Annotated in this window: 40 protein-coding genes (1 of these 40 running past the window's edge); 20 read left to right on the top strand and 20 right to left on the bottom strand. The window is 68.8% G+C overall.

The features are described from left to right. Positions 1-255 precede the first annotated feature (255 nt). The 6 genes from rpmH (at position 256) to C1925_RS20810 (ending at position 8,069) form a co-directional block, all read left to right on the top strand. Positions 256-396 (top strand): 50S ribosomal protein L34, encoded by a 141-nt coding sequence (gene rpmH / locus C1925_RS20835; protein ID WP_005411729.1) that lies wholly within the window; start codon positions 256-258, stop codon positions 394-396. Between the two features lie 5 nt (positions 397-401). Next, a complete protein-coding gene (gene rnpA, locus C1925_RS20830; RefSeq protein ID WP_108770560.1) occupies positions 402-896 on the top strand; it encodes a ribonuclease P protein component in 495 nt (164 codons plus the stop codon). Beyond that, positions 896-2,614: a membrane protein insertase YidC gene (gene yidC, locus C1925_RS20825; RefSeq protein ID WP_108770559.1), complete on the top strand. Its 1,719-nt coding sequence runs from the start codon at positions 896-898 to the stop codon at positions 2,612-2,614. Before rnpA ends, yidC begins: the two co-directional genes overlap by 1 nt. A gap of 158 nt (positions 2,615-2,772) precedes the next feature. Further along, entirely contained in the window at positions 2,773-5,448 is a 2,676-nt protein-coding gene (locus C1925_RS20820; protein WP_108770558.1) for a polysaccharide deacetylase family protein, read from the top strand. Between the two features lie 3 nt (positions 5,449-5,451). Then, positions 5,452-6,801, top strand: coding sequence for a tRNA uridine-5-carboxymethylaminomethyl(34) synthesis GTPase MnmE (gene mnmE, locus C1925_RS20815; protein ID WP_108770557.1), 1,350 nt, complete (start codon positions 5,452-5,454; stop codon positions 6,799-6,801). A gap of 161 nt (positions 6,802-6,962) precedes the next feature. Next, positions 6,963-8,069 carry a glycerophosphodiester phosphodiesterase gene (locus C1925_RS20810; protein ID WP_108770556.1) on the top strand — a complete coding sequence of 369 codons (1,107 nt, stop codon included), beginning with the start codon at positions 6,963-6,965 and terminating at the stop codon, positions 8,067-8,069. An 80-nt stretch (positions 8,070-8,149) separates the two neighbouring features. On the opposite strand, the gene C1925_RS20805 is transcribed toward C1925_RS20810, so the two are convergent. Both C1925_RS20805 and C1925_RS20800 read right to left on the bottom strand, forming a co-directional pair. Further along, entirely contained in the window at positions 8,150-8,920 is a 771-nt protein-coding gene (locus tag C1925_RS20805) for a rhomboid family intramembrane serine protease (protein WP_108770555.1), read from the bottom strand. A 107-nt stretch (positions 8,921-9,027) separates the two neighbouring features. Then, a complete protein-coding gene (locus C1925_RS20800) occupies positions 9,028-9,990 on the bottom strand; it encodes a TerC family protein (RefSeq protein WP_108770554.1) in 963 nt (320 codons plus the stop codon). A gap of 304 nt (positions 9,991-10,294) precedes the next feature. Here C1925_RS20800 and C1925_RS20795 point away from each other — a divergent pair, with 304 nt between their 5' ends. Both C1925_RS20795 and C1925_RS20790 read left to right on the top strand, forming a co-directional pair. Then, positions 10,295-11,464 carry a class I SAM-dependent rRNA methyltransferase gene (locus C1925_RS20795; RefSeq protein WP_108770553.1) on the top strand — a complete coding sequence of 390 codons (1,170 nt, stop codon included), beginning with the start codon at positions 10,295-10,297 and terminating at the stop codon, positions 11,462-11,464. A 200-nt stretch (positions 11,465-11,664) separates the two neighbouring features. Next, the gene (locus C1925_RS20790) at positions 11,665-12,906 is read left to right on the top strand and encodes a dipeptidase (protein ID WP_108770552.1); all 1,242 of its coding nucleotides are present in this window, start codon (positions 11,665-11,667) and stop codon (positions 12,904-12,906) included. Positions 12,907-12,997: 91 nt separating this feature from the next. Here C1925_RS20790 and C1925_RS20785 read toward each other — a convergent pair whose 3' ends face one another. Together C1925_RS20785 and C1925_RS20780 are read right to left on the bottom strand one after the other, a co-directional pair. After that, complete coding sequence (locus tag C1925_RS20785; protein ID WP_108770551.1) at positions 12,998-14,425, bottom strand: amino acid permease; 1,428 nt, start codon at positions 14,423-14,425, stop codon at positions 12,998-13,000. Between the two features lie 144 nt (positions 14,426-14,569). Continuing rightward, positions 14,570-15,565, bottom strand: coding sequence for an aldo/keto reductase (locus tag C1925_RS20780; RefSeq protein ID WP_108770550.1), 996 nt, complete (start codon positions 15,563-15,565; stop codon positions 14,570-14,572). Between the two features lie 121 nt (positions 15,566-15,686). Here C1925_RS20780 and C1925_RS20775 point away from each other — a divergent pair, with 121 nt between their 5' ends. After that, the gene (locus C1925_RS20775; protein WP_108770549.1) at positions 15,687-16,589 is read left to right on the top strand and encodes a LysR family transcriptional regulator; all 903 of its coding nucleotides are present in this window, start codon (positions 15,687-15,689) and stop codon (positions 16,587-16,589) included. Positions 16,590-16,648: 59 nt separating this feature from the next. Here C1925_RS20775 and C1925_RS20770 read toward each other — a convergent pair whose 3' ends face one another. From C1925_RS20770 to C1925_RS20760, 3 genes are read right to left on the bottom strand one after another with little or no spacing between them, the layout of a single operon-like run. Then, positions 16,649-17,098, bottom strand: a complete 450-nt coding sequence (locus C1925_RS20770) for a hypothetical protein (protein ID WP_108770548.1) — start codon at positions 17,096-17,098, stop codon at positions 16,649-16,651. Continuing rightward, entirely contained in the window at positions 17,095-17,724 is a 630-nt protein-coding gene (gene leuE, locus C1925_RS20765; protein ID WP_108770547.1) for a leucine efflux protein LeuE, read from the bottom strand. Before leuE ends, C1925_RS20770 begins: the two co-directional genes overlap by 4 nt. Positions 17,725-17,732: 8 nt before the next feature. Next, positions 17,733-18,713, bottom strand: a complete 981-nt coding sequence (locus tag C1925_RS20760; RefSeq protein WP_108770546.1) for a LysR family transcriptional regulator — start codon at positions 18,711-18,713, stop codon at positions 17,733-17,735. A 92-nt stretch (positions 18,714-18,805) separates the two neighbouring features. Here C1925_RS20760 and C1925_RS20755 point away from each other — a divergent pair, with 92 nt between their 5' ends. After that, a complete protein-coding gene (locus C1925_RS20755) occupies positions 18,806-19,813 on the top strand; it encodes a zinc-binding alcohol dehydrogenase family protein (RefSeq protein WP_108770545.1) in 1,008 nt (335 codons plus the stop codon). A 491-nt stretch (positions 19,814-20,304) separates the two neighbouring features. On the opposite strand, the gene C1925_RS20750 is transcribed toward C1925_RS20755, so the two are convergent. Continuing rightward, a complete protein-coding gene (locus tag C1925_RS20750) occupies positions 20,305-20,907 on the bottom strand; it encodes a glutathione S-transferase N-terminal domain-containing protein (protein WP_108770544.1) in 603 nt (200 codons plus the stop codon). A 44-nt stretch (positions 20,908-20,951) separates the two neighbouring features. Between C1925_RS20750 and rmuC the strand changes: the two genes are divergently transcribed. The 3 genes from rmuC (at position 20,952) to C1925_RS20735 (ending at position 23,586) form a co-directional block, all read left to right on the top strand. Further along, entirely contained in the window at positions 20,952-22,502 is a 1,551-nt protein-coding gene (gene rmuC / locus C1925_RS20745) for a DNA recombination protein RmuC (protein WP_108770543.1), read from the top strand. Positions 22,503-22,574: 72 nt separating this feature from the next. Next, complete coding sequence (locus tag C1925_RS20740; RefSeq protein ID WP_108770542.1) at positions 22,575-22,973, top strand: hypothetical protein; 399 nt, start codon at positions 22,575-22,577, stop codon at positions 22,971-22,973. A gap of 67 nt (positions 22,974-23,040) precedes the next feature. Then, the gene (locus tag C1925_RS20735) at positions 23,041-23,586 is read left to right on the top strand and encodes a glutathione peroxidase (RefSeq protein WP_108770541.1); all 546 of its coding nucleotides are present in this window, start codon (positions 23,041-23,043) and stop codon (positions 23,584-23,586) included. Positions 23,587-23,692: 106 nt separating this feature from the next. Here C1925_RS20735 and C1925_RS20730 read toward each other — a convergent pair whose 3' ends face one another. From C1925_RS20730 to C1925_RS20705, 6 genes are read right to left on the bottom strand one after another with little or no spacing between them, the layout of a single operon-like run. Next, complete coding sequence (locus C1925_RS20730; protein WP_108770540.1) at positions 23,693-24,700, bottom strand: VacJ family lipoprotein; 1,008 nt, start codon at positions 24,698-24,700, stop codon at positions 23,693-23,695. A 1-nt stretch (position 24,701) separates the two neighbouring features. Continuing rightward, positions 24,702-25,013, bottom strand: coding sequence for an STAS domain-containing protein (locus C1925_RS20725; RefSeq protein ID WP_108770539.1), 312 nt, complete (start codon positions 25,011-25,013; stop codon positions 24,702-24,704). Further along, positions 25,003-25,665, bottom strand: coding sequence for an ABC transporter substrate-binding protein (locus C1925_RS20720; protein WP_108770538.1), 663 nt, complete (start codon positions 25,663-25,665; stop codon positions 25,003-25,005). The genes C1925_RS20725 and C1925_RS20720 overlap by 11 nt, the downstream gene beginning before the upstream one ends. Beyond that, positions 25,662-26,186, bottom strand: coding sequence for an outer membrane lipid asymmetry maintenance protein MlaD (gene mlaD / locus C1925_RS20715; RefSeq protein ID WP_108770537.1), 525 nt, complete (start codon positions 26,184-26,186; stop codon positions 25,662-25,664). The genes C1925_RS20720 and mlaD overlap by 4 nt, the downstream gene beginning before the upstream one ends. A 58-nt stretch (positions 26,187-26,244) precedes the next feature. After that, positions 26,245-26,994, bottom strand: a complete 750-nt coding sequence (locus tag C1925_RS20710) for an MlaE family lipid ABC transporter permease subunit (protein WP_079224408.1) — start codon at positions 26,992-26,994, stop codon at positions 26,245-26,247. Then, a complete protein-coding gene (locus tag C1925_RS20705; protein WP_079225437.1) occupies positions 26,994-27,782 on the bottom strand; it encodes an ATP-binding cassette domain-containing protein in 789 nt (262 codons plus the stop codon). The genes C1925_RS20710 and C1925_RS20705 overlap by 1 nt, the downstream gene beginning before the upstream one ends. Before the next feature lie 212 nt (positions 27,783-27,994). Here C1925_RS20705 and recC point away from each other — a divergent pair, with 212 nt between their 5' ends. From recC to recD, 3 genes are read left to right on the top strand one after another with little or no spacing between them, the layout of a single operon-like run. Continuing rightward, complete coding sequence (gene recC / locus C1925_RS20700) at positions 27,995-31,336, top strand: exodeoxyribonuclease V subunit gamma (RefSeq protein WP_108770536.1); 3,342 nt, start codon at positions 27,995-27,997, stop codon at positions 31,334-31,336. Then, entirely contained in the window at positions 31,333-34,986 is a 3,654-nt protein-coding gene (gene recB, locus C1925_RS20695) for an exodeoxyribonuclease V subunit beta (RefSeq protein WP_108770535.1), read from the top strand. The genes recC and recB overlap by 4 nt, the downstream gene beginning before the upstream one ends. Next, complete coding sequence (gene recD / locus C1925_RS20690; RefSeq protein WP_108770534.1) at positions 34,983-36,848, top strand: exodeoxyribonuclease V subunit alpha; 1,866 nt, start codon at positions 34,983-34,985, stop codon at positions 36,846-36,848. Before recB ends, recD begins: the two co-directional genes overlap by 4 nt. Positions 36,849-37,203: 355 nt before the next feature. Here recD and C1925_RS20685 read toward each other — a convergent pair whose 3' ends face one another. The 6 genes from C1925_RS20685 to C1925_RS20660 all read right to left on the bottom strand — a co-directional run bounded on the left by C1925_RS20685 (position 37,204) and on the right by C1925_RS20660 (position 42,882). Next, positions 37,204-37,602, bottom strand: coding sequence for a hypothetical protein (locus C1925_RS20685; RefSeq protein ID WP_108770533.1), 399 nt, complete (start codon positions 37,600-37,602; stop codon positions 37,204-37,206). A gap of 92 nt (positions 37,603-37,694) precedes the next feature. Then, complete coding sequence (locus tag C1925_RS20680; RefSeq protein ID WP_108770532.1) at positions 37,695-39,734, bottom strand: FUSC family protein; 2,040 nt, start codon at positions 39,732-39,734, stop codon at positions 37,695-37,697. A 3-nt stretch (positions 39,735-39,737) separates the two neighbouring features. Then, the gene (locus C1925_RS20675; protein ID WP_108770531.1) at positions 39,738-41,198 is read right to left on the bottom strand and encodes an efflux transporter outer membrane subunit; all 1,461 of its coding nucleotides are present in this window, start codon (positions 41,196-41,198) and stop codon (positions 39,738-39,740) included. After that, positions 41,195-42,112 (bottom strand): efflux RND transporter periplasmic adaptor subunit, encoded by a 918-nt coding sequence (locus C1925_RS20670; protein WP_108770530.1) that lies wholly within the window; start codon positions 42,110-42,112, stop codon positions 41,195-41,197. Before C1925_RS20670 ends, C1925_RS20675 begins: the two co-directional genes overlap by 4 nt. Then, positions 42,109-42,318, bottom strand: coding sequence for a DUF1656 domain-containing protein (locus C1925_RS20665; protein ID WP_010487502.1), 210 nt, complete (start codon positions 42,316-42,318; stop codon positions 42,109-42,111). Before C1925_RS20665 ends, C1925_RS20670 begins: the two co-directional genes overlap by 4 nt. Before the next feature lie 108 nt (positions 42,319-42,426). Next, positions 42,427-42,882 carry a MarR family transcriptional regulator gene (locus C1925_RS20660; protein WP_108770529.1) on the bottom strand — a complete coding sequence of 152 codons (456 nt, stop codon included), beginning with the start codon at positions 42,880-42,882 and terminating at the stop codon, positions 42,427-42,429. Between the two features lie 774 nt (positions 42,883-43,656). On the opposite strand from C1925_RS20660, the gene folE reads away from it, so the two are divergent. From folE to C1925_RS20640, 4 genes are all read left to right on the top strand, one after another. Continuing rightward, positions 43,657-44,268: a GTP cyclohydrolase I FolE gene (gene folE / locus C1925_RS20655; RefSeq protein WP_079224393.1), complete on the top strand. Its 612-nt coding sequence runs from the start codon at positions 43,657-43,659 to the stop codon at positions 44,266-44,268. A 112-nt stretch (positions 44,269-44,380) separates the two neighbouring features. Beyond that, a complete protein-coding gene (locus C1925_RS20650) occupies positions 44,381-45,850 on the top strand; it encodes a DUF3375 domain-containing protein (protein ID WP_108770528.1) in 1,470 nt (489 codons plus the stop codon). Beyond that, a complete protein-coding gene (locus C1925_RS20645; protein WP_108770527.1) occupies positions 45,837-46,538 on the top strand; it encodes a DUF4194 domain-containing protein in 702 nt (233 codons plus the stop codon). Before C1925_RS20650 ends, C1925_RS20645 begins: the two co-directional genes overlap by 14 nt. 16 nt (positions 46,539-46,554) lie before the next feature. Next, positions 46,555-49,166, top strand: the 5' portion of a protein-coding gene (locus C1925_RS20640) for an SbcC/MukB-like Walker B domain-containing protein (RefSeq protein WP_108770526.1). The gene runs 769 nt beyond the window's last position; only the first 2,612 of its 3,381 coding nucleotides appear in the window; its start codon is at positions 46,555-46,557; the stop codon falls past the right edge of the window.

The following is a 49,166-nucleotide window of genomic DNA, read 5'->3' as shown; positions in this document are numbered from 1 at the left end:
CGGCAATAATCGTCCGGTGACCTGTGCACAGGCGCGACAACGCGCCCAAACACAGGCCTGAAAGGGGGGAAATGGATGGCTCAGACTACCACCGAGCGCCCGGCTTCGGAATGCTTGTCCCCCACTTATTCACAAAAAGATCCACAGCTATTGCACAGCCCGGTGAATTGGCGTAGTCACAAGGGGTTGACGTAGGGGGGGAGACCTCTCTAGAATTTCCGGTTCTTTCCCGTCCCATTCATACGAGAGGCCCACATGGCCACCAAGCGCACCTACCAGCCCAGCAACCTCAAGCGTAAGCGCGACCACGGCTTCCGTGCCCGTATGAAGACCGCTGACGGCCGCAAGATCCTGTCGCGTCGCCGCGCCAAGGGCCGCAAAGTCCTGAGCGCCTGATTGCCATGCCGCACATCGCGGCAGACGCAATCCCTTCGACAGTGAATACTGCAGACCCGCGCAAGCGATTCCCTCGCTCTGCGCGGGTTCGCACGCGTGCCGAATATTCAACGGTCTTCAACGGCGCCCGCCGTGTGTCCGATCCGCTGATGACCCTGCACTGGCTGCCGGCTGACCGGCCGGCCAGGCTGGGTCTGGCGGTTTCCCGCAAGGTTGATCCGAACGCCGTTGGGCGTAACCGGATCAAGCGCGTCCTGCGCGACATCTTGCGTCAGACACGAACCGATATCCAGCCAGGCGACTTCGTCGTCGTGGCTCGTAGTGCTGCGCGTTCTGCCAGCAACGACGACATCCGCCAGGCCTTTCTGCGCCTGCTGCGGCGCCTGCGTGCATTGCCCGCGCCGGGCGTGGACGGCACAATGCCGCCGCCAGATGGCATCGCACCTCCCTCTTTGATCGAGCCGGCATCGCGTCCCGGCCCCGCCGAGCCTGTCCGCTGATGAACCAGACCCGCGTATTCCTTATTTTTGCCTGGCTGATGGTGGCCGTGTTCCTGTGGATGGAGTGGGGCCGTGAAAAGGCCGCGCCGACCCCGGCCCCGACCACCACCTCGGCCCAGGCCGCCGCACAGAGCGTTCCAGGTGCGACCCCGGGCAGCATCCCCAGCGCGCAGGTCCCCGGTGCCCCGGGCCAGGCCGCGGCGCAGCAGGCCCAGGCCAGCGCCACCCCGGCCGCCCAGCGCGTGACCATCACCACCGACGTGCTGCGCCTGGTGGTGGACGGCGGCCGCGTGCTCGACGCCGAGCTGCTGCAGTTCCCGCAGTCCAAGGAAGAAGGCAGCGCCCCGGTGCGCCTGCTGACCGAAGACCCCGCGCATCCGTACAGCGCGATCAGCGGCTGGGCCAGCGAAGACAAGAACACCCCGGTGCCGGGCGCCGATGGCTTCAAGCTGGTCGGTGACGTCCGCGACTTCGTGCTGGCCGACGGCCAGAACGAACTGCAGATCCCGTTCGTGTGGACCGCCGACAACGGCGTGACCATCAAGCGCACCCTGACCGTCTCGCGCAACGAGTACGCCGTGCGCTTCAAGGACGAGGTCAGCAACACCGGCGCCGCCCCGTGGAACGGCTACGTCTACCGCACCCTGGACCGTACCCCGACCATCCTGTCGCGGAACATGACCAACCCGGACTCGTTCAGCTTCAACGGTGCTACCTGGTACGACAACGACAAGAAGTACCAGCGTCGTGCGTTCAAGGATTACCTGGACGATGGCGCGCTGAACCAGAACATCACCGGCGGCTGGCTGGCGATGCTGCAGCACCACTTCTTCACCGCCTGGATCCCGCAGAAGGACCAGACCGCCCACTACGTGCTGTCGCAGGTGGCCGGTCGTGACCTGATCGAAGCGCGCGGCCCGGCCTTCACCGTGGCCCCGGGCCAGTCCACCAGCACCGAAGCCCGCCTGTGGGTCGGCCCGAAGCTGGTCAACCAGATCGCCAAGGAAGACGTGCCGGGCCTGGACCGCGTGGTCGACTACAGCCGCTTCTCGATGATGGCGGTGATCGGCCAGGGCCTGTTCTGGGTGCTGAACCAGGTGCACAAGCTGGTCGGCAACTGGGGCTGGGCCATCGTCGGCCTGGTGGTCCTGCTGAAGCTGGTGCTCTACCCGCTGTCGGCCGTGCAGTACAAGAGCGGTGCGAAGATGCGTCGCTTCCAGCCGCGCATCGCGCAGCTGAAGGAACGCTATGGCGATGACCGCCAGAAGTTCCAGACCGCGATGATGGAGCTGTACAAGAAGGAAAAGATCAATCCGATGGGCGGCTGCCTGCCGATCCTCATCCAGATGCCGATCTTCTTCGCCCTGTACTGGGTGCTGGTCGAGTCGGTCGAACTGCGCCAGGCGCCGTGGCTGGGCTGGATCCAGGATCTGACCGCGCGCGACCCGTACTTCATCCTGCCGGTCATCAACATGGCGGTGATGTGGGCCACGCAGAAGCTGACCCCGGCACCGGGCATGGACCCGATGCAGCAGAAGATGATGCAGTTCATGCCGCTGGTCTTCGGCTTCATGATGGCCTTCATGCCGTCCGGCCTGGTCCTGTACTGGGTGGTCAACGGCGGCCTGGGCCTGCTGCAGCAGTGGTGGATGACCAAGCGCCATGGCGGCGAGCCGCTGCCGGCGACCACCGCACCGGCCCCGGTCAAGAAGAAATAACCCGGGTAGAGTCGACCGTTGGTCGACTGGCGTTGGAACAGTCGACCAACGGTCGACTCTACCGACGCTGATCCCCGCAAAAGCCCGCCGCAAGGCGGGCTTTTCGCATGCGGGGTTAGAATCGCCCGCACACCGTGTCCCCATCCATCGAGCCTGCCATGCCGCGTGCGTTGTCGTTCCGCCTGTTCCTGCCCTCGCTGCTGTTGACCCTGGCCGTTGCCGGCTGCGGCGACAAGGAGGGCAAGGCGCCCGCCGCCGCCGCCGTCACCCAGCCCAGCGCACAGGCCGCTGCCGCCGCCGATCCGGCCGCCGCACCGCTGCTCGCCGCGTTGCAGACGCAGCTCGATGGCTACCGCCGCATCATCGTGCTGCTGGCCGACGAAGAGCAGCAGAGTGCCGCCGACCGCGGTACCTCCACCCGCATCGGCCAGCAGCTGTTCCACGATGGCCTGGAACAGCGCACCGCCATCGCCGCGCAGTTCGACAGCCTGCTGCGTGGCGGCAGCCCGCAGCGCTTCGCCACGCTGGGCACCGTGCTGGACTACATCGAATCGGCGCCGGAACTGTTCGATGCCGATCGCCTGGCCTTCCGCGAAGTGCTGCGCGACCTGCACGAACGTGTCGGCGCGGATTCCTCGCTGCCGGCAGTGAAGCTGCACCAGCGCATCGGCGAGGACCTGGACGCGCTGGACGAGATCGAGCGCAACTACAACCAGGAACTGACCCGCATCTTCAGCCGCTTCGAGCGCACCCGCGCCATCGACCTGAAGCGCGAGAAGTGGGAGGACTACATCGCCCACCTGCACAAGGACTACAGCCGCGAGGCGATCCTGCGCGACTACGGGGTGATCGAGCCGTACCCGATGTCGATGAAGGACAGCGACCGCGAGATCTTCGGCCGCGACCTGCCGGCCAAGACCGTGGTGCTGACCTTCGACGACGGCCCGCACAAGGCCTACACCGATGAAGTGGTGGCCATCCTCAAGCGCTACGACGTGCCGGGCGTGTTCTTCGAAGTGGGCCGCAACCTGGGCAAGGTCGAGGCCGACGGCAAGGTCAGCCTGGGCCCGATGGCGAAGATCAGCCGCAACCTGATGGAAGAGGGCTATGCGGTGGGCAACCACAGCCTGACCCACGCCCAGCTGTCGCGCACCACCGGCGATGCGCTGCGCCAGCAGGTGCTGGACACCGATACCCTGCTGAAGGATGTCGACAGCAAGCGTGCGCCGCTGTTCCGCTTCCCGTATGGCGCGCGCAACGCCGAAGGCCTGCAGCTGCTGAACGAAGCCGGCCTGAAGTCGATCATGTGGAACATCGACTCGATGGACTGGGCCGACCCGGTGCCGGAATCGATCGTGCAGCGCGTGCTCGGCCAGGTAAACAAAGAACAGCGCGGCATCATCCTGTTCCATGACATCCACGACCGTGCGGTGAAGGCGCTGCCGCAGATCCTCGACCGGCTGATCGCCGACGGTTACCAGTTCGCCGGCTGGAACGGCCGCGAGTTCACCGTCGCCCGCGCGCGCAAGGGCGCCAGCAGCGATGCCACCGTCACCACCGGCTACGAGAAGTCGTGGGCGATCGTGGTCGGCATCGACAACTACGCCAAGTGGCCGAAGCTGGAATACGCCAGCCACGATGCGCAGGCGGTGGCCGACACCCTGACCGGGCAGTTCGGCTTCCCGTCCTCGCAGGTGATCGTGCTGAAGAACGAGCAGGCCACCCGCAACAACATCCTGGCGGCCTTCCACGACCGCCTGGCCGACGACCGCACCGGAAAGAACGACCGCGTGTTCGTGTTCTTCGCCGGCCACGGCGCCACCCGCCAGCTCGCTTCAGGCCGCGACCTCGGCTACATCATCCCGGTGGATTCGGACCCGAAGGAATTCGCCACCGACGCCATCGCGATGACCGACATCCAGAACATCGCCGAAAGCATGCAGGCCAAGCACGTGATGTTCGTGATGGATGCCTGCTACAGCGGCCTGGGGCTGACCCGCGGTGGTCCGTCGTCGTCGTCGTTCCTGCGCGAGAACGCACGCCGCAGCGCGCGGCAGATGCTGACCGCCGGCGGTGCCGACCAGCAGGTGGCCGACGCCGGCCCGAACGGCCATTCGGTGTTCACCTGGGTGCTGCTGCAGGCGCTGGCCGGCAAGGGCGACCTCAATGGCGATGGCCTGATCACCGGTACCGAGCTGGCCGCCTACGTGGCGCCGGCGGTGTCGGCCGTCTCGCACCAGACCCCGGCGTTCGGCAGCCTGCCCGGTTCGCAGGGCGGCGAGTTCGTGTTCCAGGTGCCGGACAGCCAGGAATACCTCAACGCCGACACGCGCCAGCTGACCCCGGATGCCATCGCACTGAACAACAAGGTCGACGCCGCGCAGGATGCCAAGGGCGCGCAGGCGCCGGTGACCGTGGCCGACCTGCAGGGCGGCAAGGCCAAGCTGGTGGTGCCCACTGCCGGCCCGGCCTCGGACCGCCAGCGCGCGCAGCAGGCCAACGATCGTGGCCTGCAGCTGTACCGCGAGAAGCAGTACGACGAAGCCGTCGCGCAGTTCACCGAAGCATTGAAGCTGCGGCCTGACTTTGCCCAGGCGGCCAACAACCTCGGCTTCGTCTACTACCGCCAGCAGCGTTACGCCGAAGCGGCGCGCTGGCTGGAAAACACCCTGAAGATCGACCCGTCGCGTGCGGTGGCCCACCTCAACCTGGGCGATGCCTACTTCAACGCCGGCGACAAGGCCAAGGCGAAGCAGGCCTACACCACCTACCTCGCCCTGCAGCCGCAGGGCAGTGGTGCCGCGCAGGCGCGCGCGCAGCTGGAGAAGCTCTGAGCCATGAACGATGTGACTCGCACCGACACCATCGTCGCCATCGCCAGTGCCCCCGGCGCGGGCGGTGTCGGTCTGCTGCGCCTGTCCGGCCCGCGTGCCGCGGCGATCGCCAACGCACTGGGCGCGCCCACGCTGCGCCCGCGCCATGCGCACTACGCGCGGCTGCGCGATGCCGACGGTGAAGTGATCGACGACGGCATCGTGCTGTGGTTCCCGGCACCGAACAGCTTCACCGGCGAGGAAGTGGTGGAACTGCAGGGCCACGGCAGCCCCGTGCTGCTGCAGCAGCTGGTCGCGCGCTGCATCGCACTCGGCGCGCGCCAGGCGCGGCCGGGTGAGTTCAGCGAACGGGCCTTCCTCAACGGCAAGCTCGACCTGGCCCAGGCCGAGGCCATCGCCGACCTGATCGCCGCCGGCGACAACCGCGCCGCGCGCGCGGCACGTCGCTCGCTGGATGGCGTGTTCTCGCGCCGTATCGAGGTGGTGGTCGAACAGCTGGTACTGCTGCGCATCCACGTGGAAGCGGCCATCGACTTTGCCGACGAACCGCTGGATACCCTGGGCGGCGCACAGGTGCGGCGCGGGCTGCAACAGGCGCGCGCTGATCTTGCCCTGCTGCGTCGTGATGCCGAGCGCGGCCGACGCCTTCGCGATGGCCTGCATGCAGTGCTGATCGGCCCGCCGAATGCCGGCAAGAGCTCACTGCTGAACGCCCTGGCCGGCAGCGAGCGCGCCATCGTCACCGACATCGCCGGCACTACCCGCGACACCCTGCGCGAAACCATCCGCCTGGATGGGCTGGAGCTGACCCTGGTCGACACCGCCGGCCTGCGCGACGGCGGCGATGCCATCGAACGCGAAGGCATGCGCCGCGCCCACGTGGAAATCGAACGCACCGACCTGGCGCTGATCGTGCTGGACGCGCGCGACCCGGCCGCCGGCGAAGCCGCGCTGGGCGAAGCCGTGGCCGCCGTGCCGCACAAGGTCTACATCCACAACAAGTCGGACCTGCTGGACGCGTTGCCGGCGCTGGACGATCCGGACCGCGTGTTCGTCTCGGCCACCACCGGTGCCGGCCTGGAAGACCTGCACACGCGCCTGCGTTCGATTGCCTCGGCCGGGGCAGGGGAGCAGGTGGAGGGCGAGTTCTCCGCCCGCACCCGCCACGTGGATGCGATCGAACGCGCGCAGGAGCATGCGCAGCGCGCCGATGGCGAGCTGGTGCACGAGCATCTGGAACTGGCCGCCGAGGAACTGCGGCTGGCGCACGACGCGCTGGGCGAGATCACCGGGCAGATGAGTGCGGATGACCTGCTGGGCAGGATCTTCTCCAGCTTCTGCATCGGCAAGTAAGGCCCGCGCTCTGGCTCTGGTAGATGCCAACGGTGGTTGGCATACGGTCCCTGGGGTTGGGGTCGGAGCCCCTGCGGGGATCCGACCCCGGGCCGACGCCCCCGGCTGTCATATTCCCGCCGCATACTGACCCCCATCACATACCGCTTGGGGAAGTCGCAGTGAAGTCGTGGGGTTGTGCGTTGCTGTTGTCGCTGGCCGTGGCACCATCGGTGGCCATGAGTGCTGAAACTTCCACCCCGGCGACCGCGAAGGTCTCCGTCTACGGCCACCGCGGCGCAAGCGCGCTGCTGCCCGAGCACACGCTGGCGGCCTACGCGCAGGCCATCACCGATGGCGCCGACTACATCGAACCCGACCTGGTGATGACCAAGGACGGCGTGCTGGTGGCCCGCCACGAGAACGAGATCGGTGGCACCACCGACGTCGCCGAGCACAAGGAATTCGCCAAGCGGAAGACCACCAAGGTCATCGACGGCGAGAAGGTCGAGGGCTGGTTTACCGAAGACTTCACCCTGGCCGAGCTGAAGACCCTCTACACCCGCGAGCGCCTGCCGGAACTGCGCAGCACCGCGTTCGATGGCCAGTTCCGCATCGCCACCCTGGACGAGATCCTGGCCTTCCTGGTGCAGCAGGCCGGTCGTGCCAACCGTGGCATCGGCCTGGTGCCGGAGATCAAGCACCCGACCTACTTCCAGTCCATCGGCCTGCCGATGGAAGACAAGGTGCTGGCCGCGCTGCGCGGCAACGCCTACACCGCCGTCGCGCCGGTGACGATCCAGTCGTTCGAGACCGCCAACCTGCGCTACCTGCGCGGCAAGATCGGCCGTGGCAGCAACATCCGCCTGCTGCAGCTGCTGTGGAAGGGCGATGCCCGCCCGGCCGATGTCGCCAAGGCCGGTGGCACGCTCAGCTATGCGCAGATGATGACCCCGGCCGGGCTGAAGGACATCGCCAGCTACGCCGATGGCATCGGCCCGGAGCTGCGCTCGATCATCCCGCTGGACGCCAACGGTGCACTGGGCACGCCGACCGCGCTGGTGCGCGATGCGCATGCGGCCGGCCTGATGGTGATCCCGTACACCTTCCGCCCGGAAAACCACTTCCAGGCCAGCAACCTGCGCAAGGGCGCCGACAGCGCGCGCAACCCGGAAGGCTCGATCGCCGAGATGCGCGCCTACCTGGCCACCGGCATCGATGCGTTCTTCACCGATGACCCGGCGCTGGGCCGGCAGGCGGTGGATGGCATGGGCACCGCGGGCAATTGAGAATCCGGTAGTGCCGGCCGCTGGCCGGCATCCGGTTTGGGGTCAGAGCCCCTTCGGGGATCCGACCCCGACGTGTTGCTTCAACCGCGCGGGTCTTCCGGCCGGCGGAACGGGATCACCACGTAATCCTGCCCCTCGCGCGGCTGCCACAGCACCGGCACGCGGCGCGGCGAGGGCGGCTCGAGCTCGTCGTCGGCCAGTGCCTCGACCTCGTGTTCCTCGTCCTCCCAGCTGTAATGCGGGCGCGGCGTCATCGGGTCGGCGTTGCGGAACAGCAGCGCGGCGATGATGCCGGCGAAGGCACCGCCCATGTGCGACTGCCAGGACACGCCGTCGGCATGCGGCAGGATGGTCATCAGCATGCCGCCGTAGAACAGCATGCCGATCAGGCCGGTGGCGATCGCCGCGCGGTCACGGCGCAGCAGGCCCAGGCTGGCCAGCAGGAACATCAGGCCGTGGGTCACGCCGCTGGCCCCCAGGTGCACGCTGCCGGGATTGCCCAGCATCCACGCGCCGATGCCCGAACCCAGCCACAGCAGGGGCAGGGCACGCACGGTGGCCTTCGGGTACACGCTGCCGGCCAGGGTGCCGAGGATCAGGATCGCAAAGCCATTGGCGGCGATGTGTTCGACCGAGGCATGCAGCATCGGCCCGCCGATCAGCCCCAGCAGGCCCTTGGCCTCCAGCGGCGCGACCGCCCACGGCCGCCAGTCGAAGCTGCCCTGCAGGGCGAACACGGCCAGCAGCAACAGCACGGCGGCCAGGCTGACGTTGAACGCCCGCAGGATGCGCATGCGGTCGTTGCGGGGGGCCGGCACGTCACCGGCGGGCAGGGGCGTGTTGTTGTCCATACCTCAGCAATGGCGGTGGCTGGCGCGAAACCAAGGCCACCGCTGCGGGAGAGTGGGGGCGGCCGACGGGACAATCCCGCCGGCCGCGCGCTGCAGACCGGTCAGGCTCAGGCCTGGCCGGCGTCTTCCTTCGGCGGGTACTTCAGGCTGAGCACCACGGTGGCGGCAATGATCGCGGCGACCACGCCCAGCGACACCGGGGTCGGGATCTTGAACAGGTCGATGATCATCATCTTGATGCCGATGAAGCCCAGCACCAGCGCCAGGCCATACGGCAGCAGGTGGAAGCGGTCGGCCATGCCGGCCAGCAGGAAGAACATCGCACGCAGGCCGAGCACCGCGAACACGTTGGAGGTGAGCACGATGAACGGGTCGGTGGTGATGGCGAAGATCGCCGGGATGCTGTCCACCGCGAAGATCACGTCGGTCACCGCGATCAGGATCAGCACCGCGAACAGCGGGGTGAACCAGCGCTTGCCGTCCTGCATCACGCTCATCGCGTTGCCGGCGTAGTCCGGCAGCAGGCGCAGGTGCTTGCGCATCCAGCGCAGGGCCGGGTTGGTTTCCAGGTCCGGCTCCTGGCCGGCGGCGAACCACATCTTCCAGCCGGTGAAGAGCAGGAAGGCACCGAACACGTAGAGCAGCCAATGGAACTGGCTGATCAGCACGCTACCGGCGAAGATCATGATCGTGCGCAGCACGATCGCACCCAGGATGCCGATGATCAGCACCTTCTGGCGCTGCTCCTCCGGCACCGCGAAGTAGCTCATGATCATCAGGAAGACAAAGATGTTGTCCACCGCCAGGGCCTTCTCGACCAGGTAGCCGGTCAGGAATTCCAGGCCGACCTTGTTGGCCACCACCTGGCCGGCGGTCTCGCTGAGGTAGTACCAGAGGCCCGCGTTGAACAGCAGGGCCAGCACGACCCAGCCGATGGACCACCACAGGGCCTCCTTGAAGGTGACCTTGTGCGGTCCGCCATGTCGCATCAACACCAGGTCGACGAGCAGGGCGATGATGACCACCGCCACGAAGCCGCCCCACATCCACACATTACCGATCGTCTGCATTGGGAATATCCGTTGGAAAGATGAATGCCAGGCCGGACGGCGAGGATCTGCAACGGAGGATCGGGAGGGGGATCCAGGGACAGAGCTTCGCCAGTACGGCGAAGGTCTCGCTCGCAACCCCACGCGGGTGGGATTGCCGTTGCACCGGAGCCTGCGGGCTCGAATTGACGGCGACAACGTCTGGGAGCTACTCCCCTTCTGGGGCCGATTCTGCGGCCTGGCCGGGCCGCCGTCAAATGGGCGGCGGGTGGGGGTCAGAGCCCCTGCGGGGATCTGACCCCGGCGGCCGGTTTACAATAGGCCGATGAATACCCCCCTTCCCGTTGTCCGCCTCAAGAACGCGTGGCGCTCCAGCCACCCGTGGATCTTCCAGAAACTGGTCGAGAAGCCGACCGTCCGGCCCAAGCCCGGTTCCATCGTCGACGTCGTCGGCATCGATGGCGAGTTCATCGGCCGTGGCTTCTACAACGGGCACTCGCGCATCGCCGTGCGCATCCTCGAAACCGACCCGAACGTGCCGGTCGATGCCGGCTGGTTCTCGCGCAAGATCGCCCAGGCGGTCGAACTGCGCCGTGGCGTGCTGAAGCTGGACGCGGTGTCCGACGCCTGGCGCGTGGTGCACAGCGAAGGCGACGGCCTGTCCGGCCTGGTGGTGGACCGTTACAACGACCTGGTGGTGGTCGAATTCTTCGCCGCCGGCATGTTCCGCCACCGCGAGTGGATCTACGACGCCCTGCGCGAACAGTTCCCGGGCTGCCGCTTCCACAGCTTCGCCGACGAACACGTGCAGAAGCAGGAAAGCTTCGACTTCCACGGCAACACCACCACCGAAGCGTCGGTGATCACCGAGTACGGCATCAAGTTCCGCGCCGACCCGGCCGGTGCGCACAAGACCGGCTTCTTCGCCGACCAGCGCGAGAACCGTGAGTGGCTGAGCCAGCAGGTGGAAGGCAAGACCGTGCTCGACCTGTGCTGCAACACCGGCGGTTTCGCCGTGTACGCGGCCGCGCGTGGTGCTTCGGAAGTAGTCGGCATCGACATCGATGAAGACGTCATCCAGATCGCCAAGGGCAATTCGCGCCTGAACAACGTGCGTCCGAAGTTCGTCCAGTCCGACATCTTCCCGTGGCTGCGCGATGCCGCCAACCGCGGCGAGCAGTACGACGTGGTGATCCTGGACCCGGCGAAGATGACCCGCGACCGCGACCAGGTCATCACCGCGCTGAAGAAGTACCTGGACATGAACAAGCTGGCGCTGGGCGTGGTCAAGCCGGGCGGCCTGTTCGCCACGTTCTCCTGCACCGGCCTGGTGGCCGAGGACCAGTTCCTCGACATGCTGCGCCGCGCGGCCTACTTCTCCGGCCGTACGATCCAGATCCTGAAGGTGGCCGGCGCCGGTCCGGACCATCCGTTCATGGCCCACGTGCAGGAATCGCGCTACCTGAAGGCCGTGTTCTGCCGCGTGGTTGATTGATTTCGACTTGTAGAGTCGAGCCGCGCCACCTGAAGAGTGGGGCGCCATTTGTTTTGAGCGCATCGCAATGCGCAGCAGACTGGCCGCCGGGCCGTGAAAAGAATTCATGCCCGGCGAAGATCCGCCGGGCATGGCCCCGCGCTACCCAATACGCGGACACAGCGCTATGGTCGGGCTCTTCTCCTCACCGGTGAGAGCCCATGCCTTCGCTGCGTCGCCTGTCCCTGCTGCTTGCCCTGGCGCTGAGTGCGCCGCTGTCTGCCCATGCCATCGAGTTCAGCGCGCAGGAGCTGGCCCGCGCCAAGGGCCTGCAGCAGCGCCTGCTGACCCTGGACAGCCACCTCGACACGCCGGCCAACTTCGGCCGCGCCGGCTTCGACATCGAACAGCGGCACGACCACAACGCGCTTTCGCAGGTGGATTACCCACGCATGGTCGAGGGCGCGCTGGACGGTGGCTTCTGGGCGATCTACACCGACCAGGGCGACCGCAGCGCCGCCGCCCACCTGGCCGAGCGCGACCATGGCCTGCAGCGGCTGCTGGAGATCCGGCAGATGCTGGCGGCCAACCCCGAGCGCTTCGAACTGGCGCTGACCGCCGATGATGCCGCGCGGATCAAGGCTGCCGGCAAGCGCGTGGTCTACATCAGCATGGAAAACGCCAGCCCGCTGGTGGAAGACCCCAGCCTGCTTTCGTTCTACCACCGCGCCGGCCTGCGCCTGCTGAGCACGGTGCACTTCGCCAACAACGAGTTCGCCGATTCGGCCACCGACCCCAAGGGCGCGGAGTGGAAGGGCCTGAGCCCGGCCGGCAAGGACCTGGTGCGCGCCGCGGTGAAGCTGGGCATCGTCATCGACCAGTCGCACGCGTCCGATGCGGTGTTCGATGACCTGCTGGCGATGATGCCGGTGCCGTTCGTGCTCTCGCACAGCTCGGCCAAGGCGGTCTACAACCACCCGCGCAACCTCGACGATGCGCGCCTGCGCCAGCTGGCAAAGGCCGGTGGTGTGATCCAGGTGAATGCCTATGGCGGCTACCTGATCGACACCGCCAAGACGCCCGAACGCAAGCAGGCGGAAGAAGCGCTGAGCAAGCAGCTGGGCGGCTGGGAAGGCATGACCATCGCCCAGGGCGTTGCCCTGCAGCAGGCCGAGCAGGCGCTGGACCACGAACACCCGGTGCGCCACGCCAGCCTGGACGACTTCTTCGCCCACTTCGAGCACATCCTCAAGGTGGTCGGCCCCGAGCACGTGGGCATCGGCTTGGACTGGGATGGCGGCGGTGGCCTGAGCGACCTGCCCGATGTCAGCCAGCTACCGAAGATCACTGCGTGGCTGCTGCGCAAGGGCTACAGCGAACAGCAGATTGCCGGCATCTGGGGCGGCAACCTGCTGCGGGTGATGCGCCAGGCGCAGGATTACGCGGCAAAGCAGGGCGGCTGACCGCCCTGCGGAAATGCCGGCCAGCGGCCGGCACTACCCGTGATGCCAAAGCGGTAGTGCCGGCCGCTGGCCGGCATACCCGGTGATGCGTTTATTTCGCGATCACCGCATTGCGGCGGCTGTACAGGAAGTACAGCACCAGGCCGACCACGTTCCACACCAGGAAGTACAGCTGGGTGGTGTGCGGCAGGCTGATGAACAGGTAGATGCAGCCCAGCGCGGCCAGCGGCCCGACCACGAAGGCCAGCGGCGTGCGGAAGGTGCGGGCACGGTCCGGTTCGCGCAGGCGCAGCACCACCAGGCAGATGCCCACGGCGGTGAACGCGGCCAGGGTGCCGGCATTGGCCAGGGCGGCAATCTCGTCCAGGCGCGCCACGCCGGCCAGCGCCGACACCACCACCGCAGTGAACAGCGTGGTCGCCACCGGCGTGCCGGTGCGTGCGTTGACCTTGGACAGGCCACGCGGCAGCAGGCCGTCGCGGCTCATTACGAAGAAGATGCGGCTCTGCCCGTACAGGAAGGCCAGCAGCACGGTCGGCAGGGCGATGATCGCGATCACGCCGATCACCATGGCGGCGGTCGGATGGCCGAGCTGGCGCATGATCAGGGCCAGCGGCTCGGCGCTGTGGCCGAACACGGCGTAGCTCATCGCACCCACGGCAGCCAGCGCCACCAGCACGTAGACGATGGTGCAGCCGATCATCGAACCGATGATGCCGATGGACAGGTCACGGCCCGGGTTCTTGGTTTCCTCGGCGGCGGTGGAGATCGCATCGAAGCCGTAGAAGGCGAAGAAGATGATCGCCGCAGCCGCCATTACGCCGTGTTCGACGCCATCGGGGCCCATCGATTTGGCGAACCCGTACGGCATGAACGGCTGCAGGTTGGCGCTGTCGAAGGCGGGCAGGGCCACGGCCACGAAGATCGCCAGCGCGATCAGCTTGAACACCACCAGGATGGCGTTGAGCGTGGCGCTTTCCTTGGTGCCGGCCATCAGCATCAGCGCGACCAGCCAGGTGATGATGATCGCCGGCAGGTTGATGAAGCCACCGGCGACATGCGGGCCCGCAGCGAGCGCGGCTGGCAGGGTGATGTTCCAGCCGAACTGCGTATGCGCCCATTCGAGGAAGCCGACGAAGTAGCCCGACCAGCCCACGGCCACGGTACTGACCACCAGCGAGTATTCGAGGATCAGGCTCCAGCCCACCACCCAGGCGAACACCTCGCCCAGCGCGCTGTAGCTGTAGGTGTAGGCGCTGCCGGCGGCCGGCATCATCGTCGACAGCTCGGCATAGGACAGCGCCGCGCAGGCGCAGACCGCACCGGCGATGGCGAAGGAGATCAGTACTGCCGGACCGGCCAGGTTGGCGCCGACGCCGATGAGCGTGTAGATGCCGGTGCCGACGATGGCGCCGATGCCCAGGGCGATCAGGTGCGGCCAGCTGAGGGTCGGCACCAGGCGCCGACCGGCTTCATGGACAGTGACGGAATCTAGCGACTTGCGCCGGAGCAGGGACATGCAGGCCTCGGAAGGGGATGACTTGGAACGACAAGTTCCCGAGTGTGACCGAACGCAGCGCAGCATTACCACTGGCGAGGGTCATACCCGTCGGGGCGCGCGCTGCGCCCCGACCAGGCTGCCGGAATCGGCACAATCCGGCGGCTACGACTCGATGTTGGCCATGCCACTGACCGAATAGCGCTCGCCGGCCGCGGCATTCAGCGGGAAGGCCGCATCCAGCGCGTCCAGCGTGGCGGCGTCCAGTTCCACCTGCAGCGCACCGAGGTTCTCGTCCAGCCGTGCCTGCCGCGTGGTGCCCGGAATCGGCACGATGTGCTCGCCACGCGACAGCACCCAGGCCAGGGCCAGCTGCGAGGCGGCAATGCCGCGTTCGGCGGCCAGCGCCTGCACGGTGTCCACCAGCGCCAGGTTGCGCTGGAAGTTCGCGCCTTCGAAGCGCGGCGAGGTACGCCGGTAATCGTCGGCCTCGAAATCATCCGGGCTGCGGATGGCGCCGGTCAGGAAGCCACGGCCCAGCGGCGAATACGGCACGAAGCCGATGCCCAGTTCCGCCGTGGTGGCCAGCACCCCGTTCTGTTCCGGCTCGCGCGACCACAGCGAGTACTCGCTCTGCACGGCGGTGATCGGGTGCACCGCATGCGCCCGGCGCAGGGTGGCTGCCGAGGCCTCGGACAGGCCCAGCCAGCGCACCTTGCCCTGTTCCACCAGGCGCGCCATCGCACCCACGGTGTCCTCGATCGGCACGGTCGGGTCGACGCGGTGCTGGTAGTACAGGTCGATGTGGTCCACGCCCAGGCGGCGCAGGCTGGCCTCGCAGGCGGCCTGCACATAGTCCGGGTGGCCGTTGACCTGCCGCGCCTGCGGGTCGGAAGGGTCCAGGCCGATGCCGAACTTGCTGGCCAGGAACACCTGGTTGCGGCGGCCGGCAATCGCGCGGCCGACCAGCACTTCATTGGTGTGCGGGCCATACACATCGGCGGTGTCGAGCAGGGTCAGGCCGCGGTCCAGCGCGTGCTGGATGAGGGCAATGGCGTCCTCCTCACTGCTGCGGCCGCCGTAGTAGGCGCTCATGCCCATGCAGCCCAGGCCGAGGGCGGACACGGTAGGGCCGGCGGGGCCGAGAGTACGGGTCTTCATGCGGATCTCCTTGGGGGAAGCACCTCGCCCGGATGGGCGGCGGCGTGGGGCTTAGCTTCCTCCTGTCGATCATGTGGATAAACTGCGTGCAACCTGACTCACCTTGAAGGCTGGCTTCACAATGGATGCCTCTGCCCCGCTGACGGCCGTGGTCGCCTTCGTCCACGTGGCCGAACATGCCAGCTTCACCCGCGCTGCCGATGCGCTGGGCGTGTCGACCTCGGCGCTGTCGCAGAGCGTGCGCGCGCTGGAAGCACGGATGGGCGTGCGCCTGCTGCAGCGGACCACGCGGCGGGTGGGCCTGACCGAACACGGCGCGCGTTTCCTGCAGCGGGTGCGGGGCGGCCTCGACCAGATCGACCAGGCCTTCGCCGAACTGGACAGCGCGCGCTCGGTGCCGGCCGGGCGGCTGCGGGTGACCCTGCCACGCATCGTCGCCGACCGCATGGTGCTGCCGCGGCTGCCCGATTTCCTGGCGCGCTACCCGCAGGTGCAGGTGGAACTGTGCGTCGACGCGGCCCTGACCGATCTGGTGGGCGAGGGCTTCGACGCCGGCATCCGCCTGGGCGAATCACTGGCCCAGGGGATGATCGCGGTGCCGGTCGGGCCGCCCGAGCGGCAGGTGGTGGTGGCGACGCCGGCCTACTTCGAGCGCCATGGCGTGCCGCAGACTCCGCATGACCTGCAGGGCCACGCCTGCATCGTGCACCGCCTGGCCAACGGCCGGCTGATGCCCTGGGAATTCAGCCGCGAGGGCCACGAGCTGGACGTGGAAGTGAGCGGGCGGCTGGTGTTCAACGATGCCGGCGTCGCCCATCGTGCCGTGCTTGCCGGGCTGGGCATGGCCCAGGGCTTCGCTTCGCTGATGGCCGACGACATCGCCGCCGGGCGACTGCAGAGCGTGCTGCAGGACTGGCAACCGCCGTTCCCCGGTTTCCACCTGTACTACCCGGCGCGCGAGCAGATGGCACCGAAGCTGCGGGTGTTCATCGACCACCTGCGCGCGGACATGCACGACCGGTAGAGTCGAGCTTGCTCGACTGCTCTTTGCATCAGTCGAGCAAGCTCGATGCTACGGGCACATCAGTCGAGCAGGCTCGACGCTACGGTCAGCGGTTCGACACCTGGCCACTGGCAGCCGTCTTCCTGCCACGCCTCGACGTCTTCATTGAATTCGGTGCGGCGCCCGTCGCGCACGCGCTCGTAGCTGAAACCGTAGACGCGCGCGCCCTGCGTGGTCAGGGGGTAGCGCCCGTTGCGGCGGCCCTCGATGCGTTCTTCCCACACGCTGTCGAACTGGGAGGGGCGGTCTTCGTCCAGCACCGTCGTTTCCTGCGAGACCCGCTGCACCGGCAGGCGACCGCGTTGCCCGGCGTACTGCACATCGGCGCTGCCATCGTCGAGCCAGCGCCACAGCAGGTGCAGGCTGTCGTTGCGGCCACCGGTCAGGCAGCGATGGTCCTGCGCTGTTGCCGCTGTTGCGGTGTCGGCCAGCAGCACGGCGAACACCAGCACCGCCATCCGCCGGATCATCCGTTCAGCCCCAGGCGGATGCCGAAGCCGACCAGGAACAGGCCGGCCACGCGACGCAGCACGGTGCTGATACGCGGATGCTGGATGAGATGGCGACGGGCCAGGTTGCCCGCGCCGATCAGCAGCGAGCAGTACGCCACGCTGACCACGAAGATGATGCCGGCCAGCGCCGCGAAGGTCGCGATGCCGTGGTGCGCCTTCGGATCGATGAACAGCGGCAGGAAGGCCATGTAGAACAGGATCGCCTTCGGGTTGAGCAGGCTGACCAGGATCGCCTGCTGGAAGTAGCGGCCGGGCTGCATGCGGATCGGGCCGGCATCGCCGCCCTCGGTCTTCGGCGTGCGCAGCAGGCTGATGCCCACCCACACCAGATAGGCCGCGCCGAGGTACTGCACGGCGTGGAAGACCAGCGGGTTGGCTTTCAGCAGCGCGGCCACGCCGGCCAGTGCCAGCCACATCAGGATCTGGTCACCGAGCAGCAGGCCGGCCAGCGCGGTGTAGCCGCCGCGCACGCCGCCGCGGCCGGTGGCGGTAAGCAGGGTGAAGGTGCCGGGCCCGGGCAGGGCGAGGAACACCAGCACGGCGAGCAGGAACGTCCACAGGTCCTGGATGCCCATCCACGGCATGGCATGGCTCATTGTTGTTGCGGGGGGGCGCCATTGTCGGCCACCGCCGCGGCCGGCGACAGGGGGCCGCCCTCGCCACCGGGCAGGCCGGACAGCAGCGGTTGCAGGTGATCGCGCAGCTGCGCGTGCAGTTGCCGCACCGCCGGCGAGAACTGCTTGCGGTGCGGGCACACCAGCTGCAGCGGGATGTGGCTGCCAACGCCGTCCAGCAGCACCTGCAGGCGCCCGGCCTGCACGTCCTCGCGCACGTCCAGCCAGGATTTATAGGTGATGCCTTCACCGGCCACGGCCCAGCGCCGCACCACGTCGGCATCGTCGCAGACCAGCGGGCCGCGCACCGGCACCACCACGCGCCGTCCCTCGACCTCGAACGCCCAGCGGTCGTGGGTGCGTCCGCCCAGCTGGTAGGCCAGGCAGTCGTGCTCGCGCAGGTCCTCCAGCCGCGCTGGTACGCCGCGCCGCTGCAGGTAGGCGGGCGACGCCGCCAGCACGCGACGGTTGCCCTCCAGCAGCGGCAGGGCCACGTAGCTGGCATCGTCGAAGTGGCCCAGGCGGATCGCCACGTCCACCGGGTCGCGGAACACGTCGGCCACCTCGTCGGACAAGCGCAGGTGGAGCCGCAGCCGCGGGTGCGCGGCGCGGAACGAGGCCAGCCACGGCAGCAGCAGGTTGCGGCCGAAATCCGACGGCGCCGACAGCTGCAGCGTGCCGTGCAGGTCGGCGTCTTCGCCCTGCACGCGGGCCTGGCCTTCGCGCAGGGTCGCCAGCACATCCTGCGCGTAGGGCAGGTACAGCGCGCCCTCGCCGGTCAGGCGCAGGCTGCGGGTGGTGCGCACGAACAGGCGCAGGTCCAGCTCGCGTTCCAGCCGTGCCACCGCGGCGGCCACCTGGCCGGGCAGCAGGTCGGCCTCGCGTGCGGCCTGCGAGAAGCTGCCCAGTGCGGCGGTGCGGACGAACAGCTGCAGATCGTCGAAACGGATCATTTTCATTGCCGGAGTGAAAGTGCTGACCGATTCTGCGCCTTTCCGGGGGGCCGCGCGCGGCGCACGCTGTGGATTCCTTTCCCCCCTGGACCGCTGCCATGCGCGCCATTGCCTACACCCACGCCGGCCTGCCGATCGATGACCCGCAGGCCCTGATCGACATCGACCTGGACCTGCCGCAGCCGGGCCCGCGCGACCTGCGGGTGGCGGTGCGCGCCGTGGCGGTGAACCCGGTGGATACCAAGGTGCGCCGCAACGCCGCCACCGAAGGCCCGCGCGTGCTGGGCTGGGATGCGGTGGGCGTGGTCGATGCGGTGGGCAGCGAGGTGACCCTGTTCCAGCCCGGCGACGCGGTCTACTACGCCGGCGTGATCGACCGCCCGGGCAGCAATGCCGAGTACCAGCTGGTGGACGAGCGCAGCGTCGGCCGCAAGCCGGCCAGCCTCGACGATGCCGCCGCCGTGGCCCTGCCGCTGACCGCGATCACCGCCTGGGAACTGCTGTTCGACCGCCTGCGCATCGTCGAGGGCGGCGGTGAAGGGCAGACCCTGCTGGTGATCGGCGCGGCCGGCGGCGTCGGCTCGATCCTGGTGCAGCTGGCACGCACGCTGACCAAGCTGACCGTGATCGGCACCGCCTCGCGCCCGGACACCCAGGACTGGGTCTATGCGATGGGCGCACACCACGTGATCGATCACAGCCTGCCCCTGGCCGAAGGCCTGGCCCGGCTGGGCATCCCGCAGGTCGAGCACGTGGCCAGCCTGACCCACACCGACCAGCACTACGCGCAGATCGTGGAAGTGCTGGCGCCGCAGGGCCAGCTGGGCCTGATCGACGACCCCGGCCAGCTGGACGTGATGGCGCTGAAGCGCAAGGCGCTGTCGCTGCACTGGGAACTGATGTTCACCCGCCCGCTGTTCAAGACCGCCGACATGCAGCGCCAGCACGACCTGCTGAACCGCGTGGCCGAGCTGATCGATGCCGGCGTGCTGCAGACCACGCTGGGCGAGCACTTCGGGCGCATCAATGCCGCCAACCTGCGGCGCGCGCACGCGCTGGTGGAGAGCAATCGCGCGAAGGGCAAGATCGTGCTGGAAGGCTGGTAAGGATCCAGGCCAACGGCTGAGCCCCTCGTGGCTGGTCGCGGAATGCAAAACCCACCCGCCCGACCTCTGAAAATTTCCGTGCGCGTCCAGCCACGGAAAAAAAAAAAGAAGAGCAGAAGCCGGTCGCTTCGCTCCTGTGTCGACCAAGGTCGACACCTACCAGAGCAGGTCCCGTGCCGACCAACGGTCGGCACCCACCATCAGCAGCGGGAAACTGTCGAAGGCGGGGTGGGTCCGGTTGAGGGGGTGTGAGCGGCATGGGCCCGAGGCATGCCTCGGGCGGGTTGGGCAGGACGCCCAACCCCGGTCTTGCCGTGTGCGCAGGACAGCGCACACGAGCAAGCGGCGACCAAGCCCCCATGGATGGGTTTACGGCGTCCCCCTCAACCGGACCCACCCCGCCATCCCACGGATACCCAGCTTTTGCAGTTGCCGTTGCCGTTGCATTGAGCAGGTGCAGGGCTGCAAGCCCTGCAAAAAGACCCCACCCCTCAGGCAACCCCGTTGTCGACGTGCGCCGCAAACCCCGGCTGCCGCCGCAACCGCTCGAACCACGCGTCGACATTCGCCAGCACCGGCTTGCCGCCCGGCGTGCTGCGCCAGCGCTGCGTCGACAGCCCCAGCACGATGTCAGCCAGAGTGAAGTCATCGCCGGCCACGTACGCGTGGCGCGCCAGCTGCGCATCCAGCATCGCCATCAGCCGGTTCCACTGCGCAAGGCTCGCCTCCGCCCGCGCATCGTCCGGGTAATCCGCATGCCCGCGCACGCGCGCCATGAACACGTGGCGCCATGCCGTGTTCAGATCGGTCGCCTGCCAGTCCATCCACTGCTCCACCCGCGCCCGCGCTTGCGGCTCGACCGGCAGCAGGTCATCGCGCCCGGCGCGCGTGGCCAGGTAGCGGCAGATGCTGTTGGATTCCCACAGCACGAAGTCGCCCTCGCGCAGCACCGGCACCTGTGCGTTCGGGTTCAGCCCGCGCAGCAGGTCTGCATCAGGGGCAGCGTGGTGCTGCACCGCCAAGTCCAGCCCGGCGCACAGCCACAGCACCTTGCGCACGTTGATCGAGGTCGGCTTTCCGTACAGTTCGAGCATGGTCAGACGCAGCGTTTGAGACGGGGCCAGCCTACACTGGTGGCATGCAAACCGAATTCCTGCTCATCGGCGGCCTCCTGCTGGCCGTCCTCGTCCTGCAGCTGATCGCCCTGCTGCGCCGCCCGCCCCATGACCGCCTGGAACAGGCGGTGCGCGAGGAGGCGCGGGCCGGCCGCAGCGAACTGCGCGAACAGCTGGATGGCTTCGCCCGTGCGCTGACCGACCTGTCCACCCGCACCGACCAGCGCCTGGACCTGCTGCGCGAAGCGCTCGGCGAAGATGCACGCAAGGCGCGTGCTGAAGCGGCCGAGAGCCAGCAGCGCAGCGGTGCATTGATGGGCCAGCGCCTGCAGGAACTGCGCGCGCAGCTGGAAGTGTTCGGCCAGCAGCAGGAGGCGCGCATCCACGCCTTCGGCCAACAGCTGCAGGAACTGACCACGCGTACCGACACCCAGCTGGGCGCGCTGCGCCAGACCCTGGTGGACGATGCCCGCAAGGGCCGCGAGGAAGGGGCGCAGTCGCAGCAGCGGCTGACCGAAAGCCTGGGCCTGCGCTTGCAGGAACTGACCCAGCGCAACGAACAACGCATCGCCGAGATGCGCACGACCCTGGAAGAACAGCTGCGCGCGCTGCAGAGCGACAACGCGCAGAAGCTGGAACAGATGCGCGTGACCGTGGACGAGAAGCTGCAGACCACGCTGGAAACGCGCCTGGGCCAGTCGTTCAAGCTGGTCTCCGAGCGCCTGGAACAGGTGCAGCGCGGGCTGGGCGAGATGCAGCAGCTGGCCACCGGCGTGGGCGACCTCAAGCGCGTGCTGACCAACGTCAAGACGCGCGGCAGCTGGGGTGAAGTGCAGCTGGAGAACATCCTCGAGCAGACCCTGATCCAGGAGCAGTACGCGCGCGCGGTGAAGGTGCGCCCGGACAGCAACGAGATGGTCGACATCGCGGTGCGCCTGCCCGGCCGCGGCGACGACGCGCCGGTGTGGCTGCCGATCGATTCCAAGTTCCCGCGCGAGGACTATGAGCGCCTGCTGGACGCGCAGGACCAGGGTGACGCCGAGCTGGTGCGCATCCAGGGCGTGCAGCTGGAGCGCGCGGTGAAGGTGCAGGCCAAGTCGATCAGCGAGAAGTACATCGTGCCGCCGCACACCACCGATTTCGCGGTGATGTTCCTGCCCACCGAAGGCCTGTACGCCGAGATCATCCGCCGGCCCGGCCTGGTCGACCTGCTGCAGCGCGACCATCGCGTGGTGGTGGCCGGCCCGACCACCATCACCGCGCTGCTCAACAGCCTGCAGATGGGCTTCCGCACGCTGGCCATCGAGAAGCGGTCCAGCGAAGTGTGGAGCCTGCTGGGTGCGGTGAAGAGCGAGTTCGGCAAGTTCGCTGGCATCCTCGAGAAGGCCGAGAAGCAGATCACCACGGTCGGCCGCAGCATCGGCGCGGCCAGCCGCAAGACGCGCACCATCGAGCGCCGCCTGCGTGGCGTGGAGACCCTTGCCAACGAACAGGTGCAGCAGCTGCTGGGCGACCTCGGGGAAGCCGAGGAAGAGGGCGGTGAGGACGAGGCCAGCGAGGGCGAAGAGACCTGAGTGCGCTGACACACCACCTGCACCACGCAATGCGTATGCTGGCGGCCTCGATCACCGCCTGCAGGTCCGACCATGCGCCTTCGCTTCCTTGCCAGCCTGGCCCTGGCCGCCCTGTTGGCGGCCTGCAGCAGCACGCCGCCGGCCGCCGATACGACCGCACAACCGGCCGCCCCTGACACACCGGAAGCCACCGAGGCCTACCAGGAAGCGCGCGACGTGGATTGCCGCGCCGCCGGCGGCACTCTGCAGCCGCTGGGCCGCCTGCAGCGCGTGCAGTGCGTGATTCCCTATGCCGATGCCGGCAAGGCCTGCAGCAGCAAGCGCGACTGCAGCGGCCAGTGCCTGGCCACGGGTGAACCCGAGGCGGGCGTGGTGGCAACGGGCACCTGCCAGCGTGATGTCAGCCAGAACTTCGGCTGCCGCCAGCGCATCGAAGACGGCAAGGCACAGGGCACGATCTGCGTCGATTGAACGCACGCGACGCACACGCGCAGCGCTATGCTGGTGGACCTTTCCACGGCATAGCCGGAGCCCCCGCGTGAGCACCCCGATCCAGGACATTTCCCTCACCACCATCGACGGCCAGCCGTCCACCCTGGGCGATTACCAGGGCAAGGTCCTGCTGGTGGTGAACGTCGCCTCCAAGTGCGGCCTGACCCCGCAGTACGAAGGCCTGCAGGCGCTGTACGCGGAAAAGCAGGCACAGGGCCTGGAAGTGCTGGGTTTCCCGGCCAACAACTTCCTCGGCCAGGAGCCGGGCAGCGAGGCGGAAATCCAGCAGTTCTGCCAGCTGACCTACGACGTGACCTTCCCGATGTTCGCCAAGATCAGCGTGGCCGGTGAAGACACCCACCCGCTGTACCAGCAGCTGACCGCCGCCCAGCCGCAGGCGATCGGCGAAGGCCCGCTGCGCGAGCGCTTGGCCAGCAAGGAGATCCCGATCCACGCTGCACCGGCAGTGCTGTGGAACTTCGAGAAGTTCCTTGTCGGCCGCGATGGCAAGGTGGTCGCACGCTTCGCCCCGGACGTGGCCGCCGATGACGCGCGCCTGTGCGAGGCGATCGACGCCGCACTGGCCGCCTGATCGCATGGGGTCGGATCCCTTTCCCAGGGGAAAGGGCTCCGACCCCAGGCGACGCACAAAAAAAACCCCGCCAAGGCGGGGTTTTTTAATGCGCGGACCAACGCGATCAGTTGGTCCAGTTCGGCATCGGCATGGCATCCACCGGGATCGGCGAATTCTCATCGTCGCTGCCACGCTCGCGCTTGCCGCGCAGGTCGTTCTCGATCTGGTAGTTGCGGCGCTGCAGCCAGGCATCGCGCACCAGCGCGTACTCATCCACCGCCGAGCTGCGCAGGTCGTCGACCGCCATCAGCTGCGCGCGGGTATCGACCAGCTGCAGGCCCTGCAGCGCGATGCGGATCTTGTCTTCCTCGATCGTGCGCATCGGCGACAGCGGCATGTCACCGGCCAGGCCGAACACATCGCGCACGGTACGCGGGCCGAAGAACGGCAGTTCCACGTAACGCGAACGGCGCCAGCCCCAGGCACCCAGGGTCTGCCCGAAGTCCTCGCGGCGGTTGGGCACCATCGCCTTGCTGGCCGGATCGAACAGGCCACCGATGCCCAGCGTCGAGTTCATCAAAAAGCGGCCGAAGGTATCCCACGCATCATCCGGGCGGCCCTGCAGCAGCTGGTTGACGATGGTGACCGGCGAACGGATGTTGCTGAAGAAGTTGCTCACGCCGGTACGCGCGAAGCGCGGCACGACATGGGTATAGGCGGTGGCCAGCGGACGCGCGATCACGTTGTCCACGCCCACGTTGAAGCGGTGCACGCGGCGGTTCAGCGGCTCCCATGGGTCGTAGGCAGCGGTGGTGGCAGCGGTGCCGGCGTTGCCGTACAGCGCGTCGAAATCGTCGTCGCCACCGGGCGCAGCGGCGGCCGCGGCCGTGGCGGCATCGGTTTCGGCATCGGTTCCGGCATTCGTGGCCGGCGGCGGCGTGGCCGTCGCGTCGTCCATGGCGGCCGCCGGTCCCGCGTCAACCGTGCCGGCATCGGCAGCAGGTGCATCGGCCGGTGCGCTGGCCGGAACCACGGTGTCGGCCACCGGCGCATCGCTGCGCGCGGGCTTGCCGGCACAGGCGCTGAGCGCCAGGGCCAGGATCATCAGGGGAAACGCGCGTACGACGTTCATGTCAGCTCGCAGCAGAAGGTGCATTGAAATCCAGATCGGGCGACAGCCGGTAGGCTGCGCTCAGTTCGTTGAAACCGGCAGGGGTGCCGGAAATCGACAGCGGGTGGCCCTGGGTGCGGGCACGCGCGGCCAGTTCGGCCAGCAGCGCCAGGCCAGCGCTGTCAACGCGCTCGACTTCGCCCAGTTCCAGCCGTGCCAGCTTTGCCGGCAACGCCTGCAGCTGCGGCCACAGGGCGATCACAGCGGCACGGTCGAGCACCCCGCGCAGGCGCAGGGTGTCGCCTTCCAGCAGCGCCAGTGGCTTACTTGCCATTGCCGGCCGGTCCGGCCTGCATGCTGCCGCTGCGCAGTTCGCTGGCCACCTGCTTGATGCCCTTCTGGCGCAGCGGGGCATCGAACTGGTTGCGGAAGGTCTGCACGTAGGAGATGCCTTCGATGTTGACGTCGAAGATCTTCCACTGGCCGTTGACGTTGCGCATCCAGTACTCGACCGGGGTCGGCTCGTTGCCGGCACGCACCAGTTCGGTGGCCACGCGCACGCCGCGGTTGCCCGGCAGCGGGCTCTCGCCCTTCAGGCGGAAGCTCGGCTTGCCCTGGATGTTCAGCAGGGTCGAGCCGTAGCGCTGCATCAGGCTGTCGGCCATCGCATCGGCAAACAGCTTGATGTCGGCATCGGAGGCGCCGCGGGCGTGCGTGCCCAGCACCAGGCGCGCGGCATAGTCGCGGTCGAAGGTGCGGGTCAGTTCGCTGTCGATGTAGCTGCGCAGGCTGGCCGGGTTGCTGGTGAACTCAGCGCGGCGCTGCTGCAGGGTCGACATGATGCGGCTGCTGGCGTCGATGACCACCTTGCCGGCCTGGCCCTGCGGGGCGGTCACGGCGGGGGCGGTGGACTGCGCCTGGGCCAGGAACGGGGAAGCCAGCAGCAGCGACGAGGCCAGCAGGGCCGGGATCAGTTTCATCTTCATGGTTGCGGTTCCGTTGCAGGCGACTGCTCGCCATCGTTGGGTTTCTGGCCAGCGCCACCGGCGCTGCCACTGAACATGTACTTGCCGACCAGCTGCAGCAGGTCCACCGCCGGCTGGGTGAAGACGATCTCCTCACCGGGCTTCAGTACCTCCGGATCACCACCGGGCTGCAGACCGATATAGCTCTCGCCGAGCAAACCGCTGGTGAAGATGCCGGCGGAGGTATCGGCCGGCAGGTCCTTGACCTTGCTGTCCATGCGCAGGGTCACGATCGATTCGAACTTCACCGGGTCCAGTTCGATCGAGGCGACCTGGCCGACGGTGACGCCGCCGATCTTCACCGGCGCCTGCTTGCGCAGCTGGCCGACCTGGGAGAAGCGCGCCTTCAGTTCATAGCCGCTGCCGCCACCCCAGCTCCAGCGCTGGTTGGTCGAGGCCACGGCCAGCACCATCAGCGATGCCAGGGCCAGCAGCAGGAATGCGCCGACGGAGAATTCGAGTCTGGGACCGCGTATGGCCATGTGGATTACCTGATCGAGTCGTGGTGGCCGCGCGCCCTGCGCACCGCCGGAGGAGGGGTTAGGTGAACAACATTGCCGACAGCACGAAGTTGAACATCAGCACCAGCAGCGAGGCGTTGACCACCGCACGGGTGGTGGCCACCGAGGTGCCTTCGATGGTCGGCTCGGCGTGGAAACCGACGTAGGACGCGACCAGCGCGGCGGTGCCGCCGAAGATCGCCGACTTCAGCATCGCCACGCCGAAGTCATCCCAGAAGTCCACGCTGTTGCGCAGCGCCGACCAGAACACGCCATTGTCCAGGCCCAGCACGTGCACCGCTTCGAAGTAGCTGGCACTGATGGCCAGCGAACAGAAGATGCCGGTGAGCAGCGGCACGGTCAGCACCGCCGCCCAGAAGCGCGGGGCCACCGCCTTGGCCACCGGGTCGATGGCCATCAGCTCCAGCGCCTTGATCTGGTCGGTGGCACGCATCAGGCCCAGTTCGGCGGCGATCGAGCTGCCGGCGCGGCCGATGAACAGCAGCGCGGTCAGCACCGGTGCCAGCTCGCGGTACAGCGACAGGCCGAGCAGGGTCGACAGCGCGTCGGCCGCACCGAAGGTGGTCAGCGTGCGGTAGCCCTGCAGGGTCAGCACCAGGCCGACGAAGGCACCGCCGACGGCGATGATCGGCAGCGAGCGCGCGCCGATCTTGTAGATCTCGCGGGTCAGCTCGGCGAGGAAATCACGCGTGGGCAGCGAACCGCGCAGCACGGTCAGCGAGAACAGGCCGGCGCGGCCCAGCGAACGGGTGGCTTGCACGAACGGCATCAGGCAACCCTCGCGCGCGGCGCGGCATCGAACGGAATGGGGCCATCGGGCTGGCCGTGCAGGAACTGCCGCAGCAGCGGGTCCTGGCTGGACTGCAGCGCTTCGGGCGTGCCCTGGAACACGATGCCGCCATTGGCAATGGCGATCACCTGGTCGCAGATCGGCAGGGTCTCGTGCACGTGGTGGCTGACGATGATGCTGGTCAGGCCCAGGCTGTGGTTGAGGCGCTGGATCAGGCTCATGATGACCCCCGAGGCGATCGGGTCCAGCCCGGTCAGCGGCTCGTCGTAGATCATCAGCGGCGGGTCCAGGGCCAGCGCGCGGGCCAGTGCCACGCGGCGCGCCATGCCGCCGGACAGCTCGCGCGGCCAGGCATCGGCGGCGGCCAGCAGGCCCACCGCGTGCAGCTTCATCTGCACCAGCCGGCGCAGCACCGCCGCCGGCAGGCGGGTATGGGTGCGCAGGGGCAGGGCGACGTTCTCGGCCACGGTGAGGTCGGTCAGCAGGCCATTGCCCTGCAGCAGCACGCCCACGCTCTTGCGCATTTCCAGCAGCGCGCCGCTGTCATGCGGGATCGGCTTGCCGAACAGGGTGACCTCGCCGGCGACCGGGCGCAGTTCGCCGGTCAGCGCGGCCAGCAGGGTCGATTTGCCGCTGCCGGACGGGCCCAGCACCGCAGTGATGCTGCCCTGCGGAACCTGCAGGGAAACGTCACGCAGGATCGTGCGTCCGCTCCGGTCGATGCGGACGTTGGACAACTGCACCAGACTGGAGGCGGAAGCCGACATGGGCACCATTAACGTTTTTTAGACATCGAAGGGTGGGGTCAGCCGGCTGAACATAAGCAGACTGGACGGTCCAGTATTGTGGCACGTCGCGGCCACCGGCAGGCCGGGACAATTTCCGGCGGCGCCGGAACAATCCATCGCAGCGCTCGCTGCGCGCCCCAGTGACGTGCGTCACCATTGAATACTGCCGGGCGTCCTGCACACTGTGCACGATGACCGACCCGTTCAGCGACTTCCGCCTCTATCACTCCAACTCGTTGGACGTGCTGGCCGCCCTGCTGGCCCGAAACGTGCGCACTCCGGTGCCGGGGCAGCCGCTGCTGGCGCCGGAGGTGGTGCTGATCCCGCAGGTGGCGATGCGTCGCTGGCTGCAGGCGACACTGGCGGCCGAGTACGGGGTCGCCGCCAACCTCGAGTTCCTCACCCCGGGTGAGTTCGTCGCGCGGGCGCTCAACGCCAATGTCGATGGCGAAACCGACGACCTGGACGCCGCCGGCCTGCACTGGAAGCTGTACCAGGCGCTGCGCGACCCCGTGCTGCTGGCGCAGCCACCGATGCGTGCGCTGCAGGCCTATCTTGCCGGGGGTGACGCCCTGAAGCCGTGGGCGCTGGCCGGTGAACTGGCCTCGGTGTTCGAGAAGTACCAGGCCTGGCGCCGCGACTGGCTGCTGCGCTGGGATGCCGGCGCCGACCCGGCCGACCCGCAGGCGATCCTGTGGCGGGCCATTTCCGCAGGACGCGGCTACCGCGCGCGCCGCATCCAGGACTACCTCGACCGTTTCGAAGGCCCGGACAAGCCAAAACCACAGGGCCTGCCGCCGCGCCTGTCGGCGTTCGCCACGCTGAACATCTCGCCCGACGTGCTGCGGGTGATGGCCACCCAGGCCCGGGTCGGCGAGCTGCACTTCTATATGCCGACCCCGGTGCAGTCGTACTGGGGTGACCTGCAGACCCTGGCCGAGCGCCTGCGCAGCGGCGCACCCGATCCCTTTGGCGAAGCCGCCGGCGAGAACCGCCTGCTGGAAGCCTGGGGCGCGGCCGGCCGCGACTTCATGGCCGTGCTGGGCAGTTACGAAGTGGTGCACCCGGCCGGTGAGATCGCCGCGTACTCGGATCCCGAAGACGACACCCGCCCGACCCTGGCCGAGGGCGGGCTGGCCGACAGCCTGCTGCACCGCCTGCAGCGCGACCTGTTCCACCGCCGAGCGCTGCCCTCGGGCGAGCTGCGCGAGGAACCGCGCAGCGATGACCCCAGCCTGCAGGTGCACGCCTGCCACACCCGCCTGCGCGAACTGCAGGTGCTGCACGACCAGCTGCGCAGCCTGCTGCAGGACCCGCGCTTCGACCCGCCGCTGCAGGCCCGCGAGATCGCGGTGCTGGCACCGGACATCGATCCCTACGTGCCGTACCTGGAAGCCGTGTTCGGCGGCCGTGGCGGCGACGAGGAACACATTCCCTATGCGCTGGCCGACAGCAGCCCGCTGGCGGGCGAGCCGCTGGCCGATGTGTTCGTGCACCTGCTGTCGCTGCCGGTGTCGCGGTTCGGCCTGAACGAGATCCTCGACCTGCTGGCCAGCGCACCGCTGGCCGAGGCGGCCGGGCTGGAGGCGGTGGACTTCGACCGCCTGCATGGCTGGCTGCAGCAGGCCGGCGCCCGCTGGGGCATCGACGCCAACCATCGCGGCCAGCTGCAGGCACCGCGCGACGACGCCTACACCTGGCAGTTCGCGCTGGACCGCCTGCTGCTGGGCCACGCCACCGGCAGCGATGTCGACCTGGCCGGCGTGGCACCGTGGATCGAGCTGGAAGGCGGCGCGCTGGACGCGCTGGACCGGCTGCTGCGCCTGCTGCGCGTACTGGCGCTGTACCAGCGTCGCCTCGGCGAGACCCTGACCCCGGCGCAGTGGCGGCAGCGCCTGCTGTCCCTGCTGGATGCGCTGCTTCCGGAAGCACCCAGTTCGCCCAACAGCCAGCGCGCGCTGGAGCGCCTGCGCAAGCTGCTCAACCAGTTCGCCGACGACGCCCGCAAGGCCGGCTTCGAGGACGGCGTACCGCCGGAAGTGGTGCGTGCGCATTTCGCCGGCGCGCTGTCCGAGGCCGATACCCGTGCGCCGCTGCTGACCGGCGGCATCAGCTTCGGCCGCATGGTGCCGATGCGCCTGCTGCCGTTCCGGGTGATCTGCGTGCTGGGCCTGAATGATGGTGACTTCCCGCGCCGCGACCCGGCGGCTGGCCTGAACCAGCTGACAGCCGAGCTGGACACGCCGCGCCGTCGCCCGGGCGACCGCTCCACCCGCGAGGATGACCGCTTCCTGTTCCTGCAGCTGTTTGCCGCCGCGCAGGACGTGTTCTACCTGAGCTACCTCGGCGCCGACCCGCGCGATGGCAGCGTGCGCGAGCCCTCGGTGCTGGTCAGCGAGCTGATCGACGCCGCCGCCGAGTACCACCAGGCGCCGGACGAGGCCAAGCGTGCGTTAACCGTGCGCCACGCGCTGCAGCCGTTCTCGCCCGCCGCCTTCGGTGAAGGCGACCCGCGTCGTTTCAGTTACCGCCGCCAGTGGCACCCGGCCGCAGGGCGCATGGCCGGCCAGCGCGGCGGGCTGCAGCCGTGGTTCGATGCCGCGCTGCCGCCACCGCTGGATGACGCGGTGGAAGACGAGGTCGCCCTGGACACGCTGCGCCGCTTCCTGTGCGACCCGGCCGGTCAGTTCCTGGCCCAGGCGCTGGGCCTGCGCCTGGCCGACGATGTCGAGGAGGTGGACGACCTGGAGCCGCTGGTGCTGTCCTCGCGCGGGCCGGAAAAGCGCAGCGTGCAGGCCGCAGTGGTGCGCGCCACCATCAGCGGTGATGTCGAGCCGCTGTACCCGCGCCTGCGCGCGCGCGGCCTGCTGCCATCGGGTGCGCTGGGCGAGCGCCAGTTCGAAGCCGAACAGCTCAAGACCCGTCCTTATGCCAGCGCGATGCTGGGCTGGATGCAGGGGCAGCCGCTGGAAAGCCGCCGCTACGAAGTCGAGATCGACGGCGTGCGCCTGCACGGCCGCGTGGCTGATCGACATCCCCAGGGCCTGGTGCGCCTGCGCGCCGGCACGCTCAACGGCAACGCGGTGATCCGCCAGGGCCTGGACTGGCTGCTGGCCAACGCGGCCGGCGATGCGCTGCCGCTGGTGCAGTTCCACGATGGAGGTGATGCCGGCCCCGGCCCGCACATCCAGCCGGCACCGGGCGCGGCGGCCGCACGCAGTGCCCTGCGCGCGCTGCTGCAGCTGCGCCAGCGCGGCCTGCGCGAGCCGCTGCGCTTCGCACCCTATACCGGCTGGGTGCTGTTCACCGCACCGGTGGAAAAACAACGCAGCGAAGGCTGGAAGCAGTGGCACGGCAGCGACCGCAGCTGGGGCGAAGCCAACAGCGATGCCTGGCAGCTGCTGCTGCGCGGCGCCGATCCCTTCGCCGATGACGACAGTTACGCCGACCTGGTGCGCAACAGCCAGGTGGTATTCGGCGCGGTGCGCGACGGGCGTGGCCCGGGTGGCACCGGCAAGGAGGCCGACGCATGAGCACCCCCGTGAACCCCACCCCCGTGGACCCCTACCTGCTGCTGCCACTGCAGGGCATCGGCCTGATCGAAGCCAGCGCCGGTACCGGCAAGACCTTCACCCTGGCCACGTTGTTCACCCGCCTGGTGGTGGAACAGGGCCTGCGCATCGGCCAGATCCTGGCGGTGACCTTCACCGATGCCGCCACCCAGGAGCTGCGCAAGCGCATCCGCGAGCGCCTGGCCCTGGCTGCGCGCCTGGTGGACCTGCCGCCGGCCGACGACGAGGCGCCCGATGCGCTGCTGACCCGACAGGTGCTGCAGCGCCATCTCGACGAAAGTGGCGAAAGCGCTGCCGCGCTGAAGCGCCGCCTGCAGGTGGCCGCCGACGAGATCGACCTGGCCTCGATCTTCACCATCCATGGCTTCTGCACCCGCGTGCTGCGCGAACATGCGCTGGAAAGCGGGCACACCTTCGATCCGCCGGAACTGCTGGCCAGCGACCGCGAGCTGCTGGAGGAACTGGCCGCCGACCTGTGGCGCGTGCACGCCAATGATCCGGCCACGCTGGAGCCACTGCTCTGGCTGTGGTCGAACCCCGATGCGCTGGCCTCGGACCTGCGCGCGCTGCTGGCCTCGCCGCCGCTGTACCCGCGCCCGCAGCCGCTGGCGGTGGATGACCCGCGCCCGGCGCTGCAGGCCGCCGCGGCGGACCTGTCGCTGGCCGTGCGCGAGCACGGCGAGCAGTTCTTCCTCGATCTGTGCGAGGCGGTCGACAACAAATGGATCAACGGCGTTTCCTACAAGCTGGGCTGGCTGCACCCGCTGGGCCGGCAGCTGCTGGCCTGGGCCGCGCGCGACGATGCCGGCGAGCTGCTGAGCAGCGACCGCCTGCCGGCGCTGCTGGCCGATGCGCTGGTGGCCAAGACCAACAAGAAGTTCGTCGACCGCACGCCGTCCTCGCCGCTGCAGGCTCCCCTGGAGCGCTACGTGGCGCTGCTGGCCCAGCGCGAACAATGGCTGCGCGCTGCGTCGCTGAATTTCCTGCACAGCCTGCGTGAAGAAGCCACGCAGCGGCTGGCCATGCTCAAGCGCACGCGCCGGGTGCAGACCTACGACGATCTGATCGATGGTGTGGCGCAGGCGCTGGAGGGTTCGCAGCGGCTGGAGCTGGTGCGCAAGCTGCGCCTGCAGTACCGCATCGCCCTGGTCGATGAGTTCCAGGACACCGACGATCGTCAGTGGGGCATCTTCCACACCGTGTTCGGCGATTCGCCGGAGGTGCAGGAACTGGGCCTGCCGCCGGCGCTGTTCCTGATCGGCGACCCGAAGCAGGCGATCTACGGCTTCCGTGGCGGTGACATCCACACCTATCTGAAGGCCAAGCAGGCTGCACGACCGGCACCACCGCTGGACCAGAACTTCCGTTCGCGGCCCTCGGTGCTGCGCGCGCTGCAGGCCCTGTACGACAACGGTGGCGACGACGCCTTCCTGGAAGCAGGTATCGGCTTCGAGCCGGTCCGCCCCGGTGGCGTGCGTACGGACGACGACTACCTGCGCGACGGTGCCGCGGCCCCGGCACTCACCCTGCGCGTGCTGCGCAGCGAAGGCGACAAGGCGATGAGTGCCGACGCCTCGCGTGCTGCCGCGACCCAGGCCTGCGTCGCCGCCATCCACCAGACCCTGCTGGATGCGCGTGCCGGTACCGCCGTGCTGCGCGGCCGCGCCGTGCAGCCCGGTGACATCGCCGTGCTGGTGCGCTCGCACCGCGAGGCGACGCTGGTGCAGCGCGCGCTGGCGGCGGTGGGCATTCCGGCGGTGGCGGCGGGCAAGCAGAGCCTGTTCTCCACCAGCGAGGCACGCGACCTGCGCGCGCTGCTGCTGGCCCTGCTGCAACCGGCTGACGAAGGCCGCCTGCGTGCGGCGCTGGCGACGGTGCTGCTCGGCCAGCGGGCCAGTGCGATCGCCAACATGGAACGTGAGGGTGACCTGCAGCGCGCGTTCCAGGCGCAGCTGCTGCACTGGCGCGAGCGCTGGCAGCGCGGTGGCCCGTTCGCCGTGGTGGCCGATGTCTGCGCCGCACAGGGCGAACGCCTGCTGGCGCTGATCGATGGCGAGCGTCGGCTGACCAACTACCTGCAGCTGGGCGAACTGCTGCAGGAAGCCTCCGCGCAGGCGCTGGGCATGCATGGCCTGCTGGACTGGCTGCAGGGGCAGATGGCCAATGCCGACCAGAACGACGAGCAGCAGCTGCTGCGGCTGGAGTCGGATGCGCGCCGCGTGCAGATCATCACCCTGCACAAGAGCAAGGGCCTGGAGTACCCGCTGGTCTACCTGCCGTTCGTTGGCATCGACGGTGGCGCACCCAACAACGCCGCGCACTGCACCGTGCACGTGGGCGGCGAGCGCCAGCTGCACTGGAAGCTGGACAAGGACGAGGCCTGGGATGCAGCCAGCGGCCAGCGCGAACGCGAGCAGCGCGCCGAGGATGCGCGCCTGCTGTACGTGGGCCTGACCCGCGCCGAGCATGCGCTGTGGATCGCCATCGGCGATCTCGCCGGGCTCGGCAAGACCCGCCTTGCGCCGCTGCTGGGCGACCTGCAGGCGCTGCACGCGCACCCCGATGTGCACATCGACGACAGCGATCCGGTGCTGCGGCTGCCGCAGCTGCCGGTCGAACAGGACGGCGAACTGCCGGCCGTGCGCAGCCTGACCCGGCGCGTACCGCACGACTGGTGGGTGTACAGCTTCACCCAGCTGGCGCATGCCGATGCCGGCGACGACGTCGAAGCAGCAGCCACCGAACTGCCGGCACCGGCCGCCGACGAACCGGCGGGTGCGGAACTGCCGCTGGAACCGGCCCTGCCCGAACCCGCAGCTGCCGACGCCGCACCGTTGGACCCGCGCTTCATGGGCAGCCGTTTCGGCAACGTCCTGCACGAAGCGCTGGAGAACGTCGATTTCGCCGCCTGGGGCGGCTGGACAGCCGACCAGCCCGCGCCCGAAGGGCAGGCCGACCTGCTGCGCAAGGCGCTGCACGACGAAGGCTATGCCGACGAGGACCTGGACGATGGCGTGGCGGTGCTGGTGCCGCTGGTCGGCCATACGCTCACCGTCGCACTGCCCGAAGGCGGTGCCCTGCACAGCCTGGGCGAGGGTGAGCGCCGCGCTGAAATCGAATTCCACTTCGCCATCGAACCGACCGCCGTGCCCGCGCTGCTGCAGCTGCTGCACGCGCACGGCATTTCCAGCGCGCGCCGCGGCTTCGGCCTGCGCCGCCGGTTGGAAGGGCTGATGACCGGCAAGATCGACCTCACCTACGTGCGCGATGGGCGCTGGTACGTGCTCGACTACAAATCCAACCGGCTGCCGGGCTACAGCCCGGACCTGCTGCAGATCGCCATGCGCCACAGCGAATACGACCTGCAGGCGCTGATCTACACCGTGGCCCTGCACCGTTGGCTGCGCTTCCGCCTGGGCCGCACTTACGACTACGCGCGTGACATGGGCGGCATCCGCTACCTGTTCTGCCGTGGCCTGGATGGCAACGGCAATGGCGTGCACGTGGACCGCTTCGCGCCGGAACTGGTGGATGGACTGGATGCGCTGTTCGCCGGGGGCGACGCCGCCCATGCCGACCTGGTCGCGCGTGCCCTTGGAGCCAGCGCATGAGTGCCACCCTGCTGCAGCAGCTGTACCGCGGTGGCCACCTGCGCACCCTCGACCACGCGTTGGCCACCAGCCTGCGGCGGCTGCGCGAGGACACCCCCGATGGCGTGGCGGTTGCCGCCGCGCTGGCATCGCTGGCGGTGTCACAGGGGCACGCCGCCTTCGATCCGTCACAGCCGCAGCGCCTGCTGGAAGGCTTCCACGCCTGGCCCGCACCCGCGCAGTGGCTGGCCCAGCTGCAGGCATCGCCGTGGGTAGCGCAGCCGGAGGATCCCGAGGCGGCCGCCGATGAGGCACCGCTGGTGCTGGAAAACGGCCTGCTGTACCTGCGCCGTTACCGCGAATACGAGCGGCAGCTGGCTGCCGGCCTGCAGCGCATCGGCCGACATCCATTGCCGGCGCCGGACATGGCGGCGCTGGCGCCGTTGTTCGCGCGCCTGTTCCCCGTTGCCGCCACCCAGGAAGACCACCAGGCGCGTGCCGCCGGCGTGACTCTGCGCCACCCGTTGGCGCTGGTCACGGGCGGCCCCGGTACCGGCAAGACCACCACCATCGCGCGCCTGTTGCTGCTGCTGGCCGCGCAGGCCCTGCATGCCGGCGAACCGCTGCCGCAGGTGGCGCTGGCCGCGCCGACCGGGCGCGCCGCCGAGCGCATGGCCGAAAGCCTGCGTCTGGCCGTGCAGCGCCTGCAGGAAGAAGGCCTGGACCCAGCGCTGTGCGCGGCGCTGCCGAGCACCGGCACCACCCTGCATCGCCTGCTCGGTGTCATTCCCGATTCGCCGCGCTTCCGCCACCACGCCGACAACCCGTTGCCGGTGGACGTGGTGGTGGTGGACGAAGCCTCGATGATCGACCTGCCGCTGATGGCCAAACTGATCGATGCCATCGCCAGCGGCACGCGGCTGATCCTGCTGGGTGACCCGGATCAGCTGCCCTCGGTGGAAGCAGGCGATGTGCTCAGCGCCATCCTGCGTGCCAGCGGCGATGGCGGCGGCACCCGAGCCGATGACGCGCAGGCCCTGCATGGACTGCTGGCCGCGCCGACCCTGCAGCCGCAGGCCGCGCCACGCTCCTTCGCTGGCCGTCGCGTGCAGCTGCAGCGCGGCTACCGGCAGAGCGATGCCCTGCAGCTGGCACCGCTGGCGCAGGCGGTGCGCGAAGGTGACAGCGGCACCGCGCTGGCCCTGCTGCGTAGCGGCAGCTTGTCCGGGATCAGCTTCCACGAAAACGATGCCGACCCGCTGCGTGGCCAGCGCGAACACCTGCTCTCGCACTGGCGCGCGCTGGCCGAGGCCGAAGACCCCGGCCGCGCGTTGCAGCAGGCCGGTCGCCTGCGCGTGCTGACCGCCCTGCGCGAAGGCCCCCAGGGCGCACGCGGGCTCAACAGCCGCATCGAACAGCTGCTGGCCGGCAACATGCCCGGCTACTTCCAGGGCCGCCTGCTGCTGGTGACTGAAAACAGCTACCGCCATCGCCTGTTCAACGGTGACATCGGCATCTGCCTGCGCGACACCAGCGGCGCGATGGTGGCCTGGTTCCCCGGCGACACCGCCGAACAGCCGCGTGCCTTCCACCCTGCCGCACTGCCCGCGCACGAAAGCGCCTTCGCGATGACCGTGCACAAGGCACAGGGCTCGGAGTTCGATGAAGTGTGGCTGCAGCTGCCGCGGCAGGACAGCCGCGTGCTGTCGCGCGAACTGGTCTACACCGGCCTCACCCGCGCCCGCCAGCGCCTGCATGTGGCCGGCAGCGAAGAGGTGCTGGTGGCCGCGCTGAAGCGGCATGCCAGCCGTCTGAGTGGCCTGGCCTGGCGGCTGGGCGCCGAAGCGGGGTCGGATCCCGTTCCCGACGGGAACGGGCTCTGACCCCATCCACGCATGGCGTGGATCTGCTGGCAACTGCGGCTGTTGGTAGGTGTCGACCGTTGGTCGACACATCTGTCAGACATCGATATCCGACCCCGTGCCGACCAACGGTCGGCACCCACCAGAGCAGAGCGCCGTTCCGACAGCCGCGGGAAACTGTCGAAGGCGGGGTGGGTCCGGTTGAGGGGGTGTGAGCGGCATGGATGCCGCGACCAAGCCCCCATGGACGGGTTTACGGCGTCCCCCTCAACCGGACCCGCCCCCGCCATCCCACGGATAGCCAGCTTTTGACGTTGAGGTTGCCGGCCAGCGGCCGGCACTACCGCAGGTGCAGGGCGTAGCCCTGCCGCCACCTTCATTCCGCGATCAACACCAGCCCATCCGGGAACACGATCGCCGCTTCATCCGCACTCAGATCGAAGAACCCCACGCCGTGCTTCTCGGCCAGGTCCTGCACGCGCCCATGCGCGCGCTCTGCCACCGAATAGGCGAACGCGCCGTAGATCACCGCGCGGCCGATGCTGTAGTCGGTCACCTCGGCACGGTCGTCATCGTCGTTGCTCAGCGGCCCGTTCATCGGCGGGAAGTCCCGCGCCATCTCCGCGAACCACGCCTGCAGCGCCGGGCTGCTCACCGCCGGATCGTCGTACTCGTGGTTCTCGCCCCACTGCGCCTGCTTATCGAACCAGGCGATGAAGGCCGCTGCTTCGCGGGGTGCAGCGCTGGGCTCGAACACCATCATGTCGTAACTCATTGAACCGTCCTGTGCATGGCGGGGTCAGAGCCTTCGCCGTTGGCGAAGGATCCGACCCCGGCGCGGGGTCTGTGGCTGCACAGGGTATCGCGCTACGGCTGTTCGGCCGCACTCATCGACAAGCCCGGCGCCAGCGCCTTCGCTTCGGGGAACAGCGCGAAGCGCAGGCCGATCAGGCCCATCAGCGCCTCGTCGCGTGCCTTGCAGGCGCCCACGCCACCGACCCGGCCCAGCGACGTATCCAGGCGCTCGCGCAGTGCTTCGGCGGCGGCAATCGGCCGGCGTGCGGCAATCTGCCGACGGTAGTGCGCGGCGATCTCTTCCAGGATGTGCTCGACCGCCTCGCGGCTGCGCTCCGGCAGTTCCAGACGGGCACGGCGAAGCTGCAGGATGTTCAGGCCGATGCGCGCCTCGTTGAGCATGTCCACCGAGGCGATGTCGCTGCCTTCCGGCGTCGCCGCCAGGCGCGGGGCGAGCAGGCCCAGCAGGTCCAGCATGCGTGCGGCGAAGCGCTGGCGGTCCTGCTGGCCGCGCCCTTCTGCGGCTTCGGCCAGCGTGGTCCAGCCCTGCCGCACCAGCCGGCGCGCGGTCCACTCGGCACCCACCGAACGGAACAGGCGGGTCATCACCACCGCGAAGCCAATGCCGATGAACATCGCGATGGACGAGTTGAGGAAGCTCTGGATGTTGGCGCTGTAGGTGTTCTGCAGGCTCAGCAGCGCGGCCAGGTTGACCGTCAGCGGCAGCGCGAACAGCGCGCTCTTGGGGTGGTGCAGCAGCAGGCCCAGCGGCAGGAACGCCACCGCCAGCACCAGCGCCAGCAGGCCGAAGTCGTGCACGGCCGGGAACACGCCGAACAGGTACACGCCGGCCACCAGCGAAGCGACGATGGCCCAGACCAGGAACGAGACCATGCTCGGTGCCGGGTCGTCCTGCGCGGCGAAGAACGCGGCCGTCACCGCCGCCATCATCGCGCCGTTGCCGCCGCCTTCCCACCCCAGGCCGATCCACAGCACGCAGTAGCTCATCAGCGCCACGCCGGCGCTGAGCGCGGAGAACAGCGCCATGCCGTAGTCGACGTGCTTGTCGGTGGCCACGCGCTCGGTACGGATGCGGTAGTGGGTGCGGTCCAGCGGCGCGGTGCCGTGGTCGATCGCGTGCTGCAGGGTGCGGCAGTCCTGCCACAGGTCCACCAGCTCCTCCAGGCGCAGCAGCAGGCTGGCCAGCTGCAGGTGCTGCAGGTCGCTGTCCACCTGCGGCTTCAGTGCGCTGATGCGTGCACGCAGGCGGGCATAGTCGCTGGCACTGGCGGGCGTATCGATCCAGTCGTGGATGTCATCGACCAGCGCCGGCAGGCCCTCGGGCAGCGTCTGCCCCTCGCTGCGCAGCGCGCTCAGGCGGTCGGCAATCGACGACAGCACCGGCAGCAACAGCAGCATGCGCTCGCGCAGGCGTTCCATCGAAACCGCAGAGCCCGCATGGCGCGGATCATCGCGGCGCAGGAACTCGATGAGCGCCTCGAACTGCACCAGGTCGGCGGCCAGCCGGTTGCGCGGGGCATGGGCGCGGCCACGCTCGAGGATCTGCCGACACCACTGCGCGGCATCCTCCATCCAGTTGCCGATGCGGGTGCGCAGCATCGGCTGCACCGAGGCCGGGAACAGCAGCGACGCGGCCAGCACCGCCACCACCGTGCCGAGGATGATCTCCTCGCTGCGCGCCACCACCGTGTCGAAGATGGTTTCCGGCGAGGTCACCGCCGGGAAGCCGATGAAGGCCGTGGTGTAGCCGGCCAGCAGAAACGCGTAGCCGCGCGGGCCACGATTGAGCAGGGCCAGGAACAGGCAGCCTGCCAGCCAGATCGACATCGCCGCGCTCAGCACCATCGGCGTTTCCACCAGCGCCGGCAGCACCAGCAGGGTGGCCAGGCCGGCCACCAGGGTGCCGACGATGCGGTACACGCCCTTGGCCCGGGTCGGGCCCAGCAGCGGCTGGCTGACGATGTACACCGTGCCCATCGCCCAGTACGGGCGCGACAGGTTGCCGGCCATGGCGATGTACAGCGCGGCCACTGCGGCCAGGTAGGTCTTGATCGAGAACAGCCACGCCTGGCGGTCGGTCAGCGCGTTCATGGCTTACTTCGCCGTGGCCTGCGCGGTGGCGGGGGCGACCGTGGTCTGCCAGCCGCCACCCAGCACCAGGAACAGATGGATCTGGTCGCGCGAGACCTGCGCCTCGGCCGCGGCCAGGGTGGCATCACTGGTCACCAGGCTGCGGTCGGCATCCAGGCTGGACAGGTACGGGGTGCGCCCGGCCTGGTACAGCCGGCGGTTCTGCTCGGCGGCCAGCGCGGCCTGCTGCTGGGCTTCGCGCAGCGACTGCAGGCGGCGCAGGTCCTGCGCGTAGCGGTCCAGCGCGGTCTGCGTCTCGCGCAGGGCCTGCAGCACGGCATGGTCGAACTCGGCCAGCGCGGCATCGGCACCGGCCTCGGCGGCGTGGATGCGGGCATGCGTGCCCGAGGACGGCAGCGTCCACGAGATCAGCGGGCCGATCGACCACTGCTGGGTCATCGGCTGGCCGAAGTCCTCCAGCAGGCCGGCGGCACCCAGCGAGGCACCCAGACGGATGTCCGGGTACAGCTCGGCGGTGGCCACGCCGATGCGTGCGGTGGCCGAGGCCAGCTTGCGTTCGGCCTGGCGGATGTCGGGGCGGCGCTGCAGCAGGGCGCGGCCATCACCCACCGGCAGCGGCTGGGCCAGGCGCGGCGCGTCGGCGCAGTCGATCACGCCGGCCGGCAGCTGGCCGGGGGTCTGCCCCAGCAGCGCGGCCAGGGAATAGGCCGCGGCCGAACGCTGCGCGCGCAGCGGCGGCAGTGCGGCTTCCAGCAGGGCCACCTGCGCGTTGGCGCGGGCCAGCTCCGGCGGCGTGCCGCGGCCGGCATTGATCAGGCGCTGGGTGACCGAGCGGCTGCGCTGCTGCAGCTGCAGCGAATGCTCGGCCACGTGCAGTTCGTGGTTGGCGTGGCAGATTTCCAGGTAGCTGTCGGCCACCTCGGCCACCACGCTCACCTGCGCCAGGTCGCGTGCGGCGGCTACTGACTGCTCGTCGGCGCGGGCCGCTTCGGCACCACGCTTGAGCTTGCCGAACAGATCGAACTGGTAGCTGACCGCGAACTTGCCGTCGGCCAGGTTGATCACCGGCAGCTCGTGTTCCTGCAGGAAGGCTTCGGCCGACAGCTGCGCGCGGCTGACGCCGGCTTCGGCTTCGTATTCGAAGCCACCGGCATCCATCGCCTGTTCGTACACGGCGGCGGCACGGCGCAGGTGCGCATCGGCGGCCTTCAGCTCGACGTTGTCACGCAGCGCCTGGGTGATCAGGCCATCCAGCACCGGATCGTTGTACAGCGACCACCAGCGGTCGGGTAGCGCCTGGTTGGCGGCAACATCCGGGTTCTGGGTATCGATGAAGGCGGCATTGGCCTCCGGGCGCTTGAAGGCCGAGCCTTCCGGCAGGGCGTAATCCGGGCCGACAGTCTTGCAGGCCGCCAGGCTGGCCAGCGCAACGATCAGGCCGAGACGGGGCAGGGTGGTGTTCACAGGCCCGCCTGTGTCGGCGTGGTGCCGGCCTTGTCTGCGTGCTTCCTGCTGTTGGTTTCGACCGTCACCGTGGCGGTACGGCCGGCGATCAGTTCCACGCCCTGGGGCACGTCGTCGATGGCGATGCGCACCGGGATGCGCTGCGCCAGCCGCACCCAGTCGAAGGCCGGGGTCACGTTCGGCAGCAGGGTGCTGCCGTTGCTGCGGTAGCGGTCCTCGATGCCGGCGGCGATGCTTTCGACGTGGCCGCGCAGCGCGGTCGACTCGCCCATCAGGCGGATGTCCACGGCCTGACCGGGTGCCACGCCGCGCAGGCGGGTTTCCTCGAAGTAGCCATCGATGCGGAACGAGCCGGTATCCAGCAGCGCCAGCACCGGCTTGCCGGCCACCACGTAGTCGCCCACGCGCATGGTGCGATCGTTGACCCGGCCGTCGGCCGGCGCGTGCACTTCAGTGCGGGCCAGGTTCAGATCAGCCAGGTCGACTGCGGCCTGGGCGGTGGCCAGCGACGCCTGCGCGGCCTGCAGCTTGGCCCGGCGCACTTCGGCGTCCTCGGCGGCCACCAGGTCCTGCAGGCTGCGGTCGCGGCCGATCTCGCGGCGCAGCTGCGTCACCGAGGCCTGGCGCTCGGCCAGGCTGGCCTTGGCCTGCTCCAGCGCGATGCGGTAACGCGCACGGTCGATCACGAACAGCACGTCGCCCTTCTTCACCGCCTGGTTGTCGGCCACGTTCACCGATTCCACCAGGCCGGACACATCAGGGGCCACCTGCACCACGTCGGCGCCGACATGGGCGTCGCGGGTCCACGGCTCATCCATGTAATAGACCCACAGCTGGCGCAGGACCAGCAGGGCCACGATCACCGCCGCGCTGGTCAGCAGTATGGGAAGGGTCTTCTTCACGATCTTGTTCACGATTGCATCCAACGCAGGAGGTGGAACAGCAGGCCCAGCACGATCCCGTACAGCGCCAGGTTGAACAGCGCCGGATGCCAGACATGGCGGTAGGCACCGGCACGCTGCAGCAGCGCGTGCAGGCCGCTGTTGACCAGGTAGGCCAACAACATCAACCCGAGCAGGGTCGGGACGAACACTCCGTGGAGACTGAATTCACCGGGCATCGGTAGGGGGGCGAGATGGGGGAGGGGAGGGCAACACACAGGACAACGGCAACGGGCAAAAGCCGCTGGCGCCTGCACGGCAGCGGCGGTGTTTCAAGGACAACGCGCTTACGTGATGCGGTCGGCCGCCTCGGCCAGCAGGCGCCATGCCTTCAGCACGGCCTGCAGTTCATCCATGGAAAGTTCGCCGAACACGTCCTGGCGCAGGCCGATGAGCTGTTCTTCCAGCTCGCGCACCAGCGCCTGTCCCTCGTCGGTCAGCCACAGCAGGTTGGCGCGGCGGTCGCTGGCGTCGCTTTCGCGGCGGACCAGGTCGCTGGCGCACAGCTTGTCCAGCAGGCGCACCAGGGACGGGCCTTCCATGCCCAGCTGCTGGGCCAATGCCACTTGGCGGATACCGCCGCCGGAGCGGCCGATCATCAACAGGGGCATGGTGCAGGCGGTGGAGATGCCGTAGCTGCCGAGCCGGCTGTCGGCCAGGCGCTGCCACTGCCGTCCTGCATAGAGCAGGCCGGAGCTGAGCTGCATCTGCAGCCGGGTACGGTCGTCGAGGGGTCGGTCCATAAGAGATAGATAGGATACTACTAATTTCATTCCTATCAATAGTTTTTGCTGAATGGGTGATTGGGGGTGGGTGGGTGTACTGAGGAAAGCGTTGCGCCTCGTGTGCTGGCGGGTGGGGTGGCGCAGGGCCGGATGGGCCAGGACACGCCGTAAACCCCCCTCCGGGGTCCGGCCCAGCCGCTGGCGGCTGTGCGTTCGGGCGCTTGCGAGGCATGCCTCGCAAGCAAAGCGCCCTCACCCATGGGGGCTCGGTCGGCGCATCCATGCGCCTCACGGTCCTGCCCTGCCGCCCTTCCCCATCCCTGGCAGTTTCCTGCGGGCGCGGCGAGGCCACCCGAAAGCGGGGGCAAAAGCTGGTGGTCATGGCTTCGAAAGGACCGCGCCGCTGCTGCTGTGGTGGGTGCGGACCGTTGGTCCGCACTGCTCCTGCCCTTGCCTTTAAAGAGCCAACCCACCGCGCCCGCGGGGTGATGGGAGGGTGGCGCAGGGCCGGATGGGCCAGGACCGCAGGCGCCATGGATGGCGCCTACGAGCCCCCAAGGGTGAGGGCGCTTTGCTTGCGAGGCATGCCTCGCAAGCGCCCGAACGCACAGCCGCCAGCGGCTGGGCCGGACCCCGGAGGGGGGTTTACGGCGTGTCCTGCCCTGCCGCCCTTCCCCATCCAAACCGATAGCAGGCAGGCGCTACGACGCCCCCCCGATGAACCGTCCTAACAGGACGACCCACCCCCCGGTCGGGTACGATGCTCGCCCCCCTTTCGGGACGCTGTAAGCAATGAGCAAGAACAACGAAAAGGCCGCCCCGCAGGGCGATGTGACCCAGGACCAGGCCGAGGATGCGGTGCGCACCCTGCTGCGCTGGGCCGGTGAGGACCCGTCCCGTGAAGGCCTGCTGGATACCCCGCGCCGCGTCGCCGAAGCCTATGGCGACTGGTTCAGCGGCTACCGCGACGACCCGCGCGCCTACATGGAGCGGACCTTCGAGGAAGTGGCCGGCTACGACGAACTGATCGTCCTGCGCGACATCGAGTACGAAAGCCACTGCGAACACCACATGGCGCCGATCATCGGCCGCGTGCACGTCGGCTACCTGCCGGCCGGCAAGGTGGTGGGCATCAGCAAGCTGGCCCGCGTGGTCGAAGCCTACGCCCGCCGCTTCCAGGTGCAGGAAAAGATGACCGCGCAGATCGCCCAGTGCATCCAGGATGTGCTGCAGCCGATCGGCGTCGGCGTGGTCGTCGAAGGCGCCCACGAATGCATGACCACCCGCGGCATCCACAAGCGCGGTGTCAGCATGGTCACCTCCAAGATGCTGGGCAGCTTCCGCGACGACGCGCGTACCCGCGCCGAGTTCCTGCGCTTCATCGAAGTGGGCGGCCGGCGCTGAGCCGCTTGCCCGCACCGCGCCGGCCCCGCGTGGCCGGCACGCCCACGGCTGCCCCCGCGGCGGCCGTGCATGGCTGCCCGCAGCCTTCTGCGTCCATGACTCCCTTCGCTGCATGAAGCACCGCGAACGTATTGCCCGTTACCGCCATCTGCGCGAACAGCCCCAGTGGAAGCTGCTTGCCGCCGACCACGCCCCGGAAATCATCGGCCTGCTGCAGGGCCTGCTGATGGACGGCGAGCGCACGCTGCCGTCCTCGGTATTGAACGAGCGCCTGCAACGCGCGCTGGACCAGCTGGCCGGCGACGAACTGTCGCGCGAGCTGCCGCGTACCGCCCAGGCCTACATCGCCCACTGGCTGGCCCAGGGCTGGCTGGAACGCCGCCTGCCCGAAGGCGCCGACCAGGAGCAGTACGAGCTGTCGACCCAGGCGCTGCAGGCGATCCGTTTCGCTGACAGCCTGGAGCAGGCCCGCGTGGCCGCTACCGAAAGCCGCTTGGCGCTGGTCATCGAGCAGCTCTCCGCGCTGGCCGCACAGACCGAAGCCGATCCTGATGCGCGCCTGTCGGCGCTGCACGACGAGCGCGACCGCATCGATGCCGAGATCGCCCGCGTCGGCGCCGGCCGCGTGGTCGCCCTTGACGGCAAGCGCGCGCTGGAACGCACCCGCCAGATCATCGGCCTGGCCGACGAACTGACCGAGGACTTCCGCCGCGTGCGCGATGACTTCGAGCAGCTCAACCGCGATTTCCGCGAACGCATCATCGACGACGAAGGCGAGCGCGGCGACGTGCTGTCGCAGTTGTTCGAAGGCGTCGACGTCATCGGTGAAAGCGATGCCGGCCGCAGCTTCCAGGCGTTCTGGCGCCTGCTCAACGATGCCGAACAGAGCGCCCAGCTCGACGCCGCGCTGGAGGCCGTGCTCGCGCGCGGCTTCGCCCGTCGCCTGGACCGCAACGAACGCAACTTCCTGCGCGGCTTCACCAGCACCATGCTGGAACGCGGCGGCCAGGTGCACGACGTACTGCAGAACTTCGCGCGCAGCCTGCGCGGCTTCGTGCAGAGCCGTGGCTACCTCGAACAGCGCCGCCTCAACCAGCTGCTGAAGCAGGCGCAGTCCGAAGCACTGGCCCTGCGCGATGATTTCCCCGCCCAGCGCAGCATCGGCCGCGACCTGCAGCTGACCACCAGCCGCCTGCGCTCGTGGTCGCAGTGGAAGCTGCACGACCCGCGCAGCGCGCAGGTCGATGGCAACGTCGAATACAACGATGCAGCCGCCATCAGCCTGGAAAGCGTGGGCGACCTGGTGGCCTCGTCGGAAATCGACTTCCGTACCCTGCGCCGCGACCTGCACGAACTGCTGGACGCACAGCCGCGCCTGAGCATCGCCGAAGCCTTGGCCCAGCGCGACGCGCCGCAGGGCCTGGGCAGCGTCATCGGCTATCTGTCGCTGGGCACGCGCTTCGGCAACGTGGTCGCCGGCGAGCAGGAGCTTGCGCAATGGCGCGGCGGCGACGGCCAGGTGCGCCGCGCACGTATTCCGCTGGTTTGGTTCACCCAGGAGAGACGCCATGAGCTGGCATGAAGATCCCATCGAAGCAGCGGCGCCCGACCTGGTCGAAGACGCCTACGAGGCCGAACCGGCACCGGTTGCCGCACAGCCGCGTCGTGGCAACGACGTCTATTACATGGGCGATACCGGCCGCCTGCCGCTGGATGCGCGCCGCGCGCTGTGCCAGCTGCTGATCGGCCCCAGCATCGACCAGCTGCGCCACGCCAAGCTGTGGCCGGCGCTGATCCGCAGCGAAGCCGCGATCCGCTCGGCACTGGCAGACCTGTTCCTGGAACTGGTGCTGGACCGTGACAGCGGCGTGGCCTTCACCCGCCAGGCCGATACCGAAGACGTCGACGCGCCGGTGCTGCTGCGCACCTCGCCGCTGACCTTCATCGATTCGGTGCTGCTGCTGTACCTGCGCCAGCAGCTGGCCGAGGCCGATGCGCGCGGCAACCGCGCCGTCGTCGCCGACGCCGAGATGGCCGAAGCGCTGGCCATCTACGAGAAGAACCTGTCCACCGACCGCGCCGGCTTCAACCGCCGCGTCGCCTCGGCCGTGCAGAAGATGAAGGACAACCACATCCTGACCCGCCTCGGCGGCCAGGAAGACCGCCACGAAGTCTCGCCGGCGCTGAAGCTGATGTTCTCCGCCGAAGACGTGTCCCAGCTTTCGGCGGTGTACCGCCAGCTGCGCGAAACCCCGGCTGCAGAAGCCTGAGAGACCCGAGCACCGCATGGCCATTTCCAAGCACACTCCCGCCCTGTTCAATGAAGGCCTGCCGGACCCGCGCCTGCAGCAGTTCCGCATGCGCCGCCTGCAGGTGCACAACTGGGGCACCTTCAACGGCCTGACCGAAGTGCCGATCGCCGAGCGCGGCTTCCTGTTCGTCGGCCGTTCCGGCTCGGGCAAGTCGACCCTGCTCGATGCGATGTCCGCGCTGCTGACGCCGCCAGCCATCGTCGACTTCAACGCCGCCGCGCGTGAAGCCGAGCGCAGTGGCCGCGACCGCAACCTGGTCTCCTACGTGCGTGGCGCGTGGGCCGACCAGCAGGACAGCGGCACCGGCGAGATCGCCACCCAGTACCTGCGCAAGGGCGCGACCTGGACCGCACTGGTGCTGGAATACCGCGCCGGCGATGGCCGCGTGGTGTGCCTGGTGCGCCTGCTGTGGATCTCCGGCAACGGCACCTCGGCCGGCGACGTGCGCAAGCACTACATGATCGCCGAGCGCCCGTTCGATATCGCCAAGGACCTCGGTGGCTTCGACCTGGACCTGCGCAAGCTGAAGCAGAAGCTGGCCGACATCCACCACTTCGATACGTTCTCCGGCTACGCCGAGCGCTTCCGCCACCTGCTGGGCATCGACAACGAGATGGCGCTGCGCCTGCTGCACAAGACGCAGTCGGCGAAGAACCTGGGCGACCTCAACGTCTTCCTGCGCGACTTCATGCTGGACACGCCGCGCACCTTCGATGCCGCCGAGCGCCTGATCAGCGATTTCGCCGAACTCGACGGCGCGCACCAGGCGGTGGTCACCGCCCGTCGCCAGGTGGAAACCCTGCTGCCGGCGCGCGCGCACTACACCGAACTGAAGCACATGCATCGCCAGCGCGGCGATGACGAGACCCTCAAGCTGGGCATCGACAGCTTCCGCGAAAGCCGCCGCCAGCTGCTGATCGAAGCACGCCTGCGCGAGATGGACGTGCGCGACCGCGGCCTGCTGGGCGAAGAAGCCCAGCGCCGCGCGGCGCTGGACAACCACACCGAACGCCTGGCCGAGCTGGAACTGCAGCGCCGCCAGCAGGGCGGTGAGCGCATCGAGGAACTGGAACGCGAGCAGGGCCGCGCCGAAGCCGAGCGCGACCGCCGCCTGGCCAAGCAGGCGCAGGCCCGCGAGGCCGCGCGCCACCTGCAGGCCGAACTGCCGGAAGACGCGCACGGTTTCTCCGAACTGGTCGAGCGCGCACAGAACGAACTGCAGGACCGCCAGCGTGCTTCGGCGGCGCTGGACGATGCGATCAGCGAACGGTTGGGCGGCAAGCGCGATGACGAACGTCGCTTCGGCGAAGTGCGTGGCGAACTGGAAGCGATGCAGCGCACGCCGTCCAGCATTCCCGCACCGATGCAGAAGCTGCGCGCACGCCTGGCCGAGGAAACCGGCATTTCGGAAGCCTCGCTACCTTTCGTGGGCGAACTGATCCAGGTCCGCACCGAGGAGCAGAACTGGCAGGGCGCCATCGAGCGCGTGCTGGGTGGCTTCGCGCAGTCGCTGCTGGTGGACGACAAGCACTACAACGAGGTGGCCGACTGGGTGAACCGCACCCACCTCGGCATGCGTTTCACCTACTACCGCGTGCGTCGCAACGACGATGCGTTCGCCCGCGAACCGTCCGCGCGTTCGCTGCTGCACAAGCTGGAACTGCGCGACCACGCCTTCGAAGGCTGGCTGCGTCGCGAGCTGGGCAAGCGCTTCGACTACGAGTGCGTCGATGCCAAGCAGCTGCGCAACGTCGACCGCGGCATCACCCGCGAAGGCCAGGTCAAGCATCCGGGCGACCGCTTCGAGAAGGATGACCGCAGCGCGGTGAACGACCGCCGCCGCTGGATCCTCGGCTTCAACAACCGCGACAAGCTGGTGGTGTTCGAGCGCGAAGCGCAGGAACTGGCCAAGCGCATCGCCAGCTGCGATACCGATATCGCCAGCCTGCGCGGCCAGCGTGACCGCGACAACGAACGCCGCCTGGCCTGCCATGAGCTGATCGGCATCCAGTGGAACGAGATCGACGTGGCCGCGCCGCAGCAGCGCCTGGCCGATATCGAAGCCACCCTGCGCGACCTGCGCGAAGGCAACGCCGACCTGGCCCGCCTGGCCAAGCAGATCGACGCCGTGCGCGCCGATATCGAGCAGGCCCGCCGGACCTATGAAGACACCCGCGTCGAGCGCGGCCAGCTGGTGCGCGAACGCGACCGCCTGGACCGTGCCCGCCAGCAGAGCCGCGCCCTGGTGCTGCCGGCGCTGGCCGAAGACCAGGAAGCCGGCCTGGCCGAGCGCCTGCAGGAGCAGGGCCCGCTCAGCCTGGAAACGCTGGAAGCGCACATGCGCCAGGTCAGCAACGCGCTGAACGAACAGTTGTCGTCCTCGCAGCAGGACGTCAACCGCGTCGAGAACCTGCTGCTGGGCTGCTTCCGCCGCTTCATCCAGCAGTGGCCGGAAGAATCGGGCGACTTCACCGTGTCGGTGGCCTCGGCCGAGGATTTCCTCGCCCGCCTGGAACGCCTGGAGCGCGACGGCCTGCCGCAGCATGAAGAGCGCTTCTTCGACCTGCTGCAGAACCAGAGCAAGAA

Source organism: Stenotrophomonas sp. SAU14A_NAIMI4_5 (genome assembly GCF_003086795.1).
GTDB lineage: Bacteria > Pseudomonadota > Gammaproteobacteria > Xanthomonadales > Xanthomonadaceae > Stenotrophomonas.
Note: the sequence above shows the minus strand (reverse complement) of the source record. Positions and strands in the feature narration are given on the sequence as shown.

What these genes read in the sequence shown, in the direction of transcription:
- C1925_RS20725 (WP_108770539.1), bottom strand. Translation starts at nt 25,013, where the DNA reads ATGGCAAGTAAGCCACTGGCGCTGCTGGAAGGCGACACCCTGCGCCTG.
- yidC (WP_108770559.1), top strand. Translation starts at nt 896, where the DNA reads ATGAACCAGACCCGCGTATTCCTTATTTTTGCCTGGCTGATGGTGGCC.
- rmuC (WP_108770543.1), top strand. Translation starts at nt 20,952, where the DNA reads ATGCAAACCGAATTCCTGCTCATCGGCGGCCTCCTGCTGGCCGTCCTC.
- mlaD (WP_108770537.1), bottom strand. Translation starts at nt 26,186, where the DNA reads ATGGCCATACGCGGTCCCAGACTCGAATTCTCCGTCGGCGCATTCCTG.
- C1925_RS20760 (WP_108770546.1), bottom strand. Translation starts at nt 18,713, where the DNA reads ATGAAAATGATCCGTTTCGACGATCTGCAGCTGTTCGTCCGCACCGCC.
- recD (WP_108770534.1), top strand. Translation starts at nt 34,983, where the DNA reads ATGAGTGCCACCCTGCTGCAGCAGCTGTACCGCGGTGGCCACCTGCGC.
- C1925_RS20645 (WP_108770527.1), top strand. Translation starts at nt 45,837, where the DNA reads ATGAGCTGGCATGAAGATCCCATCGAAGCAGCGGCGCCCGACCTGGTC.
- C1925_RS20805 (WP_108770555.1), bottom strand. Translation starts at nt 8,920, where the DNA reads ATGGACAACAACACGCCCCTGCCCGCCGGTGACGTGCCGGCCCCCCGC.
- recC (WP_108770536.1), top strand. Translation starts at nt 27,995, where the DNA reads ATGACCGACCCGTTCAGCGACTTCCGCCTCTATCACTCCAACTCGTTG.
- rnpA (WP_108770560.1), top strand. Translation starts at nt 402, where the DNA reads ATGCCGCACATCGCGGCAGACGCAATCCCTTCGACAGTGAATACTGCA.
- C1925_RS20705 (WP_079225437.1), bottom strand. Translation starts at nt 27,782, where the DNA reads ATGTCGGCTTCCGCCTCCAGTCTGGTGCAGTTGTCCAACGTCCGCATC.
- C1925_RS20790 (WP_108770552.1), top strand. Translation starts at nt 11,665, where the DNA reads ATGCCTTCGCTGCGTCGCCTGTCCCTGCTGCTTGCCCTGGCGCTGAGT.
- C1925_RS20800 (WP_108770554.1), bottom strand. Translation starts at nt 9,990, where the DNA reads ATGCAGACGATCGGTAATGTGTGGATGTGGGGCGGCTTCGTGGCGGTG.
- C1925_RS20775 (WP_108770549.1), top strand. Translation starts at nt 15,687, where the DNA reads ATGGATGCCTCTGCCCCGCTGACGGCCGTGGTCGCCTTCGTCCACGTG.
- folE (WP_079224393.1), top strand. Translation starts at nt 43,657, where the DNA reads ATGAGCAAGAACAACGAAAAGGCCGCCCCGCAGGGCGATGTGACCCAG.
- recB (WP_108770535.1), top strand. Translation starts at nt 31,333, where the DNA reads ATGAGCACCCCCGTGAACCCCACCCCCGTGGACCCCTACCTGCTGCTG.
- C1925_RS20730 (WP_108770540.1), bottom strand. Translation starts at nt 24,700, where the DNA reads ATGAACGTCGTACGCGCGTTTCCCCTGATGATCCTGGCCCTGGCGCTC.
- leuE (WP_108770547.1), bottom strand. Translation starts at nt 17,724, where the DNA reads ATGCCGTGGATGGGCATCCAGGACCTGTGGACGTTCCTGCTCGCCGTG.
- C1925_RS20820 (WP_108770558.1), top strand. Translation starts at nt 2,773, where the DNA reads ATGCCGCGTGCGTTGTCGTTCCGCCTGTTCCTGCCCTCGCTGCTGTTG.
- mnmE (WP_108770557.1), top strand. Translation starts at nt 5,452, where the DNA reads ATGAACGATGTGACTCGCACCGACACCATCGTCGCCATCGCCAGTGCC.
- C1925_RS20665 (WP_010487502.1), bottom strand. Translation starts at nt 42,318, where the DNA reads ATGCCCGGTGAATTCAGTCTCCACGGAGTGTTCGTCCCGACCCTGCTC.
- C1925_RS20780 (WP_108770550.1), bottom strand. Translation starts at nt 15,565, where the DNA reads ATGAAGACCCGTACTCTCGGCCCCGCCGGCCCTACCGTGTCCGCCCTC.
- C1925_RS20750 (WP_108770544.1), bottom strand. Translation starts at nt 20,907, where the DNA reads ATGCTCGAACTGTACGGAAAGCCGACCTCGATCAACGTGCGCAAGGTG.
- C1925_RS20685 (WP_108770533.1), bottom strand. Translation starts at nt 37,602, where the DNA reads ATGAGTTACGACATGATGGTGTTCGAGCCCAGCGCTGCACCCCGCGAA.
- C1925_RS20660 (WP_108770529.1), bottom strand. Translation starts at nt 42,882, where the DNA reads ATGGACCGACCCCTCGACGACCGTACCCGGCTGCAGATGCAGCTCAGC.
- rpmH (WP_005411729.1), top strand. Translation starts at nt 256, where the DNA reads ATGGCCACCAAGCGCACCTACCAGCCCAGCAACCTCAAGCGTAAGCGC.
- C1925_RS20770 (WP_108770548.1), bottom strand. Translation starts at nt 17,098, where the DNA reads ATGATCCGGCGGATGGCGGTGCTGGTGTTCGCCGTGCTGCTGGCCGAC.
- C1925_RS20710 (WP_079224408.1), bottom strand. Translation starts at nt 26,994, where the DNA reads ATGCCGTTCGTGCAAGCCACCCGTTCGCTGGGCCGCGCCGGCCTGTTC.
- C1925_RS20720 (WP_108770538.1), bottom strand. Translation starts at nt 25,665, where the DNA reads ATGAAGATGAAACTGATCCCGGCCCTGCTGGCCTCGTCGCTGCTGCTG.
- C1925_RS20740 (WP_108770542.1), top strand. Translation starts at nt 22,575, where the DNA reads ATGCGCCTTCGCTTCCTTGCCAGCCTGGCCCTGGCCGCCCTGTTGGCG.
- C1925_RS20755 (WP_108770545.1), top strand. Translation starts at nt 18,806, where the DNA reads ATGCGCGCCATTGCCTACACCCACGCCGGCCTGCCGATCGATGACCCG.
- C1925_RS20650 (WP_108770528.1), top strand. Translation starts at nt 44,381, where the DNA reads ATGAAGCACCGCGAACGTATTGCCCGTTACCGCCATCTGCGCGAACAG.
- C1925_RS20785 (WP_108770551.1), bottom strand. Translation starts at nt 14,425, where the DNA reads ATGTCCCTGCTCCGGCGCAAGTCGCTAGATTCCGTCACTGTCCATGAA.
- C1925_RS20795 (WP_108770553.1), top strand. Translation starts at nt 10,295, where the DNA reads ATGAATACCCCCCTTCCCGTTGTCCGCCTCAAGAACGCGTGGCGCTCC.
- C1925_RS20680 (WP_108770532.1), bottom strand. Translation starts at nt 39,734, where the DNA reads ATGAACGCGCTGACCGACCGCCAGGCGTGGCTGTTCTCGATCAAGACC.